47 protein-coding genes and 2 pseudogenes (2 of these 49 cut by a window edge) are annotated in these 57,671 nt (G+C 45.2%); 18 read left to right on the top strand and 31 right to left on the bottom strand.

The window, feature by feature from the left end; all coding sequences use genetic code 11:
* The 4 genes from OCV19_RS03555 to xni form a co-directional block, all read left to right on the top strand.
* Positions 1-520 carry the final stretch of a tetratricopeptide repeat protein gene (locus tag OCV19_RS03555; protein WP_065676691.1) on the top strand. The gene continues 1,739 nt to the left of window position 1, outside the view, so only the last 520 of its 2,259 coding nucleotides appear in the window; its start codon lies off the left edge, out of view; its stop codon occupies positions 518-520.
* A gap of 118 nt (positions 521-638) precedes the next feature.
* The gene (locus OCV19_RS03550) at positions 639-2,204 is read left to right on the top strand and encodes a sensor domain-containing diguanylate cyclase (protein ID WP_065676692.1); all 1,566 of its coding nucleotides are present in this window, start codon (positions 639-641) and stop codon (positions 2,202-2,204) included.
* A gap of 243 nt (positions 2,205-2,447) precedes the next feature.
* Complete coding sequence (gene ppnN / locus OCV19_RS03545) at positions 2,448-3,812, top strand: nucleotide 5'-monophosphate nucleosidase PpnN (RefSeq protein ID WP_065676693.1); 1,365 nt, start codon at positions 2,448-2,450, stop codon at positions 3,810-3,812.
* Positions 3,813-3,972: 160 nt separating this feature from the next.
* Complete coding sequence (gene xni, locus OCV19_RS03540) at positions 3,973-4,746, top strand: flap endonuclease Xni (RefSeq protein ID WP_065676694.1); 774 nt, start codon at positions 3,973-3,975, stop codon at positions 4,744-4,746.
* A gap of 104 nt (positions 4,747-4,850) precedes the next feature.
* Here xni and OCV19_RS03535 read toward each other — a convergent pair whose 3' ends face one another.
* The 9 genes and pseudogenes from OCV19_RS03535 to pomA form a co-directional block, all read right to left on the bottom strand.
* Positions 4,851-6,881, bottom strand: coding sequence for a TonB-dependent receptor plug domain-containing protein (locus tag OCV19_RS03535; protein ID WP_065676695.1), 2,031 nt, complete (start codon positions 6,879-6,881; stop codon positions 4,851-4,853).
* Between the two features lie 421 nt (positions 6,882-7,302).
* Positions 7,303-8,609: pseudogene (locus tag OCV19_RS03530) on the bottom strand (IS4 family transposase).
* Positions 8,610-8,742: 133 nt separating this feature from the next.
* Positions 8,743-9,834, bottom strand: a complete 1,092-nt coding sequence (rlmM, locus tag OCV19_RS03525) for a 23S rRNA (cytidine(2498)-2'-O)-methyltransferase RlmM (protein ID WP_065677584.1) — start codon at positions 9,832-9,834, stop codon at positions 8,743-8,745.
* The gene (locus OCV19_RS03520; protein ID WP_059020016.1) at positions 9,831-10,229 is read right to left on the bottom strand and encodes a DUF423 domain-containing protein; all 399 of its coding nucleotides are present in this window, start codon (positions 10,227-10,229) and stop codon (positions 9,831-9,833) included. Before OCV19_RS03520 ends, rlmM begins: the two co-directional genes overlap by 4 nt.
* Entirely contained in the window at positions 10,219-10,842 is a 624-nt protein-coding gene (locus OCV19_RS03515; protein ID WP_059020018.1) for an alpha/beta fold hydrolase, read from the bottom strand. Before OCV19_RS03515 ends, OCV19_RS03520 begins: the two co-directional genes overlap by 11 nt.
* A complete protein-coding gene (locus OCV19_RS03510) occupies positions 10,835-11,743 on the bottom strand; it encodes a transcriptional regulator GcvA (RefSeq protein ID WP_012604639.1) in 909 nt (302 codons plus the stop codon). The genes OCV19_RS03515 and OCV19_RS03510 overlap by 8 nt, the downstream gene beginning before the upstream one ends.
* Before the next feature lie 671 nt (positions 11,744-12,414).
* A complete protein-coding gene (gene thiI / locus OCV19_RS03505; protein WP_017060776.1) occupies positions 12,415-13,863 on the bottom strand; it encodes a tRNA uracil 4-sulfurtransferase ThiI in 1,449 nt (482 codons plus the stop codon).
* A gap of 318 nt (positions 13,864-14,181) precedes the next feature.
* Entirely contained in the window at positions 14,182-15,129 is a 948-nt protein-coding gene (locus OCV19_RS03500) for a flagellar motor protein MotB (RefSeq protein WP_017060777.1), read from the bottom strand.
* Between the two features lie 12 nt (positions 15,130-15,141).
* Positions 15,142-15,906 (bottom strand): flagellar motor protein PomA, encoded by a 765-nt coding sequence (gene pomA / locus OCV19_RS03495; RefSeq protein WP_017060778.1) that lies wholly within the window; start codon positions 15,904-15,906, stop codon positions 15,142-15,144.
* Positions 15,907-16,205: 299 nt separating this feature from the next.
* Here pomA and xseB point away from each other — a divergent pair, with 299 nt between their 5' ends.
* The 3 genes from xseB to dxs are packed head-to-tail and all read left to right on the top strand — an operon-like array spanning position 16,206 to position 19,258.
* Positions 16,206-16,448, top strand: coding sequence for an exodeoxyribonuclease VII small subunit (xseB, locus tag OCV19_RS03490; RefSeq protein ID WP_004734405.1), 243 nt, complete (start codon positions 16,206-16,208; stop codon positions 16,446-16,448).
* Positions 16,449-16,468: 20 nt separating this feature from the next.
* Entirely contained in the window at positions 16,469-17,353 is an 885-nt protein-coding gene (gene ispA, locus OCV19_RS03485; RefSeq protein WP_065677583.1) for a (2E,6E)-farnesyl diphosphate synthase, read from the top strand.
* A gap of 21 nt (positions 17,354-17,374) precedes the next feature.
* Complete coding sequence (dxs, locus tag OCV19_RS03480) at positions 17,375-19,258, top strand: 1-deoxy-D-xylulose-5-phosphate synthase (RefSeq protein ID WP_065677582.1); 1,884 nt, start codon at positions 17,375-17,377, stop codon at positions 19,256-19,258.
* Positions 19,259-19,348: 90 nt separating this feature from the next.
* Here dxs and pgpA read toward each other — a convergent pair whose 3' ends face one another.
* The 14 genes from pgpA to OCV19_RS03410 all read right to left on the bottom strand — a co-directional run bounded on the left by pgpA (position 19,349) and on the right by OCV19_RS03410 (position 32,125).
* Entirely contained in the window at positions 19,349-19,855 is a 507-nt protein-coding gene (gene pgpA / locus OCV19_RS03475) for a phosphatidylglycerophosphatase A (protein WP_017060782.1), read from the bottom strand.
* Positions 19,855-20,829 carry a thiamine-phosphate kinase gene (gene thiL, locus OCV19_RS03470; protein ID WP_065677581.1) on the bottom strand — a complete coding sequence of 325 codons (975 nt, stop codon included), beginning with the start codon at positions 20,827-20,829 and terminating at the stop codon, positions 19,855-19,857. Before thiL ends, pgpA begins: the two co-directional genes overlap by 1 nt.
* A 114-nt stretch (positions 20,830-20,943) precedes the next feature.
* A complete protein-coding gene (nusB, locus tag OCV19_RS03465; RefSeq protein ID WP_004734399.1) occupies positions 20,944-21,411 on the bottom strand; it encodes a transcription antitermination factor NusB in 468 nt (155 codons plus the stop codon).
* Positions 21,411-21,881, bottom strand: a complete 471-nt coding sequence (ribH, locus tag OCV19_RS03460) for a 6,7-dimethyl-8-ribityllumazine synthase (RefSeq protein WP_004734398.1) — start codon at positions 21,879-21,881, stop codon at positions 21,411-21,413. Before ribH ends, nusB begins: the two co-directional genes overlap by 1 nt.
* A gap of 280 nt (positions 21,882-22,161) precedes the next feature.
* Positions 22,162-23,271: a bifunctional 3,4-dihydroxy-2-butanone-4-phosphate synthase/GTP cyclohydrolase II gene (gene ribBA / locus OCV19_RS03455; RefSeq protein WP_004734397.1), complete on the bottom strand. Its 1,110-nt coding sequence runs from the start codon at positions 23,269-23,271 to the stop codon at positions 22,162-22,164.
* Between the two features lie 108 nt (positions 23,272-23,379).
* Positions 23,380-24,036, bottom strand: a complete 657-nt coding sequence (locus OCV19_RS03450; RefSeq protein ID WP_004734396.1) for a riboflavin synthase — start codon at positions 24,034-24,036, stop codon at positions 23,380-23,382.
* A 72-nt stretch (positions 24,037-24,108) separates the two neighbouring features.
* Positions 24,109-25,185 (bottom strand): bifunctional diaminohydroxyphosphoribosylaminopyrimidine deaminase/5-amino-6-(5-phosphoribosylamino)uracil reductase RibD, encoded by a 1,077-nt coding sequence (gene ribD, locus OCV19_RS03445; RefSeq protein WP_065677580.1) that lies wholly within the window; start codon positions 25,183-25,185, stop codon positions 24,109-24,111.
* A 40-nt stretch (positions 25,186-25,225) separates the two neighbouring features.
* Positions 25,226-25,675 (bottom strand): transcriptional regulator NrdR, encoded by a 450-nt coding sequence (gene nrdR, locus OCV19_RS03440; RefSeq protein WP_004734394.1) that lies wholly within the window; start codon positions 25,673-25,675, stop codon positions 25,226-25,228.
* A gap of 156 nt (positions 25,676-25,831) precedes the next feature.
* Positions 25,832-27,082, bottom strand: a complete 1,251-nt coding sequence (locus tag OCV19_RS03435) for a glutamate-5-semialdehyde dehydrogenase (RefSeq protein ID WP_050644922.1) — start codon at positions 27,080-27,082, stop codon at positions 25,832-25,834.
* 66 nt (positions 27,083-27,148) lie between these two features.
* Positions 27,149-28,333 carry a glutamate 5-kinase gene (gene proB, locus OCV19_RS03430; RefSeq protein WP_170926847.1) on the bottom strand — a complete coding sequence of 395 codons (1,185 nt, stop codon included), beginning with the start codon at positions 28,331-28,333 and terminating at the stop codon, positions 27,149-27,151.
* Between the two features lie 76 nt (positions 28,334-28,409).
* Positions 28,410-28,799: a sigma factor-binding protein Crl gene (gene crl, locus OCV19_RS03425; protein ID WP_065677578.1), complete on the bottom strand. Its 390-nt coding sequence runs from the start codon at positions 28,797-28,799 to the stop codon at positions 28,410-28,412.
* 144 nt (positions 28,800-28,943) lie between these two features.
* The gene (gene frsA, locus OCV19_RS03420) at positions 28,944-30,197 is read right to left on the bottom strand and encodes an esterase FrsA (RefSeq protein WP_048612254.1); all 1,254 of its coding nucleotides are present in this window, start codon (positions 30,195-30,197) and stop codon (positions 28,944-28,946) included.
* 89 nt (positions 30,198-30,286) lie between these two features.
* Entirely contained in the window at positions 30,287-30,751 is a 465-nt protein-coding gene (gene gpt, locus OCV19_RS03415; RefSeq protein WP_009847475.1) for a xanthine phosphoribosyltransferase, read from the bottom strand.
* 84 nt (positions 30,752-30,835) lie between these two features.
* Positions 30,836-32,125 carry an NCS2 family permease gene (locus OCV19_RS03410; protein ID WP_017060789.1) on the bottom strand — a complete coding sequence of 430 codons (1,290 nt, stop codon included), beginning with the start codon at positions 32,123-32,125 and terminating at the stop codon, positions 30,836-30,838.
* A 1,063-nt stretch (positions 32,126-33,188) separates the two neighbouring features.
* Here OCV19_RS03410 and OCV19_RS03405 point away from each other — a divergent pair.
* On the top strand, positions 33,189-34,661 hold the full coding sequence (locus OCV19_RS03405; RefSeq protein WP_065677577.1) for an aminoacyl-histidine dipeptidase: 1,473 nt from the start codon (positions 33,189-33,191) through the stop codon (positions 34,659-34,661).
* A 300-nt stretch (positions 34,662-34,961) separates the two neighbouring features.
* Here the strand turns inward: OCV19_RS03405 and OCV19_RS03400 are convergent, their stop codons facing one another.
* Entirely contained in the window at positions 34,962-35,501 is a 540-nt protein-coding gene (locus OCV19_RS03400) for a DUF3332 domain-containing protein (RefSeq protein ID WP_065677576.1), read from the bottom strand.
* 271 nt (positions 35,502-35,772) lie between these two features.
* Between OCV19_RS03400 and OCV19_RS03395 the strand changes: the two genes are divergently transcribed.
* Positions 35,773-36,819: a succinylglutamate desuccinylase/aspartoacylase family protein gene (locus OCV19_RS03395; RefSeq protein WP_017060792.1), complete on the top strand. Its 1,047-nt coding sequence runs from the start codon at positions 35,773-35,775 to the stop codon at positions 36,817-36,819.
* 202 nt (positions 36,820-37,021) lie between these two features.
* Here the strand turns inward: OCV19_RS03395 and OCV19_RS03390 are convergent, their stop codons facing one another.
* On the bottom strand, positions 37,022-37,339 hold the full coding sequence (locus tag OCV19_RS03390) for a DUF3622 domain-containing protein (RefSeq protein WP_017056240.1): 318 nt from the start codon (positions 37,337-37,339) through the stop codon (positions 37,022-37,024).
* 355 nt (positions 37,340-37,694) lie between these two features.
* On the opposite strand from OCV19_RS03390, the gene OCV19_RS03385 reads away from it, so the two are divergent.
* Positions 37,695-38,702: an adenosine deaminase gene (locus tag OCV19_RS03385; RefSeq protein WP_065677575.1), complete on the top strand. Its 1,008-nt coding sequence runs from the start codon at positions 37,695-37,697 to the stop codon at positions 38,700-38,702.
* 67 nt (positions 38,703-38,769) lie between these two features.
* Here the strand turns inward: OCV19_RS03385 and OCV19_RS03380 are convergent, their stop codons facing one another.
* A complete protein-coding gene (locus tag OCV19_RS03380; RefSeq protein ID WP_065677574.1) occupies positions 38,770-39,954 on the bottom strand; it encodes an NnrS family protein in 1,185 nt (394 codons plus the stop codon).
* Between the two features lie 288 nt (positions 39,955-40,242).
* Here OCV19_RS03380 and OCV19_RS03375 point away from each other — a divergent pair, with 288 nt between their 5' ends.
* Complete coding sequence (locus OCV19_RS03375) at positions 40,243-40,797, top strand: gamma-glutamylcyclotransferase family protein (protein ID WP_065677573.1); 555 nt, start codon at positions 40,243-40,245, stop codon at positions 40,795-40,797.
* Positions 40,798-40,843: 46 nt separating this feature from the next.
* Here the strand turns inward: OCV19_RS03375 and OCV19_RS03370 are convergent, their stop codons facing one another.
* Positions 40,844-41,176 carry a tRNA-binding protein gene (locus OCV19_RS03370; protein WP_017060796.1) on the bottom strand — a complete coding sequence of 111 codons (333 nt, stop codon included), beginning with the start codon at positions 41,174-41,176 and terminating at the stop codon, positions 40,844-40,846.
* A 197-nt stretch (positions 41,177-41,373) separates the two neighbouring features.
* Between OCV19_RS03370 and OCV19_RS03365 the strand changes: the two genes are divergently transcribed.
* Positions 41,374-42,372, top strand: a complete 999-nt coding sequence (locus OCV19_RS03365) for a substrate-binding domain-containing protein (protein WP_065677572.1) — start codon at positions 41,374-41,376, stop codon at positions 42,370-42,372.
* 218 nt (positions 42,373-42,590) lie between these two features.
* On the opposite strand, the gene galM is transcribed toward OCV19_RS03365, so the two are convergent.
* The 4 genes from galM to galE form a co-directional block, all read right to left on the bottom strand.
* Positions 42,591-43,670 (bottom strand): galactose-1-epimerase, encoded by a 1,080-nt coding sequence (gene galM, locus OCV19_RS03360; RefSeq protein WP_065677571.1) that lies wholly within the window; start codon positions 43,668-43,670, stop codon positions 42,591-42,593.
* Positions 43,671-43,782: 112 nt separating this feature from the next.
* Complete coding sequence (gene galK / locus OCV19_RS03355) at positions 43,783-44,943, bottom strand: galactokinase (protein ID WP_065677570.1); 1,161 nt, start codon at positions 44,941-44,943, stop codon at positions 43,783-43,785.
* Between the two features lie 191 nt (positions 44,944-45,134).
* Positions 45,135-46,190 (bottom strand): UDP-glucose--hexose-1-phosphate uridylyltransferase, encoded by a 1,056-nt coding sequence (locus OCV19_RS03350; RefSeq protein ID WP_065677569.1) that lies wholly within the window; start codon positions 46,188-46,190, stop codon positions 45,135-45,137.
* Between the two features lie 331 nt (positions 46,191-46,521).
* The gene (gene galE / locus OCV19_RS03345; RefSeq protein ID WP_065677568.1) at positions 46,522-47,541 is read right to left on the bottom strand and encodes a UDP-glucose 4-epimerase GalE; all 1,020 of its coding nucleotides are present in this window, start codon (positions 47,539-47,541) and stop codon (positions 46,522-46,524) included.
* 393 nt (positions 47,542-47,934) lie between these two features.
* Between galE and ebgR the strand changes: the two genes are divergently transcribed.
* The 6 genes and pseudogenes from ebgR to ygjJ all read left to right on the top strand — a co-directional run.
* Positions 47,935-48,918, top strand: coding sequence for a transcriptional regulator EbgR (gene ebgR / locus OCV19_RS03340; protein ID WP_017069515.1), 984 nt, complete (start codon positions 47,935-47,937; stop codon positions 48,916-48,918).
* 324 nt (positions 48,919-49,242) lie between these two features.
* Positions 49,243-52,359: a beta-galactosidase subunit alpha gene (gene ebgA, locus OCV19_RS03335; protein ID WP_065677567.1), complete on the top strand. Its 3,117-nt coding sequence runs from the start codon at positions 49,243-49,245 to the stop codon at positions 52,357-52,359.
* A gap of 3 nt (positions 52,360-52,362) precedes the next feature.
* Positions 52,363-52,815, top strand: coding sequence for a beta-galactosidase subunit beta (locus tag OCV19_RS03330; RefSeq protein ID WP_065677566.1), 453 nt, complete (start codon positions 52,363-52,365; stop codon positions 52,813-52,815).
* 141 nt (positions 52,816-52,956) lie between these two features.
* Positions 52,957-54,381 (top strand): amino acid permease, encoded by a 1,425-nt coding sequence (locus tag OCV19_RS03325; RefSeq protein WP_065677565.1) that lies wholly within the window; start codon positions 52,957-52,959, stop codon positions 54,379-54,381.
* Between the two features lie 576 nt (positions 54,382-54,957).
* Positions 54,958-56,350: pseudogene (locus tag OCV19_RS03320) on the top strand (amino acid permease).
* A gap of 429 nt (positions 56,351-56,779) precedes the next feature.
* Positions 56,780-57,671: the 5' portion of a protein YgjJ gene (gene ygjJ, locus OCV19_RS03315; RefSeq protein WP_065677564.1), read on the top strand. The gene runs 167 nt beyond the window's last position; 892 of the gene's 1,059 nt are visible here — the first part of the coding sequence; its start codon is at positions 56,780-56,782; its stop codon lies off the right edge, out of view.

Here is a 57,671-nt window from a genome sequence, read left to right as displayed (position 1 = left end):
TATGTATACGCAGAACGGTTACAAAGCGGGTCTAGAGCTCGAAGACGCTTTCGGTGAGTTTCTAAAATCTAAGCTTGAAGGCCCTGCTCGTGTTTACCATTTCTCGGACGCGAACCTGCTTTATATCGAACCTAACTCAGACCGTGATTTGTCGCCGGAAGCCATGTTCAGAAAGATTCAATCTTGGGTGAATGACTTCGAAACAGAGCGAAACATCAACCGAACGGTCCGTATGGGCATCGCTGACTACCCATTCTTGCCACGCGCTTACACTGCAATTAACGATCAAGAGCTGCTCGACGTATTGTTGATGTCGACCAATCTAGCTCGTGAGATCAGTCTCAAAGAACGCAGTAGCCAATGGGTCTATCTAAAAGCTATCGATAATGCACCAGCAGCAAGCCTTGCAACTGGTAACATAAGAGAAGCGTGTAAACATGCGATTAATCAAGGGTTAATAAAAATACAATCCTCGTACCAGAATGAGGACAACATCAAAAAAATGCTAAAAGATGACTGATTTGCGAGCGGTTAAGACTTGCAAGTCGTGACCTTATTTTTAGTTTTGTTATTATCGATGTAACGGAATTTCATCAAAATGATCGAGATCGGTCTACGCGGCGCTAATTAATACATCTATGGGCATTCTTGAAAAAGACATTCAGGCGCAACTCCACCAGCTGAAATCTCAGTTGGAGCAGGTCCGTTTGACGCAAAGAGACACCTCGTTCAAGTTTATTAGAGAACAGAAAGTTCTAAAGCGTATCGTCACGTCTTTAAGTGATGCATGTGTTGGCAGTAACAGCCATTTAGATGAAAACCTCATTGCCCTTAGGGAAGAGCTAGAAAAGCAAAAAGACATTAGCTCGATGATCCCAAAGCTGGCAGTATTAGAAAGGATGCTTAAGCAGAAAACGTTGGCTATGGATAAACAGAACGGATATCTGGACGATAGCATTAAGCACAGTGGGGAAACGCTGCAGCGCATAACTGGCCTTCCAGCACAGCTAAAACGCGACCTACGAAACTTACTTAGCTTCTCCGAATGCAATGGCAGTCAGAAAGTCGACCATGCCATGAAACTTCTAGGTATTTATGAGCGTGCCATAAAGATTATGGCGAATAACTCACGCACCCATTTTGCCGACGCTGCGCACTCTCCAGAACAAGAGCTCCTTTCCGACCTATCAAACGAATTACAACATCTGATCACTGAACTCGACTTCGAGGGTGAATCGGGTGATCTGCTTACCGATATTCGAGCAAAACTGCTGCTTGGTGTTTCTACACAAAATCTACTTGAGCTGACACTTCAGATCCTCAAATTGGTTATTGAAGGCACCAACCTAGAACGTAAAAAATCTGAACAATTCATCGACCAGCTTAATGCTTCTCTAGCGTCCAGCATCAAAACGGCAGACCAAAATGCTGACCAGAGCCAGAGCTACTTTGAGCACCGCCAAGGTCTGAACTCTGAGTTAAATGAACTTGTCACTAGAAGCCAAAGCTCGGTAGATAAAGCGAAGGATATTGATAGTTTAAAGCTGTCGATTAACCCGCTACTCAGTGAAATCGCCTCTCTTTCGGAAAGACTGAACCACGCAGAGCAGAAAGAACAAGCTCTGATAGAGAGAATGAGTTACGGAAAGACTCAGTTAGACTCACTCTATGAAGTGACGCAAGATTACCGTAAGCGCTTGGAAGATCAGGCTCAGCGTATGCTGCTTGATCCTCTAACCAAGGTTTACAATCGCACTGCCTTTACTGATCGCTTAGAGCTTGAGTATCGCCGCTGGATCCGCGCGCAACATTCGCTACGCGTAGTACTGCTCGACATCGACAACTTCAAAGCAATTAACGATAGCTTTGGTTATACCGCGGGCGATAAAGCACTCAAGATCATCGCAAGAACCATCACCAAAGAAGCAGGCACCACCGATACTGTGGCTCGTTTTTCAGGTGAAGAGTTTGTGTTACTGCTGCCAGAGCAAACCGATGAATATTGCCATCAGGTGATTCAAAGCATTCAAACTCAAGTAAGCCGCTTACCCTTTAAGTTCCGTGACCAACAAATCACGATCACTTTATGCGCGGCAAGCACTCAGTTTAAAGAGTCAGATACACCGGAAGAAGTGTTAGAACGACTCAATACAACGCTAAATAAAGCAAAACAACGCGGTAACAACCAACTTGTTTGGCACTAGGCCAGCTCTAGATTTAATTTATTTCATTTTTTCAAATACTTATCACATACCATTTCCTTCAATGTTTGCTAAGCTAATGATTAACATTCGCTTAACAAGCATTCTTGGCAAGCAACGCTGTCGTATCCGTTTCGTCTGGTTAACTCTCTCCTACCTTTAACCAAACACTTTCAACGTTTGCTTCTCACTCTCGAGCCAGAGGGTCACTTCAACGTCCCCTGCTCTTTTCAACAAGGAGGCACTATGATCACTCATATCAGCCCTGCCGGTAGCATGGATTTACTCTCTCAACTTGAGGTTGAGCGTCTTAAGAAAACCGCGTCTAGTGATCTGTACCAACTGTATCGTAACTGTACGTTAGCGGTCCTGAACTCAGGTAGCCACACCGACAACTCCAAAGAGTTGCTCGACAAATATCTGTCGTTCGATGTCGAAGTCGTGCGCCGTGAGCGTGGTATTAAGCTCGAACTAAGCAACCCACCAGAGCATGCCTTTGTTGATGGTGAAATCATCAAGGGTATTCAAGAACACCTATTCTCAGTGTTGCGTGACATTGTTTACGTCAACATGCATTTAGCCGATAACCAAAGGCTCAACCTCACTAATGCCACTCACATTACCAACCTTGTGTTTGGTATCTTGAGAAATGCAGGTGCGCTGACGCCAGGCATCGAGCCTAACCTGATTGTATGTTGGGGTGGTCACTCTATTAATGCCAGCGAGTACCAATACACTCGTGAAGTCGGTAATGAGCTCGGCCTGCGTGAACTGAATATCTGTACCGGTTGTGGACCGGGTGCAATGGAAGGCCCAATGAAAGGGGCTGCCATTGGTCACGCGAAGCAGCGTTACACCGATCATCGTTATCTGGGGCTTACCGAGCCTTCGATCATTGCGGCTGAGCCACCAAACCCAATCGTGAACGAACTGGTGATCATGCCAGATATTGAGAAGCGTCTTGAGGCGTTTGTTCGTATGGCACATGGCATCATCATTTTCCCAGGCGGCCCCGGCACGGCCGAAGAGTTGCTGTACATCTTAGGGATAATGATGCACCCGAATAACGCTGAGCAGCCAATGCCGATTGTGTTAACGGGTTCGAAAGAGAGCGAAGCCTACTTCCGCTCAATCGATAAGTTCATTGGTGAAACTCTAGGTCCTGATGCGCAGAAACATTATGAAATCGTGATTGATGACCCAGCACGCGCTGCGAAAATCATGAAACAAGCGATGCCAGATGTGCGTTCTCACCGTAAAGAAACCGGTGATGCCTACAGCTACAACTGGTCACTGCATATTGAGCCTGAGTTCCAACTGCCATTCGACCCAACACACGAGTCTATGGCGGCGCTTGATCTTCATATGGACCAAAAAACAGAGAGCCTAGCCGCTAATTTACGTAAAGCGTTCTCAGGCATTGTCGCAGGTAACGTCAAAGCCGAAGGTATTCTCGAGATCGAGAAGCACGGCCCATTCCTAATTGATGGCGACAAAGAGCTAATGACCAAGATGGACCAACTGCTGAATGACTTTGTTGAGCAAGATCGAATGAAGCTACCGGGTGGTACGGACTACGTGCCTTGCTATAAAATCGCACCGAGCGAATAGGCACACTCATTAACGAGTAAGTAGATAAGTGATAACCAATTGGTAGACATAAAGTTAATCAGGTTATGACGTTTACGTCGCTAACGTTTCAACTCACTAAGTGATACGTTACTATAAGGGGCTAGCAGCCCCTTTTTTATTGCCTATTTAGTGGAAACTTATGTCTATCCATCTTGTTATTATCGATGCCTTAAACCTCATCCGACGCGTGCACTCTGTTCAGCCGGATCCAACCGATATAGCAAGAACCATTACCACCACAATTCGCACTCTCAATAAGATTCTGAATGAATCAAAGCCCACCCACATCATCGCGGTATTTGATCACCATTTACAAGACCGTGGCTGGCGCGCAGATGTGCTTCCTGCTTATAAGCAGAATCGTAAACCGATGCCAGAACCATTGATGAAAGGCCTTGATGCTATTCAACAAGCTTGGTGGGAGTTAGGCATTGATTCACTGCTGTCTGATGGCGATGAAGCGGATGATCTCGTCGCAACACTGGCAAAGAAAGTGGCTGACCACGGAGAAACCGTCACCATCGTCTCGACGGATAAGGGCTACTGCCAACTGTTGTCACCAACGCTTCAGATCCGAGATTACTTCCAGCACCGCTGGTTAGATAAACCCTTTATCGAAGCTGAGTTTGGCGTTAAACCTGAACAACTGGCGGATTACTGGGGATTAACGGGCGTAAGCTCAAGCCAAGTACCGGGCATCCCAGGTATCGGACCAAAAGCAGCCAAAGAGATATTGACCACTTACCCAGATATCGAAGCGGCCTATCAAGCAGAAGATCTACCGAAAAAATATCGTAAGAAGTTCGACGAACACATCGAATCCGCTCGTGTATGTAAACAAGTATCAGCACTCAAAACAGACATTGATTTAGGGTTCAATCTGCAAGATATTCGCTACGAAGCAAACTCTTAGATCCCTACTCTCTATATACAAAGCTTCTGAAGCAGAAAAGCCTTAGTTCACACTAAGGCTTTTTGTTATATACGGCTGCCGCCTAAGCGGATTCAGTCGGATGATTAGAAGTTATAAGCGATAGACGCTTTGAAGTTACGACCTGCTTCGTAGCTGGTGTACTTATCTGAACCCCAAGAAATACCAAAACCAGTATGCTCTGCGTACTTCTTATCAAGCAGGTTATCGACACCAAGGTTCACTTCTAGATCTTTAGCAAACGTTGGAGTGTAAGCCGCCCAAATGTTATGCGTAGCGAAACCAGCACGTTTAACCTGTTCACCATCTTCGTCCATGTAGTCATTACCCGGTACAAAGCGTGAATCCCAACCAAACACAAACTCGCTGTTTAGGCTGTAGTTAAAGCCCGCTTTGAAGTTGTGAATACCTGTTTTACTCATATGGCTCGTTTTGCCATTCTCTAGGTCTTTCTGGTCACCATCAGAGTATGAGTGGTTAGCGTAAACACTTAACGCATCTAGCTCATAGCTCAATACGGTTTCAACACCCCACACTTCAACATCATATTGGTTTGCTAATGTTGAGTTGTTCTTAGTTGGATGCATCTGATTATCAAGATTGTAGGTGTAAGCCGTAAAACCTAGGATAGCGTAATCAGCAGCAAGCAGACGTGTCAGCTCGTAATCAAAACCCGCTTCGTAGTTGTTACCCGTCATCGCTTTGGTATTAGACTGGTTAACATCAGGTGCAGCTTTCATCGTCAATGCTTCTGGCAATGATGCCCCCTTAAACAGACGACCATAGCCCACACGAAGTTTTAAGTTATCCGTGGTTTGGTATTCACCCTTGAACTTTGGAGACAGCTGATCAAAATCACCATCGTAAACACCACCAAGTTTATGAACATCGTAACGCAAACCGCTCGTTAAGCGGAAATCGCTGAACTCATACATATCTTGCACGTAAAGACCGTAAGCAGTCACAGTGCCGCCATCCATACCGTACTTCTTAGTTTGACCTTGTTGCGAACCACTTTGGTACACACCATCGCCAGCATCAATCCATTGTTCAGCCTTGTAACCATCTAGACCGTAGGTCAATTCATGCTGACCAACCCAAGAGATGTTACGAATATCACCACCGATGGTCGTCACGTTGTATTCACGGTCTGGGATAGCAATCGTGCCATCTTTAATCCAGTTACCGTTCGCGCCTTTATCCCACGCCGTATCAACAAGCGCATCGCGCTCCATGTACTGGCGGTTGTAGTAAACATTGGTTTTCAGATGCACCAAATCACTACCAGCATCGTACTCATGTTGCAAAGTTACTGTATCGCGGTTTAGCGAGTGGTAGTTGTGTTCATCATCAGCATACAGTGCACCCGCCTTCTCACCAGACAGCTGACGCTTACCACCATCGTTGTAACGGTTGAAGGTCAATTTAAATTCGTTGGCATCATTCGGAATGAAAACAACCTTAGCAAAACCAGACTTAAGCTCACCTTGCTTAGACGTTACTGCTTCCTGATCAGGAATATGTAGGTCGCCATCTTCTGAGTAATTTGCAATGCCCATGAACTGCAGCTTGTCGTTCACTTTTGCGTACACAGCAACGTTGGTTGCGAAACGCTCGTAAGCCGTTTGGTAGCTTGTTTTTACTCGAGCACCAACACTTTCACCCGGTTTAAGCAGATCGCTTGGGTCTTTGGTTTCGTAGCTAAATGAGCCGTTGATCGCGCCAGAACCCGAAAGCGCTGAGTTACCACCCAGCTCAATTTCAGCACGCTTTAGCATCGCAGGGTCAATCGCCTGATCGCCCGAGTGGTGGAATAGTTGCCCTTCTTGACGAGCGCCATCAATCGTCACAACGGCAAATTTATCTTCCATACCACGTACATAGACTTTACGAGAGTAACGTGCATTTCCGTCTACCGTCACACTCGGCATAGTGTTCAAAACATCCTTGATGTCTGATGCTTGTTTCTTTTCAAGGGTGTCTGAGTTAATTTCAGTCTGAACAAGTTGATCAAGAGCGGAACCGATAACCACTACGGTTTCTTGTTCGTCGGCAGCAAGCGCCGTAAATGAAGTTAAGGCAACCGTTACGGCTACTGATAGTGCTTTAAGTTTCATATTCTATTTTTATATTTTATAAGTTCGAGTGAGGAGGCGTGAATATTACATAATTTGAATGATAATTCTTATCATTTACATTCTTTGCTTACATTCACTTACTTTTAATAAAATAGAATTTGATTAACATGTTCTGGCTGTAAAACTTACTTTGTTTTGCTGCTGAATTATTGAATAAAGCCTTGTTCGAATCACCCCTGAATTAGGTAGCCGTAAGTCTCGTTCACTTACGGCTTTTTTCATCTCAGATCACGGCTAATGTAGGATATTTGGCGATTTTCATGTCAGTTGTATTGATAATCACAACACCAGCACCTGACTAATGAATGCAACTTCTGGCGACATATAGCCATAGATTCAACCCAGCGTTTGCCAAACTGCAGATACAAAAAATGCTCCTTAAAGGAGTAATGCCGTTCACTTAAGAGTGAACGGCATTTTTGTTCTTAGCATACCGTTGTGGTCTGGGTTTAACTGTTCTAGGGAATGTCCTTTCCCTTCGCCCTTCAAGTATTAAGCTTTCAGCCATGTTGTGGAACCCCTTTAGCTGACGAGGTATTGCGCCTGGTGTTGAGTAAGGTAAGCCTACAAGTAACGCAGATACATGAGCTAATGTGCCGTTAAAACTGAGTTGATAAGGAAGGTAATTTCCCTTTAGATTGAAGCAGAGCTCGACCATCTGGTATCGGATTAAATTGTAAGTAAGCAAGATGCCCCATAACTCCTGCTTTACCAGTTCTGGTAAACGACTTCGCAGCGTGAGACGATTTCCAAGCATGTATTGTTTCTGCTCTCGGTAGCCTAGCTCAATTTCCCAACGATGTTCATAAAGGCCTGCAATATCTTTTGATGGGTAACGCAGGGAGTCCGTCATGGAGGTTAATACTTGGTAGTCTTTTCCTTTAATTTTACGAGTGACAAGTCGAGCGGTTATCGACTTTGGTAAATCAGGCCATAGCTTTCTAGCCCTTGGGTTACTGTGTAATTGAACCAGTTTGTCATTTCGCCCTAAAGATTGAACAATGTCATATTGTGTATTTTTCTTGAGGGGGATAAGCCAATGACGCTCTGAGCCAGAGTCTTGCCATTTATGTAATAAGCCTAAAGAATAGAACCCTTATCGAACATTGTCACGCTATGGTTTGGTGTTGTTTCTATCAGTTTTTCAGCTAATATCATTTCGTTTGTATTGTAATTATCAAAGGCACTGGCCGTAATAATGTGACTGCTTAGTTCCATTTGGCAGACCATTCTCACTTGCGGATATTGCGTCCCTTTTTGTCGAGAAAATGCCTTTTCATTTTGCGGGTTATCGGGCGTTCGCCAAACAACGCCATCGACGCCAAGAAGCGTTAATCCATTCCACTGGGGTAACTTTGCACTTTTTAACCATGACGTAGTCATTCGCTCAAAGACCGCTTTAATTACGTCTTCACCCAACGTCTTTCGACGTTGAGTTAACGCACTTGGTGCGACAAAAGCTTTACCTGTACGGTCGACAATATCAAGTTGGTTCACTAAATCTTTCATGGATTTACTGTTATAGATAGCCATTCCAACAAGCAGCCACACCATGGATTCTAAAGTTAATTTCCTCTTTCTCATCGTGACGGTATCAGTAAGAGAATAAGCTTCGTCGATGAGGTCAATTGGAAGCAAGTCAGACAAAGTTTCAACGTTGCTAGGTTTCCAATCATTAATTATGTTTAGAGCTTGAGAAACATCCATAAAAAAATCCAAGTGCATTAAATACACTTGGATTTTGACAGCTCTGAAGGATCGTTCAACCGATCACTTTGGCTTTAACTGATCGGCATTACCTTAAAGGAGCATTTTTATCACTGACACACTAACGTAAATATTAGTGCGGTGAGATGTTTGAAAGCGCCTGAATATGAACCGTGATCTCTTCGCGATCGTGGTAAAGGTGCTTAGCCTGCATCTTGAACTTCACTTTGTTCTCAATAAGGAACACTTTTAGGTTCTCGATATCTTGCAGTACTTCATCGTAACGGCCTTTCATAGGCAGTTTAAGGTTGAACAGTGCTTCTTTCGCCCAACCTTTGATGATCCACTCACCCATAAGGTGTGCAACACGAGCTGGCTTCTCAACCATGTCACAGATAATCCAAGTTACGTTCTTACGGTCTGGTTCAAACTTAAAGCCATCCACCATGTGGTGCTTAATTTGACCCGTTTCCATTAGGTTGTCTGCCATCATGCCGTTATCAACACAGTGAACGAACATCGAGCGCTTAACCAATTGGTAAGTCCAACCACCTGGACACGCACCTAAATCAACACCCCACATACCTGGAGCCAGACGCTCGTCCCACTCATCACGAGGGATGAATACGTGGAATGCTTCTTCTAGCTTCAATGTAGAACGGCTTGGCGCATCTGATGGGAATTTCAGACGAGGGATACCCATAAAGAACTGTGAGTTGTTCGTTGGGTAAGAGTAACCAACAAAACAGTGCCCTGGAGCGATAAAGCATAAATGAAGCACAGGCTTCTTAGCGTTATCTTTCGCTGTCATCAGGCCTTTACCACGCATAGCTTGACGCATCGGCACAGTAAACTTACGGCAGAACTTCAAAAGCTCTTTTGCTTCGTTAGTGTCTGGCGTTTCAATACGGATATCACCACAACGAGGGAAACCTTCTTTCTCAGAAAGCGCCTCAAGAATTGGAGAAATACGGTCATCGGTTGGCAGGTCTTTAATTTCAACAGCCACTGCTAGCATTTGACGAGCAAAGATCAGTGATTGGAAATCGATCTCTTTGATCAGCTTATCCGCTTCACCTGCTTGGTAACATTCAAACAATACAAAGCCTGTATTGTTCTTTAGGCGAGGAAAACCAAACACTTCCAGTTGTGTTGCCTTGTCTTGAATTTCGCCAGCACATTCTTTTTCAAAACCAGAGCGACAATAAAGTAGTACGTGTTTCACTGAGTTACCTCTTTTATATTCAAAGCAGCGAAGGAGAAGACTCCCCAACCAATGATAAATAGTAGACCACCAAACGGTGTTATAGGGCCAAACCATTTTATTCCTGTCAGTGCCAAGCTATAAAGGCTGCCACTAAAACAAAGGATGCCGATGATAAAGCAAATTGCCGCAATGAAAAAATATTTTTGTGATTTAGCGCCAAGTTTCATCTGAAGCAGAGCACCACACGCCAATATCGCCAGAGTATGGATAAATTGGTACTGAACACCGGTCTCAAACACACCTAACAGATATTCAGGCAAGATAGCTTTCAAACCGTGAGCTGCAAAGGCGCCAAGCATCACAGCAACCGCGCCAGAGATGCCAGCAAACGTGAGTAAATACTTACTTCTCATTGAGCACCTCTTTGATAAACGCTGATAACTTCTCAACGGTTAACGCAATATTCTGCTGTTCGGTGTAACCAGAACTCTTACGAGGTTTAAAGCTGTGGTCGCCATCGGGAATAAATTCAACACGAATAGAATCAGACAGATCAAAATCAGCAAACTCTTCACGCTTACCAAAGGTATCGCGCTCACCTTGTAAAATGAGGCATGGCTTTGCTAACTCAGCCAGATGCTCACCTTTGTATTTCTCGGGTTTACCTGGTGGGTGGAAAGGAAAGCCTAAACACGCCATTGCTGCCACCTTATCAAGTTCAGACAAATGGCTCGCCATACGCCCTCCCATCGACTTACCACCAATCACAAGCTTATCGGCATCAACCTGCTCAATAATCTCTTGATAGGCTTCAAGTAGCTTAGGCGCTCTGTCAGGTGGACGACGCTTACCATCTTCAGCACGTTTAATCATGTAAGGGAAGTTGAAACGAATCACTCTTATCCCTTTAAAGGCTAGCCCTTTGGCTACCGACTGCATGAACTCATGATCCATACCTGCGCCAGCACCATGGGCAAAGATAAAGGTGATCGGATTGTCTTCACCATCAATGATGACGTTATTCATCGAGTAAGTCCTCTTGTTCACTTTGCGCTTTCGCTAGCATCCAGTCGCGGAAGGTAGCAATACGACCCATGTCGGCTTGTTTCTCATGACAAACCACATAGAAGGCGTTCTTACTCACCAACACTTCATCAAAAGGCGCAATCAAACGACCCGCTTCGATTTCAGGCTGCGCCAACACGTTGTTGCCCAGAGCAATGCCCTGGCCGTGAGCAGCTGCCTGCAGCACCATGGTTGAGTGACTGAAGATAGGGCCGTGATTAACGTTTACGCCATCGATGCCATTTTGCTTAGCAAACTGTTTCCAATCCTTTCGAGAGGTATCATGCAATAGCGTATGACATGCTAAATCACTGAGAGATTCTAATGGTTTTACTCCTAGCAGCACGGAAGGTGAGCAAAGAGGGATCAAGTATTCCTGGTAAAGCTTATCGGCTCTAAGCCCCGACCAATTTCCTCGACCATAATAGATAGCGACGTCTACATCATCGGTCAGCGAGCCTTCATCCATATCAACGGCTTTGATCCTTACATCAATATCAGGTTCTTGCTGATTAAAGTCAGCGAGCCTTGGTACCAACCATTGAATAGCAAAACTCGGCGGTAAACTGATGGTCAATGCGCCCTTCTCACTTCGCTCAAGCACTTTATCCGTCGCTTCTGCCAGTGACGTGAAAATATCTTTGATATCTAAGAAGTAGCTTTGGCCTTCTTCAGTCAGCAGCAAAGAACGGTTTCTTCGGCGAAACAGCTTCAAAGACAGGAACTCTTCAAGCGCTTTGATCTGATGGCTGACCGCCGCTTGAGTAACAAACAACTCTTCTGCGGCACGCGTAAAACTCAAGTGTCGAGCTGCTGCTTCAAACACTCTTAGCGAGTTTAATGGGGGTAATCGACGAGACATAGTTACTCTCTAAATAAGCATTAGTTTTTTTTATCTGAAACATTATAATTTGTCCATTGCCTAGCGGCCAGAGAAATTCTATATTTCATCCCGCAGCAGCTAGCCTGAACGGCTTGATTCTCTCTAGAATCAATTGGCTTAGCTCCTGCGATGTTGTGTTTGCAAACTCGTTCTTTTCGAGTTGGGTAGAGTTCTACCAAATGTTTTGTTGCAGTTTATACTGAAACGAGGCATGTACTTCCTGTATTTATTTTGACCTGTCTGTCAAATTTGTTTACACCGCCTTATGGGCGGTGTTTTTTTATGTGCAAAGAAATGTAACAACAAGTTTATCAATAGCTGTACTAATTAATCTTTATTATTTTTCATCGCTAATCACAGAATCAGACACCCACTCAAATAATCAACTGAACACATACAAATAGCACCATTGAGTTGCACTAAAAAGTAACAGAATACTTCAAGATACTCACACTTCTTCGGTACTTATAAGCCCGTTTAGAGCTTACTTTTTCTATCAATCAAAAATTTCAAAGCTGAGCATGACGATAGCACGCCCAAACTCACGCCTCTGTCTGACTACTGTAAATCATTCACAATAGAAAATAAAAAAGCCGCTTACTTTTCAGTAAACGGCTTTGCAAAATGATTAACGCTTGGTCAACACACCACTATGGGCGGTAAACCTTAACGTTATGGAAGCCTTGCTCTTGTAGGTAAAGTGCCTGTAGACGGCTCATTACACCACGGTCACAGTACAGCAAGTACTCTTTCGCTTGGTCTAGGTCGCCAAACTGAGTCGAAAGCTTGAAGAATGGGATGTGTTTAATTTCAACACCCTCGATCTCTAGTGGGCTTTCGTCTTCTTCTTCTGGGCTACGGATATCAAGAACGATAGCGTGCTCAGCAACAGCTTGAACTTGTTCAACTTCAGGCGCTTGCTCTTGGCTCTCTTTCTCGATGTCACGGATATCCATAACACGAGCGTTCTCGATCACTTGATCCAGCACTTCAAAGTTAAACTTAGCTTCTTCTGCTTCCAGTTTACCTTTCTTCGCTTTCACGGTTGGCTTCTTAGAGATAACACCACAGTACTCAGGCATTACCTTAGCGAAGTCTTCAGTACCGATGATACGAGAAAGGTCGATGATGTCTTCTTTGTCCCAGTTGATAAGCGGACGAAGAATCAAAGTGTCTGTCACGTTGTCGATGTGGCGAAGGTTAGTTAGCGTTTGGCTAGAAACCTGGCCAAGTGCTTCACCTGTTACTAGAGCTTCAATACCGAAGCGCTCTGCAACCATACCACCAGCACGCATGAACATACGCTTAAGAACAACGCCCATTTGGCCGTCTTCTACGTTCTCAAGGATTTCAGCAACCACGGGTTCGAAGTCTACAGAAATGAACTTCACCTTTGCAGATGAGCCATATTTATTCCATAGGTAGTGAGCCACTTGCTTAACGCCAATCTCGTGCGCTGGGCCACCAAGGTTGAAGAAACAGTAGTGAACCTTAGAGCCACGTTTGATGTGCAGGTAACTTGAAACACCAGAGTCAAAGCCGCCAGAGATCAAGCTCAGTAGATCTTCTTGAGTACCAAGAGGGAAACCACCTAGGCCTTTGTGACGAGCTAGAACTTGGTTTAGCTTATCGTTAGCCACTTCAACCTTAACGGTTACATCAGGGTTCTTAAGTCGAACTTTCGCTGACTCAACTGCTTGGTTTAGGCCGCCGCCTACGTAGCGTTCTAGTTCAATAGAGGTAAAGTCATGCTTACCACGACGCTTAGCACGAACAGAGAAAGTCTTGCCTTCAATGTCAGCACGGCTGCGTTCTAGTACTTGCTCGTAAATATCGTGCAAATCTTTGAATTCAGACTGTTGAACTTCAAGAGAGTGGTGAATACCTGGAGTATGAGTCAGAGCCTCTAACACTTCTGCGTAGTACTGGTCACTCTCAGACGTCACTTCGATATGATCGCGACGGTTGAATACCGCAACACTTTCACAGCGACGTTGAATAACGTTACGAATGTTGCACTCTAGAATCCTTGTGAAGCGCTTACGCACCGATTCACTTTTTACAAAAATTTCCGGATGGGGCTTAACAATAAATTTCATAGTACTTTCACAACATTAATGTTCAAAATTTTGAAAACGCTCATCGCCAAGTAAATTAGAGAATTTACACAGCACTTGAAGCAAGAATAGATCATATCTAAATCTAAGGGCGCGAATTATACATGAGAAAGTGAAGCAAGGAAAAGAGTGCTTGCTGTAACACCCTCATTATTCCGCTTGTTATTAACAGTAGCAGGTTTCGAAACGACATAAATGCCGCAGAGAGAACCATTGAAGACCAGCAAACAAAAAGCCCAACCTCATTATAAGGTTGGGCTTTCGATGCTATCTGCATGCTACCGTGTGTACACGTATAGGCTATTCATTAATAACAGGCACTTCGTCACTGTAAAGCGGCTCGCCCTGCATGATGCTGATTTCAACGCGGCGGTTGAGGCTACGTTGCCATTCAGTATCGTTCGGCTCGACTGGCTCGGTATCCGCCATGCCGCGTACTCTCAAGCGTTGATGAGAGAAACCACGCACCTTTTCCATCTCTTGAGCAACAGACACTGCTCGCTGTGATGACAAGTCCCAATTAGAGCGATAAAGCTCGGAATCAAGACGTTGGTTATCGGTGTGTCCTGAGATTCGAACGATACCCGGAACATCTTTCACCAACTCAGCAACCTGTCTCACCAAAGGTCGGAACTTAGGCTGTAGGAAAGCAGAACCCGATGGGAATGCACCCTTCTCACGAATTCGAATCACAATCTGCTGGCCAAGATTTTCAACTTCAATCGCGCCTTGGTCTATCTCTCGCTCCAACGCCTTCTTGATGCTTTCCATCAAGGTTTCCATCTCTTGCGATTGAGCTTCAGCTTGTTGTTGCTGTTGGTCTGACTCAGAGTTTTGATTGTCGTGAGTCGAGACTTCTGGCGACTTGCCTCCGGTCATCTTGCCTTGGTCACGCATGGTACCGCCAGCACGCTCAGATTCACCTTCATGAAATTCAAGCGTTTGCTGCGTAATATCAATCGTCTGCTGCATGATCACATCAATCGGTGTCGGCTCTGGGCGACCAGGGCGGAACTCTTGTGCAATGATGCTGGTGCCTTTAGGAATGTCTTTCACTTCCAAGCGGTTTTGTACACCAAACGCGAATTTCATCGAGCCAGCGATCTGTTTGAACTTCAGTACGTCCATCTCAGAGAATGAGAGCAGCAGTACGAAGAAACACATCAGCAGTGACATCAAGTCAGCAAATGTCCCCATCCATTGAGGCAACCCCGGAGGAGGACATTTACATGGATTCTCTTCATCCATCTTCAACTCCTCTTACGCAGGTTCACCATCAATCGTACGCTTACCTTCATTTAGGTAGCTCTTCAGGTAACCATCGATTACTCGTGGGTTCTGACCATCTTGAATCGCGAGTACGCCATCCATAACCAGACGACGGTTAAGTGTTTCTTGGTCACGACGTAGCGCAAGCTTGTCAGCAATTGGGAAGAACACCATGTTCGAAAGAATCGCACCATATAGAGTGGTTAAAAGTGCTACCGCCATCGCAGGGCCGATCGCTTTTGGATCATCCATGTTTGAAAGCATGGCAACCAAACCAACCAAGGTACCAATCATGCCCATCGCAGGGGCAACATCACCGAATGCAGAGAACACTTTCGCCCCCTGTTCGTGACGTTCTGTGGTTAATGCGATGTCTTTTTGCAGTGCAGCGCGTACCACATCACCGTCATGGCCATCTACCAATAGGTCGATGCCCTTTTGCATGAAACTGTTGTTAATTTCCATCTCTTCCAGTGCTAAGAAACCACCTTTACGAGCCGCATCAGCCATCTCTACAACTTTCGCAATAAGATCTTCAGGCTCATCCGCTTTAAACATAAAAGCTTTGCCTGCGATTTTAGTCGCGCCAAAGAACTGTCCCATGGTGAACTTCATTAGAACAACAAAAGTTGAGCCACCAACTACGATCAAAATGGATGTCGTGTCATAGAACATCCCGAGGCTTCCACCTAGGATCATTGCCATAATTACAAAGGCAAATCCACCAATCAAACCTATTAGGGTTGCTAAATCCACTGAGCACTCCTCATGCTTTTTTTGTAGCTCTATGTCGACGATAATCTTTGTATCGGCAAGACTATAAGATCTTTTAGTAAATTCTTGGCCTAAGTATCACACTTTTCGTTTTTGAATCCCAACTATTGGCTTACTTTGCTCTTATACGTAGCGCATAAACTCGATAAAGCTAAGGTTATTCAAGCAAAGTGCGTTCAAGCCCCTTAAAAACGAACTTTCTAGCAAAATTTCTTGGTTACATTTGACCATCTCAGCGGCCTAGGGTAACGTTCGTTCATCTTTCCAAACGCAGATTTATTATGGCTACTAAGAAACCTGAAAATATGAGCTTTGAAGCGGCAATCGAAGAGCTTGATGGCTTGGTTGATCAACTAGAAAATGGTGATCTAGCTTTAGATGATGCGCTGAAAAAGTTCGAACGAGGCATCTCCCTCGCTCGTGCCGGTCAAAGCAAACTAAATGATGCTGAACAGCGTGTTAGCATCCTACTGCAAAATGATGAAAACGCAGAACTTAGTGACTTTAACCCACAACCAGAATAACGAATTGTATGAGATCCCCTATGATCGAGACTTTATTGTCTTATCAAGCACGTAATAACGAGCAACTGAACCTTTGGCTTGATCGCCTGCCACACCAAAATCAGAACCTGATCAACGCGATGCGTTATGGGTTACTTTTAGGCGGTAAACGCGCACGTCCATTTCTTGTCTACATTACAGGGGAAATGCTCGGCTGCACCGCTGAAGAACTCGACACTCCAGCATCTGCAATCGAATGTATTCATGCCTATTCTCTGATTCACGACGACCTTCCAGCAATGGACGACGATGAACTGCGTCGTGGCCATCAGACTTGTCACATCAAATACGATGAAGCAACGGCAATTTTAACTGGCGATGCACTACAAACTCTCGCGTTTACTATACTTGCGGAAGGTACATTAAGTGCTGACGGTGAAAGCAATCGCGTTCGAATGATTCAACGCCTAGCTGAAGCCTCTGGTGCACAAGGTATGTGTATTGGACAGGCACTTGATATTGATGCTGAAAACCGCTCTGTCACGCTAGAAGAATTAGAAGAAGTTCACCGCAATAAAACGGGCGCGCTAATGAAATGTGCGATTCGTTTAGGTGCGCTTGCTGCTGGTGAAAAAGCGTTTGAAGTGATGCCTCAATTAGACAAGTACGCCGATGCCATTGGATTAGCATTCCAGGTTCAAGATGATATTTTAGATATCACTGGCGATACTGAAACTTTGGGTAAACCACAGGGTTCTGACCAAGAATTAAACAAAAGCACCTACCCTTCTTTGTTAGGTTTAGAGGGCGCTCAAGAAAAAGCGCAAACTCTGCTACAGGAAGCGCTTCAAGCTTTGGCTGCAATCCCATACAATACCCAGTCACTCGAAGAGTTCGCCCGATACGTCATCGAGCGCAAGAACTAAGACAATAAGCGCGCATTACCTATGACTCTTGATATATCAAAGTACCCAACTCTTGCTTTGGCTGATAAGCCAGAGGATTTGCGTCTACTTCCAAAAGAGACGCTGACACAGCTTTGTGATGAATTACGTACCTATCTTCTTAACTCAGTGAGCCAGTCAAGCGGTCACTTAGCGTCAGGCTTAGGTACTGTAGAGCTGACAGTTGCTCTGCACTACGTGTACAACACGCCTTTTGACCAGTTGGTTTGGGATGTTGGCCACCAAGCATACCCGCACAAAATTCTTACAGGTCGTCGCGACCGCTTGTCGACTATCCGTCAAAAAGATGGACTGCACCCATTCCCATGGCGTCAAGAGAGCGAATACGACACCCTTTCTGTTGGTCACTCTTCAACGTCGATCAGTGCTGCACTTGGTATGGCTATCAGTGCGAAGAAAGAAGGCAAGAACCGTAAAGTCGTGAGTGTGATTGGTGATGGCGCGATTACTGCGGGTATGGCATTTGAAGCTATGAACCACGCGGGCGATATTCACAATGACATGCTGGTTATCCTGAACGATAACGAGATGTCGATCTCTGAAAACGTCGGTGCGCTCAACAACCACCTAGCTCAAGTTCTTTCTGGCAGTCTTTACACGTCAATTCGTGAGGGCGGCAAGAAAGTGCTATCAGGCGTTCCGCCGATTAAAGAGCTAGTTCGTCGTACAGAAGAACACCTAAAAGGCATGGTTGTCCCTGGCACCATGTTCGAAGAGTTAGGCTTTAACTACATTGGCCCAATTGATGGTCACGATGTCAATGAGCTGATTAAAACGCTTAAGAACATGAGAGACCTAAAAGGCCCTCAGTTCCTGCACATCATGACTAAGAAAGGCAAAGGCTACGAGCCAGCTGAGAAAGATCCAATCGGTTACCACGGCGTACCGAAATTCGATCCAGCACACTCAAGTCTGCCTAAGAGCACCAGCTCTAAACCAACTTTCTCTAAGATTTTTGGCGATTTCCTGTGTGATATGGCCGCGCAAGATCCTAAGCTGATGGCGATCACGCCTGCAATGCGTGAAGGCTCAGGCATGGTACGTTTCTCGAAAGAGTACCCAGAACAATACTTCGACGTAGCGATTGCTGAGCAGCATGCTGTGACGCTAGCAACCGGTATGGCGATTGCAGGTGATAAGCCGATAGTCGCTATCTACTCGACGTTCCTACAACGTGGCTACGATCAACTGATCCACGATGTGGCTATCATGGACTTACCGGTCATGTTCGCTATCGACCGTGCTGGTCTTGTCGGCGCTGATGGTCAAACACACCAAGGTGCATTCGACTTAAGCTTTATGCGTTGCATTCCAAACATGGTGATCATGGCGCCAAGCGACGAAAACGAATGTCGCCAAATGCTTTACACCGGCCACCAGCACACAGGTCCAAGTGCCGTTCGTTATCCTCGCGGTAATGGTATGGGCACTGAGATTCAAAGTGAATTTACTGCGCTTGAGATTGGTAAAGGTCGTATCGTTCGCGAAAGCAAAAAAGCAAAAGATGGCTCGAAAGTCGCGATCCTAAGCTTCGGTACTTTCCTGGAGAGTGCACTTCAAGCCGCTGACGCCATCGATGCGACAGTTGCAGATATGCGCTTTGTAAAACCGCTCGATGAAGATCTGATCAAACAACTTGCAGCTGACCACGATGTACTGGTAACTATCGAAGAGAATGCGATTGCAGGTGGTGCGGGCGCAGGTGTGATTGAGTTCTTGATGCAAGAGAAACAGCTGATGCCAGTATTGAACCTTGGCCTACCAGACAAGTTCATTGCTCAAGGTACGCAAGGCGAACTGCATGAAGAGCTTGGTTTGGACGCGAAAGGCATTGAGAAGTCTATCTCTGACTATCTTGCAAAGTAGCCTTAATACGTAAGCTCCGCAAACAAAAAAAGGTTGGCCCTAGGGTCAACCTTTTTAGTATCTGCTAATTAGTTTGGTCTTTCAGTTAGCTCACACTAACCAACCAGCGAAATGCGCCACGGCATACAACGAAATAGCCGCCATAATACCCGCTACAATATCGTCAATCATGATACCTAAGCCGCCGTGAATTCGTGCATCTAGCCAGCCAATCGGCCAGGGTTTTACCATGTCAAAGAAGCGGAAAAGCACAAAACCAGTCAGCAGCCATTTCCAGTCATCGGCAGGAATATTCAGCATAGGCACTAAACTCATGGTGATCCAAAAACCTGCAAACTCATCCCAAACGATAGAACCGTGATCATGCACACCCATATCATCAGACGTTACTTGGCAGATCTTAATACCAATAATGCAGCTTACCACCACCACGGCAACGTAAGCAGGAAACGGTAACTGAACCAACAATAGGTACAATGGAATTGACGCAAGCGTGCCCATTGTGCCGGGAATAATCGGCGATAAGCCACTGCCAAAACCCGTTGCTAAGAAATGCCAAGGGTTTTTAAGAGAAATAAGAGAAAGTGGGTTTGTCATCAATTAACCTTAAAGTGATCGTAACCAGTTAAGTTCCAGCTTAGTGGTTCACCATTATTGTGTAATTCAAAATATTCTACAGGTCTTATCTGGCCAATGCAGGTGACTTTTGTACCTGTGTGTGACAAAGCACTTTCCAGCGACCCTTTATTCTCTTCTGGTACAGTAAAGCACAGTTCGTACTCTTCACCACTGGTCAGCGCGTACTGCTGAGCTGAAGTGATATCAGGAGCGAACTGACGTAACTCTGGAGAGATAGGCAGCGTGCTTACATCAATACTCGCGCCAACTTGAGAACGCTTAAGGATATGTTTTAAATCAGCAATAACACCATCAGAGATATCAATCGCCGATGAAGCAAGGTTCACTAGAGCCTGACCCGCTAACACTCGAGGAGCGCTCACATAATGTCTCTCTTCAAGCTCAGCAGCATAAGGCTTCGCTCTGTTCTGATCAGGGTTAAGTAACACTTCTAAGCCAGCTTTGCTGTCACCTAGGTTACCTGTTACGTAAATCCAGTCGCCCACTTTCGCGCCATCTCTACGCAGCGCTCGTCCTTCAGGAACAAAGCCCTGTACAGTTAGTGTCAGGCTTAGTGGGCCTTTGGTGGTGTCGCCACCAATTAACTGAATACCAAAGTAGTCTGCGAGTTTAAAAAAGGAGTCACAGAAAGGAGCAAGCCATGCTTCATCCACTTCAGGCATGGTTAAAGCAAAAGACACCCAAGCCGGCGTCGCGCCCATTGCAGCAAGGTCACTGATATTAGAAGCCAACGCCTTGTGTGCCACCCAAGCCGGATTTGCTTCAGCTAAGAAATGGGTACCAGCCACTAAGGTGTCCGTGCTGATCGCTATCTCAACATTACCCGGCGCTTTGACCAAAGCACAATCATCGCCAGCAGCCAGAAGTACGTCTTTACGTTGTGGTTGTCGATTTACAAAATATTTTTCAATCAGGTTAAATTCGCCAGACATCACATGCCCTATCTTTAGTCTCATAAAAATCGCCGTAATCATGGATATTACAGAAATTTAGTTACAAAAAAGGCCAGCATGAAAGCTGACCTTTAGATTCAATATACGAACGTCTTATTTCTTACGAACGTGCGGTGCAGCTTTATCAAGCACACCGTTAACAAACTTATGACTGTCTTCTGCTGCGAATACTTTCGCAAGCTCGATAGCTTCGTTGATAACCACTTTGTATGGTACATCTTCGCGACGAGTCATCTCGTACATAGCTAAACGTAGAAGCGCTAGTTCCATCAAATCCAGATCTTGCATAGGGCGAGATACGAATGGACGAAGCTTGCTATCAAGTTCCATGTGGCTAAGAGCAACACCAGTTAGTAGGTCGCGGAAGTATGCAACGTCTGTTTCTGGCATAGCTAGAGCAGGTTCTGCGGCATGATGCTCTTCTTCATCATACTTACCACCAGATAAGAACTGTTCTTCAACGGTAGCAATATTTTCTTTAGTAATTTGCCAAGAATAAATTGCTTGTAGAGCAAATTGACGTGCGTTACGACGTGCGGCTGGTTTCACACTGGCCCCCATTAGGAATCGATTTCAGAAAGAACGTTGATCATCTCAAGTGCGCTAAGTGCTGCTTCTGCACCCTTATTACCAGCCTTGGTTCCTGCGCGTTCAATAGCTTGATCGATCGTATCAACAGTAAGAACACCAAACGCTACTGGAAGAGAAAATTCCAGAGACACTTGTGCCAAACCTTTATTACATTCACTACAAACATAGTCAAAGTGAGGTGTACCGCCACGGATTACTGTACCAAGAGATACAATCGCATCGAACTTACCCGTTTTTGCAACGCGCTGCGCTACAAGTGGAAGTTCTACTGCACCAGGGCAACGAACAACAGTGATGTTGTCTTCGCTTACTTGTCCATGACGCTTTAAAGTATCGATTGCACCAGAAAGTAAACTTTCGTTAATAAAACTGTTGAAACGAGCAATAACGATAGCAATTTTTGCATTTGGCGCTGGGAAGCCACCCTCGATCACTTTCATAAGCCTTCCTTTAACTATTTTCATCAAGTGAGAATCGCCGGATTCTAGCACAAAACTGTGAGCAATATCTAATGCTAATTTAGAAGAACAGGCACCGGAGATGTAAAGATGATAACGCAGCGCTGCTGCCAACCTTACTGGAGCAGCAAGTAGCCAAGCTTGTGTATTCAACACGTTTTGAATCGGGCTTGGCTACTTTGCTCTTTTATCGAAATTAACCTCTAAAAGAGCTACTGAAATCATCGGTAAATTATGCCGCTATAAACGGACAGACGTCGGCTTACTCGCAAACATATTCAACAACGTTAAGGCCAAAACCACCCAATGCGTGGTAACGCTTAGTGCTTGAAGAAAGCAGACGCATATCGTGAACGCCTAGGTCTTGAAGAATCTGAGAACCCACACCAACACGACGAGAAGTACCTTGTTTCTTAGCCATGGTTGGTTGCTCATTCTTATCTTGAGCTTCGAATGTCTTCACTTTGTGGATCAAAGAATCAGACGACTCCTCGTTACCCAGAATAACCAACACACCGCCTTCGTCGCCAATGCGCTTCATCGCTTTATCTAGCGACCAACTACGCTCGGTACCGCGATCAGAATGAAGCAGATCGGTAAACGTATCATGCAGGTGAACACGCACTAAAGGAGCGCCTACAGACAAGTCGCCCTTTTGCATTGCGTAGTGGATCTGGTTATCGATCGTGTCACGGTAAGTCACAAGCTCGAAATCACCAAACTCTGTTGGAAGATGGCATTGTGCTACACGTTCAATCGTCGTTTCTGTGTTGTTACGGTATTCAATCAAGTCAGCAATGGTGCCTAGTTTGATATCGTGTTTTTCAGCGAAGACTTCAAGATCAGGGCGACGTGCCATGGTGCCGTCGTCATTTAGGATCTCAACGATAACAGATGCTGGCTCACAGCCTGCTAGACGAGCTAAGTCACAACCTGCTTCCGTATGACCAGCACGAGTTAACACGCCACCTTCTTGAGCGGTCAGTGGGAAGATATGACCAGGTTGAACTAAGTCTGCCGCTTTCGCATCTTTTGCCACAGCCGCTTGAACAGTAACGGCGCGGTCTGATGCAGAAATACCCGTTGTTACGCCCTCGGCAGCTTCAATTGAAACCGTAAAGTTCGTCGTGTATTGAGCATTGTTGTCTTGAACCATAGGCGCTAGACCCATACGGTTTGAACGCTCTTTGGTCAACGTTAGACAAATTAAGCCGCGGCCATACATCGCCATGAAGTTAATCGCTTCTGGCGTAACATGTTCTGCTGCCATGATCAGATCGCCTTCATTTTCGCGATCTTCATCATCCATCAGGATAACCATTTTTCCTAGGCGAATGTCTTCAATAATTTCTTGAGGAGTACTAATTGGCATTGTTCTATATCCTTTGAAATGGTTCTGCTTCCTAGAACCGACACTATTTAAACCTGATGATATTGCTCGCTTTCACAAAGTGATGTTTAGTGCACTTTATACCAACGGTTAGGCAAAACCATTCTGTTGTAAGAATTCCATCGTCAGTCGAGATTCAGGCTCAGACTCTTGCTGCTGGCCTTGCAGTAAACGCTCCATATAGCGCGCTAATACATCGACTTCTAGATTCACTTTGCGACCAACATTGAATTGATCGATGGTGGTTTCTGAAGAGGTGTGAGGAACGATCGTCAGCTTAAAAGCATTCTTGCGTAAATCATTCACCGTCAGGCTAATACCATCTACGGTGACTGAACCTTTTTGAGCCACGTACTTTGAGATCTCTGCAGGCATTTCAACCCAGAACTCAATCGCACGACCGACTTGGTTACGCTCAACAATCTCACCCACGCCATCAACGTGACCCGAAACTATATGACCACCGAAACGCGTGGTCGGTAGCATTGCTTTCTCTAGGTTGACCTTATCGCCAGCTTGGTAATCGACAAAACCCGTTTTTTTCAGGGTCTCAAGCGAAAGGTCTGCACTGTAGCTGTGATCGTTATACTCAACAACCGTCAAACAAACACCATTGGTCGCGATACTGTCGCCTAACTTAACGTCAGCCATATCAAGATTACCAACATTAACCGTTACGGTGATGTCTTCTCCGCGAGGAGTGATTGCACTCAATGTACCTACGGCTTCTACAATTCCTGTAAACATTTTAAAACTCTTTTTGTTGTCAACGACACGTATGCAGTTGGAGTAACTATTTCTACTGTGGTTTCGTTACTATCAGTTTCGAAATACGGGTTTCGCAACGATGCGAATATCCACACCAACCTGTCGAACATCTTTAATTTCTAGGTCAATAACGTCAGACATTGAAGTGAACCCTAATGCGCCCATCAAACCTCGTCCGTCACTGCCCATAAGTTTAGGTGCTAAATAGAGGATTAGCTCATCCACCAGCTGTGCTTCAATCAAGCTTTTTGCCAATGTCGCGCCCGCTTCGACCCAAATATGGTCGATATGGTTCGCTGGCAATTGACGCATTAGATCGTGTAAATCGAGCAGACCTGCATCTGTGGTTGCGACTTCAATATCCGCAGACGCTTCGGCTACTCTCAACACGGATGTTGGAGTCTGGAATAACTTGAATTCAGGACGCAGTTGGTTTTGACGATCAAGAATCACGCGAATCGGCTGACGCAGCTCGTCTTCAGCGTAATGATCTTTGATACTGCTTGGCAACTCTGCCCAACGAACATTCAACGACGCGTTGTCTTCAATCACCGTCTGGCTAGTTGACAACACAGCGCCTGATTTTGCTCGGTAGTTCTGAACATCACGACGCGCTTCTGGCGATGTGATCCACTGGCTTTGACCATTTTCCAATGCTGTTTGGCCATCAAGGCTAGCGGCCATCTTTAACTGAACGAATGGCATGCCAGTTTGCATACGCTTGATAAATGCAGGGTTCAAGTCGAGAGCGTCTTGCTCTAGCAAACCGATTTCAACCTCAATACCCGCATCGCGTAACATTTTGATACCACGACCTGCGACTTTTGGGTTTGGGTCCTGCATGGCGCAAATCACTTTTGAAACTTGAGCCTTAATCAAACCTTCTGCACAAGGTGGCGTTCGACCGTAATGAGAACAAGGCTCTAGCGTGACATAAGCCGTCGCACCTTTTGCCTTATCGCCAGCCATTCGCATGGCATATACTTCAGCATGAGGCTCACCGGCTTTGGCATGAAAACCTTCGCCAACGATCTGACCATCAGTTTGTACAATGACACAACCCACATTCGGGTTTGGCGCAGTGGTGTAAATGCCGCGTTTCGCTAATTGAATAGCACGCGACATCATTTGAAAATCTAGGGGAGTAAAGTTTGACATGATTGAGGAGTTAATCCTCTAATTTAGCGATTTCTTCGCCAAACTCTCGGATGTCTTCAAAGCTGCGGTAAACAGAGGCAAAACGAATGTACGCCACTTTATCCAATTCTTTCAATTGGCCCATCACAAGATTACCAATCATCTCGCTTGGTACTTCACGCTCACCAGTTGCACGGAGTTGTGACTTAATCGTACTGATCGCAAGTTCAATCGCATCAGCACTCACTGGGCGTTTTTCTAGAGCGCGCTGTACACCACCCACCATTTTATCTTCATTAAATGGTTCGCGGTTTCCATTCGACTTTATGACCTTAGGCATCACAAGTTCTGCCGATTCGAACGTAGTAAAACGTTCACTACATGCAAGGCATTGACGGCGACGACGAACCTGATGGCCATCGGCTACCAGTCTTGAATCGATTACTTTAGTGTCGTTCTCTGAACAAAAAGGACAATGCATATCACCTCCAAATAATTGAATATCAGTGTAACGGAATTGCCAAACGTTAGGAAAGAAAAAGGGCCAATTAAGGCCCTTTTGTGTGGTGATTCATTGATTATTGCTACTCGATCGCCATTTCAAAAATGAGCTGAGGAGTAAAATTAACGACCAGCGTTAACCGCGGACTAAATAGTTCGCTTTACCTACCCATTTGTAGCTTGTCAGCTCTTCTAAGCCCATTGGGCCGCGAGCATGCAATTTCTGAGTAGAAACGGCGACTTCAGCGCCTAAACCAAACTGTGCGCCATCAGTAAAACGTGTTGATGCATTCACATAAACCGCTGCAGAACCAACAGAGTTAATAAAACGTTCTGAGCTCTCTAGGCTGTTAGTCATGATCGCATCTGAATGACTCGCATTGTGTACACGCATGTGGTCAATCGCTTCTGCCACATCCGCAACGACTTTCACGCCGAGCGTGTAGCTTAGCCATTCAGTGTCAAAGTCGCCTTCAACCGCATCACGTTGGTCTTCGAAACCCGCTAGCAGCGATTTTGCACTGGTATCAGCAACTAAGGTTACCTTGCCGGCTAAACGCTGTTTCAGCTTAGTTAGGAAAGCTTCAGCAACCGCTTCATGCACTAGCAGTGTATCTAACGAGTTACACGCCGATGGACGTTGAACTTTTGAGTTTTCGACCACATCGACAGATTTCTCAAGATCAGCGCTTTCATCAACGAAGATATGGCTGATACCAAAGCCGCCGATGATAACTGGAATGGTGCTGTTCTCTTTACACATCTTGTGCAAGCCAGCGCCGCCACGAGGAATGATCATATCCACGTAGTCATCCAGTTTAAGCAGTTGAGATACGAGTTCACGATCAGGCTTCTCGATGTACTGAACAGAAGCGGCTGGAAGCTCCGCTTTCTCTAATGCAGACTGGATAACTTTAACCAGTTCCATATTCGAGAAAAACGTCTCTTTACCACCACGTAGAATGCTTGCGTTACCTGTCTTCAGACACAGAGCTGCAATATCGATGGTTACGTTTGGACGCGCTTCATAGATAACACCCACCACACCAAGTGGTACGCGACGACGAGACAGCGACATACCGTTTTCCAGTACTTTGCTGTCAATCTCGCTGCCAACTGGGTCATTCAGGCTAATCACGTTACGCACATCGTTAGCGATACCGGTTAAGCGCTCTTCATTAAGAAGTAGACGATCAAGCAGTGCGTCAGTTAAACCCGCTTCGCGACCTAATTCGATATCTTTCGCGTTCGCTTCTAAAATCGTTGCTGCGTTTGCTTCTAGCTCATCAGCGATGATCGCCAATGCTTTATTCTTTTGCGCCGTAGATGCGGTCGCTAGGTGGAAAGCAGCGTCTTTTGCTGCGATACCCATGTTAGTTAAATCCACGTTTAACTCTCCCTAAATTCTGTCTGTCTTTGGATGCAAAAAGGCGATTCGCCTTATCATCACGAGCTACTCTTGAATCACAACTAGGTCGTCACGGTGAATGACTTCTGACCCATAATCGTATCCAAGAATGTCGCCAATATCTTTACTGTGCTTGCCTGCAATTTTTGCTAGGTCTTGGCTTGAATAACTGGCAATACCACGCGCAATTACTTTGCCTTTGCTGTCTGTGACTTGGGTAACTTCACCACGAGAGAATTCGCCTTTAACTCGAACAACCCCTTTCGCCAACAAGCTGCTGCCTTTGGTGTTGACTGCGTTTACTGCGCCGTCGTCAACCATGATGTCACCTGCTGAAGCAGGGCCCGCTAAAATCCAGCGTTTACGGTTTTCAAGCGCTTCCGCTAAAGGCAAGAAACGTGTGCCTTGTGGGTTATCACTCAGTGAATCAAACACCACATTTTCAGCACTGCCCGCAGCAATAATCACTTCGATACCTGCGCGACGAGCAATGTCAGCCGCCTGCAGTTTTGTTGCCATGCCGCCGGTACCTAACGTCGTACCGCTGCCGCCTGCGATCTTACGCAGCGTGTCATCAATGGTTTTCACTTCTTTGATGAGCTCAGCATTTGGGTCTTTACGAGGGTCAGCCGTAAACAGGCCTTTTTGGTCTGTTAGTAGCAAAAGCTTATCAGCACCGCACAAAATACCCACTAAGGCCGACAAGTTATCATTGTCGCCCACTTTGATTTCATTGGTCGCGACTGCGTCGTTTTCATTCACGACAGGAATAATATCGTGTTCAACAAGTGCGTTGATCGTGTCACGAGCATTAAGAAAACGCTCACGGTCATCGAGATCAGCACGAGTCAGTAGCATCTGGCCAATCTTAAGGCCGTAGATAGCGAATAAAGACTCCCAAACTTGAATCAACTGACTTTGCCCAACTGCAGCAAGCAACTGTTTGCTCGCCATTGAGTTGGGAAGTGCGGGGTAACCAAGGTGCTCACGTCCTGCTGCAATTGCGCCAGACGAAACCATAACCACAGAGTGGCCTTGTTTTTTTAATTCAGCACATTGACGAACCAGCTCAACCATATGAGCGCGGTCTAATGCCAATGTTCCACCAGTTAAGACACTGGTACCCAGTTTAACAACGACAGTTTTACGCTGTGTTGTTGTCCCGCTTTGATGATTTGTTGTCATGAAGTCTTTTATGGATAAAACAAATAAGAGGTGATGTTTTAGCAATCAAAAGGGGAATTCACAAGCAGAAAAGGTGCGAAATCGCACCTTTTTGCTTTATATAGAAGAGTAACCTTTAAAATTAGACGAATTCGACAGACTCTTCGTCTAATTGGATGCTGATTTCAAACTTACTTTGAAGTTCATCAACCAGTTTTTTGTGGAAGGCTTCTTGAGTTCGAGAGACCTCAGCGACCGCCTTTTTAGGTAACGGCAAAGAATCCCAGTTACCATCGATGTTGTACTTACCGATATTGTACTTCGCCGAATATCCCTCTTCCGACTTATCCAATTCCAGCCACCAGCCCCAAAACTCGCGTTCTTCTGGTGATTTTTTATCGTTCACACATACAGACAAGCAATCAAAAATGTAATGACCATCTTCTGATTGTGGCTCCCTCAAATAAGGCCCAATAGCCTTTAAAACGTTTAACAAGCGATAATGCGTAGGTTGTTGTGTCACTTCTGACATATTGAATCTCCATTTTCAATGTTAAGAATGACGTTACTCAGACTGTTATACGTAGAAACTACGCATTTGGATTTTATAAATTACCTCTGAGTATCAGGTACTTAGTTTGTACACTTTTCATGCTTAACTAATTTAGGAGAAATGTCATCTAAATAATTCATCCTCAAGCCACTTTATCGCCAATTCGAGGGATTGCTCATAACCTTGTGTAATTGACTTAGCTTTGATTTTCTTCGCTTTTCCGTAATCACTGTAAATAGCAACCAGTTGATTATCCATTGGCGGTGAAACCGGGTCGCCTTCCAGAGCCAATGCCAAGATAGGAACACTGGTTTTACTGTTTGACAGCAAACCTTGTACCTTGAGTGACCACGCCATCAACTGCCCAGAAAGGCTATTGATATCAACTGCCCCTTTACCAAGACGCGAAGCCAACACATCTAGATGCATCTTAGGCATCTGTTTCAGTTTGTCGGCATGAACAAAGATGTCGTGAATTGGCGCGCCTAAAGAGATACACGCTTTAATCTTATGTTGCTCAAGGAAAGATAGTCTCACCATCGCATTGCCACCGAAGCGGAAACCAAACAAGCCGACTTTGTGGTGATCGACCCATGGGATGTTAGGCAATTCATTCAGCACTGCTTGGTGAAGACAAGATGAGTCTTCTGTTAACGGCCAATGTGCACTGTGCCCTATCGATGGCATGTCTACCGTTAGCATGGCAATGTTCTTTGGTGCTAAGTAATCTCTAAACAAGCGCCACATATCGGTTTGCAAGCTATCTAGACCCGCGCTGACAATCACAACCGGTTGTGGTTTATCTGTCTTGGTCAGATGCAAGTTCGCTTTGATCTTCTTGTTTTGGTATGGAATATCAATCTGCTTGACGATCAACTTAGTGTGCTTGATCGCTTCAGAATAGGCTGCGTTGGCCAACACTTGAGCCTGAGCTGCCAAGTTGTCGTTCTTGAGATGTGGGTAACCCGCAATACTGAAGCACAGCGATGCTGAAAACAGCTCTTCAGCCATCTCTTCACCGTTCTTCTCATTAGAACGATTTTGATGCTGCATACCTAGCTTGGTCCATTCGTATGCCCAGTTACCACTTCGGTAACCCATGACCGTATCAAGCCACTCGTCGATTGTACGAGAGTTATCTGATGACGCGATGCGAGCCAATACCGCTTCTTGCTCTATTGGATTAACGCCTTGCCATACCCACTGAAGACGTCTTAGGTTTCGGTACCATGATGAGTTTTGCTGTTCACGCTTCTCATCCAATAACGCTTCAGAGCTTGGCATGTATTGTGTCAACATTGAGGTCTCTTTCGCCTGTTTGTGCTTTACAAACAAAGTTTCCGAAAGGTTCGAGCTCGTTTCTTCTGGTTCAGACATTGGGATACTTAATAAGAAATGGTTGTCACTAATAATATAAAAAAAAATGACCCTATAAAGGGTCATTTCTCAAAAAACTAAGTTTACGCTTATTTTGACTTGCGATTTACTGGCTCAACGTAGCTTAGGCTAGTATCCCAAGGTTGCTCAATCCATGTGTCTTGAGCGATATCAACAATGTACTCGTCTAGCAAATCAGCGCCAGATGGCTTTGCACATACAGCGATCAGTTTCGCTTTAGGGTACATTTCGCGAAGCTTACGTGCAGTGTCACCACTATCAACCAAGTCTTCAACGATTAGGAAGCCTTCGCCATCACCTTCAGGTGCTTTAACTACTGTCATATCACGTTGGTGATCGTGGTCGTAGCTAGAAATACAAATCGTATCTACGTGACGAATACCTAGCTCACGAGCCAAGATTGCACCAGGAACCAAACCACCACGGCTTACAGCCCAGATGCCTTTCCACTGCTCTGCTGGCATTTGCTTTTCAGCAAGTTGACGGCAGTAAGTCTGCATGTTGTCCCAAGTGATAACGAATTTGTTGCTCATAGTATAAAACCTAATAATTTTGTCATGTTATTAGAGGCTATTTCAAACATAGCCTCTTCAGCGATTAAGCAGAAATCTAGACGATTAAGCGAAAATGTATTTAAGAATAAAGATAGCCGACATTACCCACACAGCAGGTGAAACGTCGCGACCTTTACCACTTAGCAGCTTAATTGCAGCGTAAGCGATGAAACCTAGTGAGATACCCTCAGCGATAGAGTACGTCAGCGGCATAAGCAGACATGTTACCACGACTGGTGCTGCTTCCGTAAGATCACGCCAATCAATGCCAACTAAGCCAGACATCATCAGAATTGCTACATAGAAAAGTGCACCTGATGTTGCGTAAGCCGGAATCATACCTGCAAGTGGCGAGAAGAAAAGAGCCAGTAGGAATAAGATACCAACAACAACAGCAGTTAGACCGGTACGACCGCCTTCAGCAACACCCGCAACACTCTCAACATAAGAAGTAGTATTTGATGTACCTAGCAGTGCACCAATAGATGTTGCTGTAGAGTCAGCAAGCAGTGCTTTGTTCAAGCGAGGTAGTTTGCCGTCTTCTTTGATTAGGTTTGCTTTCGTTGCAACACCAACCAGAGTACCCGCTGTATCGAACAAATCGACGAACAAGAATGCGAATACCACTGAAATCATACCGATTTCAAATACAGCAGAGAAATCAAGCTGCATGAATGTAGGAGCAAGGCTTGGTGGTGTAGACATGATGCCGCCGTATTGAACGTCACCAATAACAATGCCAAGAGCTGTGATAGCTAGAATCGCAATCATTACTGCCCCTTTCACGCCACGGTGAACAAGAGCAATCGTTAGGAAGAAACCAAGTGAGCCTAGGATAGGAGCAATCGCGGTAATGTCGCCCAGTGAAACTTTAGTTGCTGGGTTAGAAACAACGATGCCTGCATTGCTAAGCGCAATAAACGCTAGGAAAAGACCGATACCTGCAGAGATACCAACACGCAGAGACATAGGGATCGAGTTGATAATCCATTCACGGATCTTAAAGATGCTTAAGAAGATGAAGATTACGCCTGATACGAAAACCGCTGCCAGAGCAACTTGCCACGTATAACCCATACCCATTACAACAGCGTAGGTAAAGAATGCGTTCAAACCCATGCCTGGAGCTTGAGCAATTGGGTAGTTAGCAACAAAGCCCATGATGAAACAGCCAATAGCAGCCGCTAAACAGGTTGCTACAAATACAGCGCCATGGTCCATACCAGCATCAGCTAGAATCATTGGGTTTACAAAAATGATGTAAGCCATTGTTAGGAAGGTTGTTAGACCTGCGATGATTTCAGTGCGCACATTGGTGCCATTTTCACTGAGTTTGAATAGCTTTTCGAACATTATCGAATCCTATAAGGGTAAAAGTAAACGGTTGCGTAATCGATTGGCTGTGGATTATAAAGTTATCAAATAACAAATTCCAGATAGAATTAAGGCTCTAATCGATATTTATCAGAATGCCGTATGAAACAAAGCGATTAAAAATACAAACATTATCGGCAAATAGTGTTTAAAAACAAATAATTAACAACAATGCATTCAGTGAAATTAGTTGGTTGTTTTTTCTACCATCGGTTATTTTCATTGAGAATCTAGCCAGTAAATTCTGAATTCAAACCCACAATAGTTATGTATTTTTCAACAGGATCAGTAATAAGGCGCAAATTGATATTTCGGCGTTTAAAAAACAACCACGCAGAATAGCAAGGAAAGTGACAAGCGAAAGCGGTTTGGAAAAGTAGCAGGCAAAAAAAACGCCACTCAAAACTGAGTGGCGGTAGAATCTGTCAACCAAAAGGGCTGTAAAAGAATTCCAATATATAGGGGTGAACAAAACTGTTCGAGTTACATGCTTACGGTATTAGTAACCAAAGCTTGTAGGGTATGCAAAGTTGCTAGTGTAAACAGAGCTGTTAATCCAGAACATTGCAGATGGTAAACCTTTCATAACTATCACCTTAATAAATCAATAAAAAACGAATTTGATTTCTCGGTTCCTTGGAGGCGATAAAACGGACTCATCCTTTGAGCATTTACTCTTCATCTCAGAAGTTGGTTATTAATATACCCTAAAGAAAAAAGATTACAAGTATTTTTTGCTATACGTCACACTTTTGGCTATTTATGGTCATTTTGCAAACTTATTTTTGTAATAAAATTACAGAACAGGATTGAACAAACGTTTGCTTGCGCCATTTATAAGCATCAAGGCGCTTAACCATGATCAGATGGACAAGATCGCATTCAAAATTTGAGCTATTTGAGGTTTAGAACCGCTACTCGTCAAAACGCTCAAGTGGTATGCTGTTGCCATCAAAACAGACCCATATTTTAGATTTTTGTTCTAGGTTTTTGCCCATACAAAACCTAAATATATGGTTATTAAATAAAAAAGGAGTCATCCGTGTCTGAATTCCATTCTGAGATCAGTAAATTATCCCCTGCCCCTATCTGGCAGTTCTTCGATAAGATTTGCTCAATCCCACACCCTTCTAAGCATGAAGAAGAGCTTGCTCAATACATTATTGCTTGGGCAACAGAGCAAGGCCTAGATGTACGTCGTGACCCAACGGGTAACGTATTCATCAAAAAGCCAGCAACGGCGGGTATGGAAAACAAAAAAGGTGTAGTGCTACAAGCTCACATCGATATGGTTCCACAAAAGAACGAAGACACAGTTCATGACTTTGCTAAAGATCCAATTCAACCATACATTGATGGAGAGTGGGTTACAGCTAAAGGCACAACGCTTGGCGCTGATAACGGCATGGGCATGGCTTCTTGCCTAGCGGTTCTTGCTTCAAACGAAATCCAGCACGGCCCTATCGAAGTTCTACTAACAGTAGATGAAGAAGCAGGCATGACTGGTGCTTTCGGTCTTGAAGCGGGTTGGTTAGAAGGCGATATCCTTCTTAACACCGATTCAGAGCAAGAAGGCGAAGTGTACATGGGTTGTGCTGGCGGTATCGACGGCGCAATGACATTTGAAATTGCTCGTAACGCGATTCCAGCTGACTTCGTAACACGTAAGCTAACGCTAAAAGGCCTAAAAGGCGGTCACTCTGGTTGTGACATCCACACAGGTCGTGCAAACGCAAACAAACTGCTTGCTCGCTTCCTAGCGGGTCACGCAAAAGAGCTAGACCTTCGCATCGTCGAATTCAAAGGTGGTAGCCTTCGTAACGCGATCCCTCGTGAAGGTTTCGTAACGGTTGCTGTTCCTGCGGCAAACCAAGAAAAACTGGCTTCACTATACAACTACTACACTGAGCTGCTTTCAACAGAGCTAGGTAAAGTAGAAGACAGCATCGTGACTTTCAATGAAGAAGCTTCTGTAGAAATGAGCGCACTTGCGTCAGCAGACCAAGCTCGCTTTATCGCGGCACTTAACGCATGTCCAAACGGCGTGATTCGTATGAGTGACGAGATTGAAGGTGTTGTGGAAACGTCTCTAAACGTAGGTGTTATCACAACAGAAGAGAACTCAATCACAGTGCTTTGCCTGATCCGTTCTCTTATCGATTCAGGTCGCTCACAAGTAGAAAGCATGCTTCACTCTGTTGCTGAACTAGCAGGCGCTAACATCGCGTTCTCTGGTGCTTACCCAGGTTGGAAACCAGACGCAGATTCAGAAATCATGCATATCTTCCGCGACATGTACGAAGGTATCTACGGTCACAAGCCAAACATCATGGTTATCCATGCTGGTCTTGAGTGTGGTCTATTCAAAGAACCTTACCCGAACATGGATATGGTTTCTTTCGGCCCAACCATCAAGTTCCCGCACTCTCCTGATGAGAAAGTGAAGATCGACACCGTTGAGCTATTCTGGAACCAAATGGTTGCATTGCTTGAAGCGATCCCAGAAAAAGCATAATTCGATTAGCGTTAGCGCTTTTCAGTAAATGGTGTTTCAGTAAACACCGTTTATCGACACAAAATAAAACAGGTACTCAATGAGTACCTGTTTTTGTATCTAATCTTTGTAATGACTATTTGTGACTAAAGAAGTAATACCAATCACAGTAAGTAAGTGTTCAGAAATAGCGCAGGAAAAAGGCTTGAGAACAAGGCGTGATTTTCTGATAAGTAGTTATTCTACAATCAAAAATCACAACGCAGTTATCGAGATTTTTAACAAGCTAGGGTGACCAGTTATTTACTACGATTGGTATAACTAAGCGCGTGAAGCCGCGTAGCTTTCTAGCTCATCAATTGAAGTTTGTGCCACAACTTCACCATCGATGAAGTACGTCACCATCTCGCCATCACGAACACCGATTAACGTCGCACGCTCACCAGACTGGTAAGTAATGTCCATTTGGATCGTGTTTTCATCAATCTGCTGCATTTGACCTTTTTCGATCACATCTGCACTCGTGATAGGACCCACTGGCGCTTCCGTTAGAGACGGATCAAGTTGGTGGTTGATGTCTAGGTAAGTATCAGTCTTAGTATCAAAGATGTGCGGAGCACCTGTTAGTGGGTTGCTACCTGTCCAGAACTCTAGTGAGTTGAATACTAAGTAATCGGCAGCAACCGTTAGACCGTATGCAGGTGCAAGTAGCATGTTCAAACCACCACGAGCGTAACGGTTATCAACAGCCTTGATGTTGAACTTCATTAGGTAACCCGTTACTGCGTTGCTACCAACACAACCAGATAAAGCAACAGATACCACCGCTAGTGCTACAATTTTTGAAATTGTTTTTTTCATTTTGATCTCAATATTTAAATTTGGCCGCCAAAAAATGGCGGTGGATAATACCAACGAACTGAATGACAAATATCAGCGCTAAATCAATGTATTGTCAGAAAATTCACAATTTGAAACACCCTTCAATTAGCCAAATAAAAAACTGAAACCAATTCAGAAGTCCCTTCATAAAAAACTTTTGTCGTCACCGTAAAGCGATTGATTCGTACTAAAAATCAACGATTGCTACATTCCGTGTTAACGAATTATCACCATGTTGAGAACAACCTAAATGGCAAGACTAAAACCTAATCAACCATTCGAATTACTTGGTTATACTGTTCAGCCAGGACAGCGAATGGAGATTGAACTGCAAGCGGCTCAGCTTTACACGCATTCTCCACTTTCTATCCCGATTGAAATTATTCACGGTCGCCAAGCAGGCCCAACACTGATGGTAAATGCGGCTATCCACGGCGATGAGCTAAACGGTGTTGAGATTGCACGACAACTGACCAATGCGATTGATCCAAAGAAACTGAAAGGGACATTAATTGTTGTGCCTATCGTTAACGTATTTGGCTTTATCCATAAATCTCGTTACCTACCAGACCGTCGTGACCTAAACCGTTGCTTCCCTGGCAGTGAGAAAGGATCGCTAACATCACGCATCGCTTACACCTTCTTTGAGAACGTGGCAAAGCACTGTGATTACATTCTGGATCTACACACGGGCGCGATTCACCGTACCAATCTGCCACAGATTCGTGCAAACCTATCGAACCCTGAAACACTGCGCATCGCAAAAGCGTTTGCAACACCCGTGATCATTGATTCTCCACTGCGTGACGGTTCACTGCGTAGCGAAGCAGAAAAACTGGGGATTCCTGTATTAACTTACGAAGGTGGTGAAGCGCTGCGTTTTGATCACCTAGCGATTCGTGCGGGTTACCTTGGCGTGCATCAAGTGATGAAAGAAATCGGCATGCTGCGCCCTAACCGTAAGAAGTTACCAGAGCCAGTATTGAGTAAATCCACCAGCTGGATCCGCGCAGAGTCAGACGGTATTTTGCGTAACATGGTAAGACTGGGCGAACAAGTTGAAGCAGGACAAACCCTTGCTTACATCAGCTCTCCATTGGGTCACCAAGAAGGCCAAGTGATCACAACCAAAGGCGGTATCGTGATTGGTCAGCAAACTCTACCTTTGGTCAACGAAGGTGATGCTGTGTTCCACATCGCTTACTTCAAGCAAGACGATGAAGAAGTAGGACAATCAGTAGAAAGCTACATTGAAGAAGTGGCAGAAGATGATTGGCTAACTGCGCTGAATAACTGATCAGACAATGCTTAACAGTTTAAGAGCTCGACGTTAAAAGCGAGAAGCCAAACCGAGCTCTTAAACACAATAAAACAGAACTCCACAAACTAAAAAGCCCCAATACACTTTTAACTAGAAAGAAAAAAGTTGTATCGGGGCTTTTTTTTCACAAATCCTTTATCTTAAAATTAAGGGATCTATAAATTAGTCATGCACTGAATTATTCAGCGTCTTCTTGCTCTTCTGCACGAGCTTTAGCGCGCGCTTCACGTGCTTGCTCAGCTTTAAGCTCTTTAGTGTGACGTAGTTCGTCACGCTCTTTACGCTGCTCTGATTTACGCTCGTTACGTTCAGCTTGGTTAGCGATGAAAGATGCTAGCTCTTTCTCTGCCCACTCTTGTGCTAGAGCTTCAGTTTCGAAACCAGACTCACGCTTAGATACTGTAGTGCTACGAGACGTTACTTGACGAGTAATCTCTGCACACCAACCGTTGCGTTTTTCTGTAAGGCGGATATCAAATTTTTTGTTCTTAGACATGTTCTATTTTTTCCTAAGGGAGATCATTAAGGGATCGGTCAACTTTGATAACTCCATCTAAGTGAGCATCTTTTAACACCATCCCTTGGTAAGCGCGGTATTAGAGCACAAATCAATAAATATTGCTGCAAATATTTGCAGCGGATCACACTCCAATGCTGCAAATCGTTTGCGCCTGATTTCAATAGGTTCATAACTCTCGGTTCACCATCAACCTTCTGTCCTATTTTATCGACAACAATGAAATGAACTATGCTCAAACAGAGATAAATGAAAGAGATACCTGCTTGCTCAGGTTTATAGACTCTACTGTCTCACCTACTCCGCTCATAATTAAAATAGCTAAGGAGTTGCTATGGATAGCTTCATCACAAATTTACCCAAAGTTGAGCTGCACTTACATATAGAAGGCACACTAGAGCCGGAGCTGATGTTCCAACTCGCCAAGCGTAATGACGTTTCGATTCCCTTTGAGACCCCTGACCAAGTTCGAGACGCGTACCAGTTCCACAATCTTCAATCCTTTCTCGATATCTATTATCAAGGTGCTAACGTACTGATTCATGAACAAGATTTCTACGACCTGACGTGGGCTTATCTACTCCAGTGCCAGCAAGATAATGTGGTTCATACTGAGATCTTTTTTGACCCTCAAACTCACACTGAACGCGGCATTGCCTTTGAAGTCATCGTAGGTGGGATTACTCGAGCTTTGAATCAAGCGGAGCAAGAGCTTGGTATCAGCAGCCAACTGATCATGTGTTTTCTGCGTCACCTTGATGAAGACAGCGCTTTTGAAACGCTCAAACAAGCCCTTCCTTATAAAGATAAGATCATTGCCGTTGGGTTAGATTCATCAGAACAGGGCAATCCGCCAGAGAAGTTTAAACATGTATTCCAAGAAGCGATCAACCAAGGCTTCCTGACTGTCGCACACGCCGGAGAAGAAGGCCCAGCACAAAATATTATCGACGCAATGAGCTTGTTAGGCATTACCCGAATTGATCATGGCGTTCGCTGTGTAGAAGATGAAGAGCTGATGGAACAGCTAATAGCAAAACGCACACCTCTAACGGTCTGCCCGCTATCGAACACCAAGCTCAAGGTGTTTGAGACCATGCAAGAACACAACATCGTCGAGTTGCTGAGAAAAGGGCTGTGCGTCACCATCAATTCCGATGATCCGGCTTACTTCGGCGGCTATATGAATGATAACTTCCTCGCGGTCGCCAATGCTCATCCAGTGACGAAAAACGAATTAGCGCAATTCAGTATTAATGCCATCGAAGCCAGTTTCATCTCGCCTCACGCCAAAGAAGATCTCATTACACAGGTACGCCAATACCTTGTTGCAAATACTTAATGAGTTATGAAGATCAAAAAGGGAAGCTCAGAGCTTCCCTTTCAGCATGGGTAGATAACCAATTAGCTTAGCCCGGGTGACCATCCACTCTTGGTGTTAATAGCATCATGCCGAACTTCCAGATAAACAGCCCGAACGCCAGTGTCCACAAACCGGCACTGATGTTGACCATCTCAAATAAATACGCAGGGAAGAATGTCACACCTAAACTACGAACGAGTGCCGCGATAAAAATAGCCGAGAACGCCAAAGCCATGCTTGGCCCTTTGTAGATGGCACGACCGGTATGCCCCATCGTAACGCGCGTAATCATCGCCAGAATTAACCCACTCAGACCGCCAATCGCAAACAAGTGCAGCATATTGTGGCTCGCGAACGGGTTGTCTAGCAAACCGCGTAACAGCAAGCTGAGAGGGATACATAGATAAGCTGCATGCAGCGACCAAACCAAAGGTTCTGATAGCGTTGTCCAAGGTTTCCAGCGGATAAAGCGCACCAACTGAGTCACACCTGCAAATACCATCAACTCATTGCCGACTTGAGCAAAGGTCAGTGGGAAGAAGCTCAATACAAATAAACCAACCAAAGGTAGATTGGCTAGCCATTCCAACCAAACCAATGGCTGCGCTTTTTCAAACTCAAAACGACGCGCCGTAAAGAATGGGATCACTCGCCCACCCATCACTGATAACAGCAAGGTAAACCACCACAACATAGCCTGCCAAACTGCAGACGATGGGAATGGAGGCATCCCCTTAATGGTCGCGTAACTAGCAAAGTTCGCCACGATAGCCAATATAAACAGCGGCACAAAGAATAGATTCTTCCAGCCTTTCGACTTCACGACTCGGAAACCAATTTCGTAGGCAGCGAAGATTAAGAACAGCGCCTCAACCGACGAGATAAGCCATAACGGTGCGGGGGTCCAAAACAGAATACGAGGTGCGATCCATAAACCAACCAAGGCTGCCAATCGATAGTGCTTGGTGCCGTTGACACCCGTCCACGTTTGTACCGCCGTTAACACAAAACCAACCACTATCGCCATTGAGAAACCAAACAGCATTTCATGTACGTGCCACCAAAGCGCCGGTACTTTTAGCATTTCAGGCTGACCGTTTTGGAACATGATGACCCAAGCTACAATCGCGATCACGGCATAGAGACTGCCTAAAAAGAAGAAAGGTCGAAAGCCTAAACGCAGGTAGGCTGGAATCGCGTCTTCTACACTTTTATCTGTGATATTTAACAAACTCGCTCCTAATTCTCAGATAAGCGGCCAAGGTATTACCTAAACCAAATTTTGTGTGCATCAAATCCGATGCAATATGCAGATCACTTTGCATGAAACGCGCCAATTAGATAAAACCAGTAAAAACAGCGACTCACGAGATTCAATAGCCAATAAACAAGTCAAAAAAACACAACCAAAAGAGTCATAAAGACATATAGATGTATAAATAGAAACTTACTGATTTTTGGTATCTCGCCACATATAGTAAGACTAGACTTAAATGGAACAACTCAGACAAGGAATGCGATGTATATTTTTGGTTATGGCAGTTTAATCAACTCATCTTCACGCCAGCTTACCGGTCAGACAGGGCAAGCGATCCCTGCGATTGTTCATGGCTTAATTCGCCATTGGAGCAAGATCGATGACAGCTATGTGTTATCACCTTTGATCGTCAATCTCGGCGAGGGACAAGTGAATGGTGTGTTGCTTGAGGTGGATGATATTGCGCTGGCTGAGTTTGATCGCCGTGAGCGTGGTTATCACCGTATCGAATTAAAGGCCTCTCAGATAGAAAGCCAAGATGAATTCAAACAGGATCAACCGATCTGGGTTTACATCAAAGACGAGATTGAAGCACCTTGCGAAAACAGCCCTATCGTTCAAACCTACGTCGATACGGTATTAGCAGGATGTTTAGAGGTGTCTGAAAGCTTTGCGGCACACTTTGTTAAACACACACAAGGTTGGCATCACCCATTAGAAAATGATCGCCACCAGCCTAAATACGGCAACCTTGCTGGAGTTTCCGATCACCACCACAGTGTGATTGATGGCTTGATACTGCCCGTGCGCAGCTAGTTGATTTAGGTTGGTGAACACATTGACTCACCAACCTAAAGTGAGCTTAAACGACACGAATACCTGCTGGCATCGCACGTTCAGGTGTTAGCAATACACTTTCAGATTCATCTTCCGTTTCTGCACATAGCAACATGCACTCAGAAGTGTGGCCTCTCATCTTCGCCTTCGCTAGATTGCACAAAACAACAACCTGCTTACCCATCAACTCTTCTTCTGTGTAATAAGGGACTAGGCTAGTCACCGTTTGCAGCGTCTTATCACCAACATCCACTTGCACGATGTAGAGCTTGTCGGCGTTTTCATGACGCACAACCTCAATGATCTTACCCACACGCATTTCTAACTTAGCAAAGTCACCATAAGAGACAGTATCCATTTCTCACTTCCTATATTGGTTTATTTTTACTCATTAAATCATTTACTGAAATTAAGTAAAATGTAAATGTTTACACTAGCATTAAGCCTAATAATTACAAGCGGTAAAGATCTCATTACTGGAAGTAAAATGAGAGTTTCGTTGCCTTACTATCATTGTCGGTGTTAAATAGATGCAGCAATGTATAGAGGTTAAAAATGGCAACAATTAAAGATGTAGCAAAGGCAGCTGGTGTTTCTGTTGCAACCGTATCTCGAGTGATCAACAAGTCTCCCAAGGCGAGTGCAAGCTCGGTAGAGTCTGTAACGAAAGCGATGTCTAAACTCGGCTATCGACCGAATGCCAATGCTCGAGCGCTGGTAAGCCAAAGCACGAATACTGTTGGTGTATTGGTCGGTGACATCTCCGATCCCTTTTTTGGCACGCTGGTTAAGGCTGTCGACAATGTCGCTCGTGAGAACGGAAAACATATCCTTGTCGGTAACGGCTCGCACGATCGTGAAGAAGAGAGACAAGCGATTGAGTTGCTGATTAATAGCCGTTGTGACGCCTTGGTGATCCACTCGAAAGGCCTGACAGACGAAGAACTGATCGCCTATGCAAAAGAGGTCAAAGGCTTAGTGCTGATCAACCGTTATATTGCTGAGATTGCCAACCGTTGTATTTTCTTGGACAACAAGAAAGGCGCGTATCTTGCGACGGAATATCTGATCCGTCATAGCCATAAGAACATTGCCTGTATCGCCTCATCGCATAGCATTGAAGATGCCGATGAGCGTATCCAAGGTTACTTAGCGGCACTCTCAGATTACAAAATAGCGCTATCTGACAGCTATATTGAATACTCAGCGCCCACCAGTGACGGTGGCGAATACGCCATGACTAATCTTTTGACTAAGTCACTGCCAATCACTGGTATTGTGGCGTACAACGATTACATGGCAGCTGGTGCTTTGTCTGTCCTTGATGAAAACGGTATTCAAGCGCCAGACAAAATGTCGATCATCGGCTTCGATGATGGCTTGATTGCCCGCTATGTTCATCCAAAGCTCACCACTATTCGCTACCCGATTCAGATGATGGCAGAGAAAGCGACACGACTCGCGTTGCACTTAGCCAAAGGTGAAAACACCTCTACTGAACCAATGATGTTCTCTCCAACTCTGGTACGCCGCAATTCGGTAGAGAAAGTCTAAGTTCTAGTCCACTAACCAAGCAATAAACAAAAAAAGCCCTAACAGAATCGCTTCTGTTAGGGCTTTCCTACCTTACTCGGATACTCAACAATCGCGCTTAATAAACCACACTCTTATTGATCGCTACTTTTGCTCATCCCCCAAGAACAACGCGATAATTCACATCGTCCTATTCACAAGCAAAAGACATTGGCGTAACCGCTTTGAACTAGAGCGTACTAGTTTGAAGAATCCCCCGAAAATTCAAACTGGTAACAGGTACTGTAGTTATATTCTTGTTCAGGCTTGAGAATACAACTGTCCTGCTTCCACTCTGGGTGGTTAGGAGAGTCAGGTAAGAACTGGGTTTCTAGCGCCAAACCAGCGTAGTCTTCATAGCTACCACCACTTCGGTTTGGTGTACCACCAAGCCAGTTTCCGGTGTATAGCTGCATCGCAGGTTTGGTTGAAAATACTTTTAGTGTGACGAGCGCATCTGGTGAGGTTACGGTAGCGGCACATTGAGTGCGCTTGCAGCCGTCAGCCAATAAGAAAGAGTGGTCGTAACCCTTTGCTGCTTTCTGCTGTTCATCCCCCAACAAACGCTCTGAGATCATCATAGGCTGATTGAAGTCGAAGCTGGTCGATTTCACCGATTTAAGGTTGCCTAACGGGATACCTACCGAATTGGTCGGTAAGAATTGATTAGCGTTAATGCTGACAATGTGTGACAAACAATCGTGTCCGGCTTCTGCGCCAAGTAGATTGAAGTACGCGTGATTCGTTAGGTTGACCACGGTTGGCTGATCGGTGGTTGCAGAATAATTAATAGAAACTCGATTGTCTTCGGTGATGTCATAACGCACCGACACATTCAAATTCCCCGGAAATCCTTGGTCGCCATCAGCAGATTCTAAAGTAAACACCACTGACGTTTCGGTTTGCTCTGCAATATTCCAACGACGTTTATCAAATCCGTTCGGACCACCATGTAAGGTGTTGCCCGCTTGGTTGGTTTCCAGCTTGTAGTTCTGACTGTCAATTTTGAAACGACCATTGGCAATGCGGTTAGCATAACGGCCAACGGTTGTGCCCATATAGCTGGCTTGCTTCTCGAAATTATCCATTGAGTTGACACCCAATAGCACTTCTCGTCTGTTTCCTTTTACTGGCAGGATACAGCTCAACCAAGTCGCGCCAATATCCATGAATGTTACTTGCATGCCATGCTTGTTGGACAAGGTAACTAACTGAGCAGGGTGACCATCATAGGCTGCCGTTTGTGTCATGGATTGGTGCAGGTTCTGCGCTTGTGTCATTCTAAATTCCTTCTACTGCCAGTAAAAAGCCTCTACGTTGAGGTAAAGGCTTTAGTATTTGGCCTACCATGATCTTTTTAGTTGGTAAGCTCTACATTAAGTCTCGAAGCCGTTAGATTACTTCAACTAAGCCTGCTCCGTCTTTCGCTTGGCACACATAAATAGATTCTTTTAGACCCGTCGCTGCTTGGTATTTCTGTTCTACCGTTGTTTTAATTTCATCGACTAAAGCAGGCGGAACCAATGCCACGATACAGCCACCAAAACCGCCGCCAGTCATGCGCACGCCACCTTGGTCACCAATCACGTCTTTGACCATATCAACCAGAGTGTCGACTTCTTTGACTGTGATTTCAAAATCGTCTCGCATTGAAGCGTGAGATTCTGCCATCAACTCGCCCATACGCTTCATATCATGAGTACGTAAAGCTTGAGCCGCTTCAACGGTACGGTCATTTTCCGTGATCACGTGACGAGCGCGCTTAGCGACCATTTCATCAAGCTCAGAGGCTTTGGCATTGAACTGTTCAATCGTCACATCTCGCAATGCTGGAACACCAAAGATGCGCGCAGCTTCTTCACACTGTTCACGACGCGTGTTGTATTCACTGTCGACCAAACCACGTTTCTTGTTTGAATTGATAATAACCACAGCCATGTCTTCTGGCATAGAAACCGCTTGAGTTTCTAGGCTACGACAGTCCAACAGCATCGCGTGGTTTGCACGACCTTCAGCAGAAATCATCTGGTCCATGATGCCGCAGTTACAACCCACGAATTCGTTTTCTGCTTGCTGACCATTAAGCGCCACTTCGGCTTGGCTGATCTCTAGGTTGTAAAGCACCTTGAATGTTTGACCAATCACCACTTCCAGTGCCGCAGAAGAACTTAAACCCGCACCTTGAGGCACGTTGCCCGTTACAGAGATGTCTGCACCTGTAAATTCAAAGCCGCGACCTTTTAAGCACTTCACCACACCACGAATGTAGTTCGCCCACATCTTGTCTTGTTGGAATATGATCTCTTGAGTTAGGTCGAACTCATCGACTGCATTATCGTAGTCCACTGATACTACGCGCACGATGTTGTCATCACGCTTAGCCGCTGCGACTACTGTTTGGTAGTTAATGGCACACGGTAGAACAAAACCATCGTTGTAGTCAGTGTGCTCGCCTATCAGGTTTACACGACCTGGCGCTTGGATAATATGAGTCGCTTGGTAACCAAGGACTTGCTCAAAAGATGCTTTCACGTTTTGGATAAGGTCAGACATAAGTAAACTCTCTGGTTAAACTCTTTGTTCAATTGGTTATGGCCCCTTCACGGCACCACTTTAATTCTTTTAGATTCCCTATCTCGTTCGTCTCTCACTGTAGGGAATGACAACATCAGCTTCCCACCTGTCGTCATTCCAGAATCGAGGGACGAGATATCAGGAATCTCACTCGTTATCTACGAAGTAGGCTATTCCTGCTCTTTATAGTGAACGTCACTCAAATCACGAAGGCGCTGCGCTGCTTGTTCTGCGGTTAAATCACGCTGAGATTCAGCCAGCATTTCGTAGCCGACCATGAACTTACGAACCGAAGCACTACGTAACAGTGGCGGGTAGAACAACGCATGCAGTTGCCAGTGATCGATGTCCGTGCCTTCTTCGAAGAACGGCGCATAATGCCAACCCATTGAGTAAGGGAATGAGCATTGGAACAAGTTGTCGTAACGACTAGTCAGCTTCTTAATCGCAAGCGCTAGGTCATCACGTTGTTCATCAGTCAGTTCGCTCATACGGCGAATGTGTGTTTTTGGTAGCAACATGGTTTCAAATGGCCACGCCGCCCAATAAGGCACCACAGCAATCCAATGTTCAGTTTCAACCACAGTACGAGAGCCGTCTTTCATTTCAGCTTCAACGTAATCCACTAAAAGATTCGAACCTTGTTGTTCGAAGTACTCTTTTAACAGTTTCTCTTTGCGTTCAATTTCGTTGGGCAAAAAGCTGTTTGCCCAGATCTGACCGTGTGGGTGTGGCTGAGAACAGCCCATGGTCTCACCTTTGTTTTCAAACGCTTGAACCCATAGGTAGTCTTTACCTAGCTCTTCAATCTGTTCATTCCATGTGTCGATAACACCGCGAATCTTGTTTACTGGTAACTCTGGCAGCGTTTTGCTGTGGTCCGGAGAAAAACAGATCACGCGGCTCAACCCGCGAACACCTTGAGTCTTGAATAGAGGGTTTTCAGACTCTGGAGCGTCAGGCGAATCGGGCATCAAGGCCGCGAAATCATTACTGAATACGTAAGTGCCGTCGTAATCTGGGTTTTCGTCGCCCGAGATACGCGTATTGGTTGGGCACAAGAAACACTCTTTCTCGTACGCAGGAAGCTGCACGGTCGATGGTTTTTCATCTTGGCCACTCCAAGGACGTTTTGCTCGGTGCGGTGAGACTAAGATCCACTGGCCCGTTAATGGGTTATAACGACGATGCGGGTGGTCTACTGGGTTAAATTCAACTTTTGACATGTTTAGATTGCTCTCAAATTTTGTGTCTTGGTCAATTCACCAAGATGAATAATTCTTCTACAAGGAGATTCCCTATCACGCTCGTGCCTCGCTGTAGGGAATGATGTGTAATCTCGTTATGCTATTTGTGCAAAGGCAACCACTTCATAGCCTTATGCTCATCCGTCATTCCAGAATCGAGGTACGAGATATCTGGAATCTCATCTCTTACCTCTGCATTCCCCAAAGAAATTGGAGTTGCAGCTAGGCAGCAAGATTTCCAATATCCATGAGCATAGATCTTCTATGTGATTGGAATTGGTAAGCGCAGCTAACAACGCTGCGGCTTCAATTACGAAGGGGAGTAGCCGTTCGGGTTATTCGACTGCCAATTCCACGTATCCGCTGTCATCTCCATCACGCTACGCGTCGCCTTCCAGCCAAGCTCGCGCTCTGCTTTGTCAGTGCTTGCCCAACACTCGGCAATATCACCTGCGCGGCGTGGGCAAAGTTCATAAGGAACCGGTTTGCCCGATGCTTTTGCGAAGGCTTCAACCATCTCGAGTACACTTGAGCCTTTGCCCGTACCTAGGTTGTAAATGTGTAGGCCCGCTTTCTCGCCAACCACTTTTAGTGCGGCGACATGGCCATCCGCTAAATCCATCACATGAATATAGTCACGAACGCCTGTTCCATCCGGTGTTGGGTAATCGTTTCCAAAAACAGCCAGCTTTTCGCGGCGACCAACAGCAACTTGAGCAATAAATGGCATTAGGTTGTTTGGGATACCTTGTGGGTCTTCACCCATAGTGCCCGATGGATGTGCGCCGACTGGATTGAAGTAACGCAGTAAAGTGACGCTCCAATCGTTCTCCGCGTTGAACAGATCGCTTAAGCACTCTTCCACCATATATTTGCTGCGACCATAAGGGTTAGTTGTCGCGCCAGTTGGTGAAGTTTCAGTAATCGGCACTACTTCCGGGTCGCCGTAAACGGTAGCCGAAGAACTAAATACGATGCTTTTCACGCCCGCTTTTTTCATACTGCGAGCTAACACCAATGAACCATTGACGTTGTTATCGTAGTACTCCAAAGGCTTAGCCACCGACTCCCCTACCGCTTTCAGGCCAGCAAAGTGAATCACGGCTTGGATATCATTTTCTGAAAACACGCCATCTAGAAAAGATTGGTCACGAATGTCGCCAAGATAAAACGTTGGTCGCTTGCCAGTTAACGATTCGATTCGTTCCAACACTAGCTCTTTGCTGTTGCAAAGGTTATCAACAATGATCGGCTCCATACCTGCCTGTATCATTTGAATGCATGTATGACTTCCGATGTAACCCATGCCGCCCGTAACCAGTACTTTCACAATCAACCTCTCTTTGTCGTCATTCGTGGGCTAACTCGAACTGACATTCAGCTCAGTAGCACCGTATGTCAGAAATAGTAGCAGCCATTTTGACTATAATTCTGTGATCAAAACCACGAAGTGTAAACGTTTACACTAACTTTCATCATTGGAACTGATCATGACATAGAGAGAACGTATAGCTGTTAACCTCTAATTAATTGAATTTTAATAAGATAATTATAGATAGTTAGATTTGAGACATCACAGATGAGTTGAGCATTTATTTTACTAAAAGTTAATGCAATGACGTCCAGTTTGATTACAATAGGTCTGTAGAATAAAGAGGTGCATTGCTTTTTTACTAAATACCAATTTCAAAGCAGCGCAATGTTCCAATAACAGGAAGTGAGTATGGCAACGTTAAAAGATATCGCGACTGAAGCGAATGTATCATTGGCTACAGTTTCAAGGGTTCTCAATGAAGATCCAACATTAAGCGTCAAGGAAGAGACCAAAAGGCGTATCTTTGAAATTGCAGAGAAGTTGGAATACAAAACCAGCAGCTCACGAAAAACCGTTAGCAGTAAAAAACAAAACCATCACTTCCTAGCACTGTATAACTACAAGCAAGAAGCGGAAGTTAACGACCCTTACTATCTATCGATTCGCCACGGGATTGAAACCCAATGTGAAAAGATGGAAGTTAAGCTAACCAACTGTTATGAAAGTAAAATACAGATCAATTCAGCACCAATCACAGGTGTTTTGTTGGTGGGTAGAATGACACCAGAGGTTATCGAGCAAGCTAAAAAGCTGAGCGATAATATCTGTTATGTCGATTTTACCGATCACTCAGAACCTTATGACTCTGTCGATATCGACCTGGCTTTGATCAGCAAAGAGATCACCAACTTCTTTATCAACCAAGGCTATGAGCGCATCGGCTTTATTGGTGGCCAAGACGACGTCAATACCCCTGATATTCGTGAAGTCGCTTTTGCTGAATATGGTGGCCTCAAGAACGTTGTCAGTGAGCAAGACATCTACCGTGGTGACTTCTCTAGCTCATCAGGTTACAAGCTTGCAAAACAGATGCTCGCGACGGGCGACTACCCTAAAGCCATGTTTATTGCGTCAGATTCCATCGCAATTGGCGTTTTACGAGCAGTTCATGAGCACGGATTAAACATTCCTGAAGATATTGCGCTGATCAGTGTAAACGACATCCCAACAGCTAAATTTACCTTCCCATCTTTATCAACGGTTCGTATTCACTCTGAATTGATGGGAATTCAAGGCGTTAATCTGCTGATTGAGAAAGTACGCGACGGCCGAACCATCCCATTACGTGTCTATGTACCAAGCAAACTCAAGCTGCGCGATACAACAAAATAATTAAATATATCAAGTAGATAAATAAAGGCTACCTTTGTTGAAGGTGGCCTTTTTTGTGCCCGTCACATACATCAATCTCCACGTATCCCCCTCTTTAACTTGCTGTATAAAACAGCCAATAGCATTCTTTTAAGTGGATCACACAGCACTGTAAAAAGACCATAAAAAACGTGATGAAGTTAAAGTAAAACGTTTTCACCAATTTCATTTAGTAAAACTTTTACTAATAATTACCTCAGTCCAAAAATACTCGTATTCACTACGACCCAATTACGCATAAGAACGTCGGTCAGCAAATTGCATTCAGGCCGAGAGAGAGGCAACGTGAACAACTGGGAAAACTTCCTGAACTTACATGAGAACCGTATGGCACCGCGTGCATACTTCTTCTCGTACGCATCAGAAAAAAATGCAAAAACGTTTCAGCGTGAACTGAGCAGCCACTTCCAACTATTGAGTGGTCAATGGAATTTCAGCTATTTCACCAACCCGCGATTGGTTCCTGAAGAGTTCTATTCTCAGGAAATGAGCAACTGGGGTAACATCACGGTTCCAAACATGTGGCAAATGGAAGGCCACGGCGATCTTCAATACACAGATGAAGGTTTCCCATTCCCAATTGATGTGCCTTTCGTACCATCAGACAACCCAACCGGCGCATACCAACGCTCTTTCTTCCTTGGCGAAAGCTGGGACGAAAAACAAACCATCATCAAATTTGATGGCGTTGAAACTTACTTCGAAGTTTACGTAAACGGCGAATATGTAGGTTTCAGCAAAGGTAGCCGCCTAACCGCTGAGTTCGATATCTCTAGCCAGGTAACAGCAGGCAACAACCTACTTTCTATTCGTGTGATGCAGTGGGCCGATTCAACCTACATTGAAGACCAAGACATGTGGTGGACGGGCGGTATCTTCCGTGACGTTTACCTCGTAGGTAAAGAACAGCTGCACATTCAAGACGTTACCGTTCGCACTGATTTCGACGACGCTTACCAAAGCGCTACCCTGTCGTGCAAAGTGGAACTAGAAAACCTAGCAGCAGCGGCAAACGCAACCCTTGAGTACGCATTGCTTGATGGCAGCCAAGTTATCTCGCAAGGCTCAGTAGATAACCTAACTGTTCCTAACCAACAGACTGGCGGCAATGCCGATACTCAATTCTCTATCGATGTAGTGAACCCTGTTCAATGGAACGCTGAAAACCCATACCTTTACCAACTGCTGCTGACGCTGAAAGACGCTGACGGCAAAGTGTTAGAAGTGATCCCACAACGCGTTGGTTTCCGCGACATTAAAGTTCGCGATGGTCTGTTCTACATCAACAACAAATACGTGATGCTTCACGGCGTGAACCGCCACGACAACGACCACCTAAAAGGTCGTGCTGTTGGGATGGATCGCGTAGAGAAAGACTTAGTGTTGATGAAGCAACACAACATCAACTCAGTACGTACAGCGCACTACCCGAACGACCCACGTTTCTACGAACTGTGTGATATCTACGGTCTGTTCGTGATGGGCGAAACCGATGTTGAAACACACGGTTTTGCTAACGTTGGCGACTTAAGCCGCATCACTAACGATGCAGCATGGGAAGCTGTGTTTGTTGAGCGTATCGAGCGTCATATTCACGCTCAAAAGAACCACCCTTCTATCATCATGTGGTCACTGGGTAACGAGTCTGGTTACGGCTGCAACATCCGTTCTATGTACGATGCAGCAAAAGCAATTGATGACACGCGTTTGGTTCACTACGAAGAAGACCGTGACGCTGAAGTGGTCGACATCATTTCAACCATGTACTCACGCGCTCAATTGATGAATGCCTTCGGTGAATTCCCACACGAAAAGCCACGCATCATCTGTGAATACGCACACGCGATGGGTAACGGCCCGGGCGGTTTAACCGAGTACCAAAACGTGTTCTACAAGCACGATGCGATTCAAGGTCACTATGTTTGGGAATGGTGTGACCACGGCATTCTAGCGCGTGATGAAGCAGGCACAGAGTTCTACAAATACGGCGGTGACTACGGTGACTACCCGAACAACTACAACTTCTGCATGGACGGTTTGATCTACCCGGATCAAACGCCAGGCCCAGGCTTGAAAGAGTACAAGCAAGTGATTGCCCCTGTGAAGCTTCGCGATTTCGATGCACAAACGGGCACCTTCACAGTAGACAACAAGCTTTGGTTCTCAAATATCGATGACTACACCATCACTGCGGAAATCCGCGCTGAGGGTGAAACCATTGCCGTACAACACATCAAGGTTGAAGAACTGGCTGAGAACTCTAGCCGTGAACTAACGCTTAACTTGCCACAGCTTGATGCGCGCGAAGTGTTTGTGAACTTTACGGTTCGTAAGGATTCTCGTACTTCATACAGCGAGGCGAACCACGACATCGCGGTTTATCAGTTCCAAGTGAAAGAGAACACAGCACAACTTGAAGCCTTCACGAACAACAATGCAACTGCACTGAATGTTGAAGAGTCTCGCTTAGCTTACCTAATCAAAGGCCACAACTTTGCTCTGAATTTCTCAAAAGTGAACGGCAAGCTGACGTCCTGGTTAGTCAATGGCGAAGAACTGATTAAGTCGGAGCCTAAACTGAACTTCTTCAAGCCAATGATCGATAACCATAAACAAGAGCACGATGGTTACTGGGAGCCTGCACACTTACAGATCATGCAAGAGCACTTCCGCACGCTAAACGTGGAAGAGAACAACGGCAAGATTGAGATCACCACCACCAGTATCGTTGCTCCACCGGTATTCGATTTCGGCATGCGTTGTGAATATCGCTACCAAATCAGTGCCGAAGGCCAACTGAACGTTGAACTGAGCGGCGAGCGTTACGGTGATTACCCTCACGTGATTCCAGTGATTGGTTTAGATATGGGCATCAACGGCGATTTCGACCAAGTTCAATACTACGGCCGCGGCCCTGAAGAGAACTACCAAGACAGCAAGCAAGCCAACATGATTGATGTGTACCAATCAACCGTGGCTGAAATGTTCGAGAACTACCCGTTCCCACAAAACAACGGCAACCGCCAACACGTTCGTTGGGCTGCGCTTTCAAGCCGTGCTGGCAATGGTATTGCGGTGAAACCACAGCAAGAAATCAACTTCAGCGCATGGTTCTACACCAACCAAAACCTGCATCAAGCACAGCATACGATTGAACTAGAGAAGAGCGGTTACATCACCCTAAATCTAGACCACCAAGTGATGGGCCTAGGTTCAAACTCTTGGGGCAGCGAAGTATTGGATTCTTACCGCGTGTACATGGATGAGTTCCGCTACGGCTTAACTCTGATTCCATTCCAAGCAGGCGATTGCGACGCACAACACCTAATCAATCACAACTTTGGTGATGAGTTCTTCACGGCGAATACGCCAACAACTCAACCACAACAGAACGAGGCATAAGCGATGATCGTTTTAGACAACCTAGAGCAATTTAAAGTCGTTTACCGCGACGGTCGTAAATGGCAACGCTGTGTAGAAGCGATTGAAAACATCGGCAACATCAAAGATGGCGTGATGTATTCGATTGGTGACTCACTGGCTTACATGATTGAAGACGGTGTGGCTCGTAACACAGAAAACTTCACCGGCAACCGTCGTTACTTTGATGTGCACTACTACTTGGAAGGTCGTGAAACGGTTGAGTTTGCTGATAAGTCTCAACTTGAACAGACCCAAGCTTACAGCGATGAAACCGACCGTGAACACCTACTGGGTAACGGTGAAACTCGTGAGTTATCTGAAGGCCAAGTGGCGATCTTTGATAACAGCAAAGCTTACCGCTTCCACGGTGATAACCGAGTTCGCAAGGTGGTGCTGAAAGTGACCATTGAAGACGGTTACTTCCTTAATAAGTAAGCAATAACCCTATTAACTCACAGCGCGTTTGAGCCTTGCCGTTCAAGGCTCAAATAGACTGAACAAAACCTCTGTGCTTCTTCCCTACAAAGAAGCATAGGGAAATAACGACTATAATTATGTGATTCCCTGGAGGACACTATGTCTGAATCTGTACGCGGTAAGTTAGGCAAATTTGCCCTACTCTCCATGACATTTGCAGCGGTATTTAACGTTCGCAACATCGTAAACAACAACATCGAATTGGGATTGAGTTCAGCCCCTATCTTTTTGCTCGCTACCCTTATTTACTTCATTCCATTCGTGTTCATCATTGCTGAATTCGTATCTGCAAATAAAAATTCTGAGTCAGGCATGTACGACTGGCTTAAAAAACCGCTAGGCTCAAAAGCAGCCTACCTAGGTTCGTTCCTATACTGGTTCGTAAACCTTTTCTGGTTTGTATCTCTGCTACCAAACGTAATCGCTTATGCGTCTTACGCGATGTTGGGCTATGAATACGCCTTCTCGCCAGTCGTCACATCGGCTATCTCGATTGCTCTGTTTGCAGCAGCGACACACATCTCAACCAAAGGCGCGAGCTGGCTAGGTAAGATTGCCGAGATCGTGGCCTACGGCGTATTCGCTCTGTTTGCCATCTACGTTATCGGCGCACTAATGGCACTGGGCGGCAACCATGAACCAGTAGAACCAATCACGCTTGAAGCAATGACACCGACCATCAACTGGGCAACGCTAGGTATCATGTGTTGGATCTTCCAAGCAGCCGGTGGTGCTGAAACCGCAGCCGCTTACCTAAACGATGTTAAGGGAGGTCACAAGTCTTTCATCAAGGTTATCATTGGTGCAGGTATCGCAATCGGCGCAATGTACGCAGTTGGCTCTCTTCTAGTAAACGTATTCGTTGCTCGTGATGAACTGACCTACGCTGGCGGCATGGTTGAAATCTTCACAGGTATGGCAAACTACTTCGACATCTCACAATCTCTAACGGGTCGCTTCGTCGGTATTATCCTATTCGTTGCCATGTTCGGTTCGATGATGATGTGGACAGCAGCTCCAGTAAAAATTCACTTCTCTGAAATTCCTAAAGGTGTTTACGGCGAGAAAACAACAGAGCTTAACGAACACGGCGTGCCAGTACGTGCAGCTTGGTGGCAGTTCGCGTTTGTATTCGTGATGCTTGTGGTTAACGGCTTCGGCTCTGAATCAGTACAAGACATGATGAACACAGCAATCAACCTAACCGCTGGTACCGCAATGCTTCCGCCTATCTTCATCATGGTGGCGTACTTTGTATTCCGTTTGAAGCATGACGACACACCACGTGATTTCCGCATGGGTACTCGAGTTCAAGGTATGGCAGTGGTTTCGGTACTGATTGGTATCTTCGTTGTGAGCAGGACAGCATCGGCATTCCCGACAGGTGTTGACCTTGTTCAAGCCTTCTTCATCAACGTCTTCATGACAGCGGTATTCTCTGGTCTTGCTTGGTGGTGGATCTCTCGCTTTGAAAAAAAGCAGGCAGGTAAAGACGCAAAGCTAGAAACAGCTAAGCAATCGTAGCTCTCTGCATTACCCCCCCAACTTTAAAAGCGCCCACCAAGGCGCTTTTTTTTGTTTTAAATCAGACAATTAAACGACAAACCAAAAAATAAAAACGGCGTTCCGTCAAGGTTTCAGTTCACGAAAAACACCAATTAATAGGTAATAAAACTCGAATAAAAACCAAGGTAAAACATTAACTAAATTTATTTACTCAAGGTCACATATTTGATCAATTTCGATTAACTTCCCGCCGCTTAATCTTTAATCTTCTTGCTGAAGAGACAAACTGATTCATATAAAAAAAGCGACAAAAAGCCCCTACAAGCCTTATAAATCGTCGCTCATGAAACCAGCAATCTCTTCAATGAACTTCTTAATCTTTAACTCTTTGTTTTGGTAATAACTTTACTGAAATACCAGAGAGAAAAAGCCCAAAGAAGTCCGATCGTAAATCTATAAAAACAACAATGAGCCAACCCTGATAAAACAAAGCGGGTGTTTGCCAAACCAACATAACAATAAAAGTGCGGCTTAGAGCTTCCCTCTCTAGGACCAAGTTATAACGATCATCAACGTGATTCACCGGAGAACATCATGTCCGAAAATAAACGCAGTACGATAGGCAAATTTGCCCTACTGTCTATGACCTTCGCGGCGGTATACAGCTTCAATAACATCATTAATAACAACATCGAGATCGGCCTTTCCTCGGCTCCGATGTTCTTTCTAGCAACCATCTTTTACTTTGTGCCATTTTGTTTGATCGTTGCAGAGTTTGTGTCACTGAATAAAAACTCTGAAGCGGGCGTTTATTTCGGCTTATACCTACTGGTTTGTTAATCTGTTCTTCTTCACCTCTCTGCTGCCTAGAATCATCGCTTATACGTCGTATGCGTTCTTAGGGTTTGAGTACATATTCACGCCAATCACCACGGCGATCCTCAGTACCATTTTGTTTGCGATTGCTACGCACATTTCAAACAATGGCGCGAAACTACTAGGCCCCATCACCTCACTAACATCGTCGCTTATGTTGTTGCTAACAATGTCTTACATCTTGTTGTCTGGCGGTGCTTTGATCGGTGGTATCGAGCCAGCAGACCCAATCACCATTGAAGCGATGACACCAAGCTTTAACTGGGCATTCCTTGGGGTAATCACTTGGATCTTCATGGCGGCTGGCGGTGCAGAATCGGTAGCGGTTTACGTCAACGACATCAAAGGTGGTCACAAGTCTTTCGTTAAAGTGATCATCATTGCCGGTATCTTCATTGGTGCGCTTTACTCGGTGGGTTCAGTACTAGCAAACGTGTTTGTGTCGCGAGAAGAGCCTAAATTTACTGGCGGCTCAGTGCAGGTATTTGAAGGACTAGCAAGACACTTTGGACTGTCGGAAATCCTGATGAACCGTTTCGTTGGTGTGGTTTCATTCACTGCGATGTTGGGCTCTCTACTTATGTGGACGGCGACACCGGTTAAGATCTTCTTCTCTGAAATCCCTAAAGGCATCTTTGGCGAGAAGACTGTCGCGCTTAACAAACAAGGTGTACCAGAGCGTGCAGCTTGGGTTCAGTTCTTCATCGTGATTCCACTGATGTTCATCCCAACGTTGGCGTCTGACACCGTTCAAGACTTGATGAGCACCATCATCAACATGACCGCAGCAGCTTCTATGCTACCGCCACTGTTCATCATGATTGCTTACCTGCACCTGCGCGTGAAACTGGACCACCTACCACGTGATTTCCGCATGGGTTCTCGTACGGTCGGTATTACAGCAGTATCGATCCTTATCGCTATCTTCACCGTTGGTTTCTTCGCTTCTACATTCCCAACAGGCGCAGACATCATGACCATCATCTTCTACAACGTGGGTGGTATTGTGATCTTCCTTGGCTACGCATGGTGGAAGTACGGTCAATACGAGAAAAGCTTATCTCCAGAAGAGAAAAAACTAGAAGCGAAACCTGAACCAGCGAACGCTTAGTTTTACCCTACACTCTGATTGAAAACTTAAGGCACTCACATTTAAACTTCAGGCACTCGCATTTGGTGAGTGCCTTTTTATTTGTTGGAACACTTCTACTCAACACCTAGATTTCATCAAAGCTATTCAAGAAAGAAGACATTCGATTCAACAATCTAACCGCCTACAAAGTGATTCGCTGACTGAATAGCTACCACCCTAGCCATGCCTCTACACATTCAACTTAAAGTCAAAATAAAAACAAAGTAAATATTTACTAAAAATAGATCACACTTTTAAACTGAATTAATTTTAAACATCAAAATTATCATTAATATCGGTTTTGCGATCGTAAGTAACCTGACCAATACGCCTTGAAGAGCACCCCATATTAGAAGTCAGAACTGCTTACGAACCTTCATTTACAACCCCGACACAGAAGTGATTAAAATGAAAAGTAGTTTTACTAAAACCACTCTTATTACAAGCTGTATCCTTGCTGCTCTAACGGCTAATGCCCACGCTGATGAAACAGCCGCTAACCACAGCGACACTCAGCCCCCTAAAACAGAAACCCTATTTAACTTCTATGGTGAGCTTGGCCTTGGTGGTCACGTTGCACTAGAAGGCGACGACAAAGGCCGTTATGCAGACGGTACTTACATCGAAGCAGGCTTGGCTATCGAGCACGGAAATTGGTTCGGTCTTGCTTACATGGAAGGCTGGACAGTACAAGCTGACGACGAAGGCAATGCTTGGGCAACTGGCCATGGCTGGGGCGGCTTCGAAGGTGGCTTTAACCGCTTTTACGCTGGCTACCGCACCGACGCTAAAACAGAATTTATTGTTGGTCGTATGGACTCTTCATTGGATGACGTTCAATGGTGGGGTGACCCTACCGTCGAGTACGGCTACGCGATCTCAAACACGCGTGACGTGCATGTTGGTGTGAAGATCCAAAACCTAGAAGGCAAGCTACGCTACAGCGTTTCTTTCGCGCCAGAATCTGACTTCTCTGAAGACGATGCACTGATTCACTTCGGTAAATACGACAACTTTGCAGACCAATGGAAAGATAAGAACGCCATGGTCAACGGTTACCTCCAATACGATCTGACCGATGATTTAACCCTAATGGGTGGCGGTGAAGTGCGTAACAACGATGGCGGTGAACTATTGCTATTGGGTGCTGAATACAAAAACTTCGCTACGCGTATTTGGCACGACACCGATAAAGGTAACCAAGAGTCTTTCGGTAGCGAATCAGGCATTCAAACCAGTGCTTGGTACGAAGCGGCTCAGGGCGTTTACCTTTCGGCAGCCTACAACTACGCAAACTTTG

Origin of the sequence: Vibrio celticus, assembly GCF_024347335.1 — a bacterium.
Lineage (GTDB): Bacteria > Pseudomonadota > Gammaproteobacteria > Enterobacterales > Vibrionaceae > Vibrio > Vibrio celticus.
The sequence above is the reverse complement of the archived record's forward strand: the minus strand, read 5'-3'. Positions and strand labels throughout refer to the sequence as shown.

Coding starts and splice junctions, on each gene's coding strand:
- thiI (WP_017060776.1), bottom strand. CDS start 13,863: ATGAAATTTATTGTTAAGCCCCATCCGGAAATTTTTGTAAAAAGTGAA.
- dxs (WP_065677582.1), top strand. CDS start 17,375: ATGACTCTTGATATATCAAAGTACCCAACTCTTGCTTTGGCTGATAAG.
- OCV19_RS03520 (WP_059020016.1), bottom strand. CDS start 10,229: ATGAGAAGTAAGTATTTACTCACGTTTGCTGGCATCTCTGGCGCGGTT.
- galM (WP_065677571.1), bottom strand. CDS start 43,670: ATGACACAAGCGCAGAACCTGCACCAATCCATGACACAAACGGCAGCC.
- OCV19_RS03400 (WP_065677576.1), bottom strand. CDS start 35,501: ATGAAAAAAACAATTTCAAAAATTGTAGCACTAGCGGTGGTATCTGTT.
- ribH (WP_004734398.1), bottom strand. CDS start 21,881: ATGAAAGTGATCGAGGGTGGCTTCCCAGCGCCAAATGCAAAAATTGCT.
- OCV19_RS03325 (WP_065677565.1), top strand. CDS start 52,957: ATGTCTGAATCTGTACGCGGTAAGTTAGGCAAATTTGCCCTACTCTCC.
- thiL (WP_065677581.1), bottom strand. CDS start 20,829: ATGTCTGGCGAATTTAACCTGATTGAAAAATATTTTGTAAATCGACAA.
- OCV19_RS03500 (WP_017060777.1), bottom strand. CDS start 15,129: ATGGATGAAGAGAATCCATGTAAATGTCCTCCTCCGGGGTTGCCTCAA.
- gpt (WP_009847475.1), bottom strand. CDS start 30,751: ATGAGCAACAAATTCGTTATCACTTGGGACAACATGCAGACTTACTGC.
- OCV19_RS03375 (WP_065677573.1), top strand. CDS start 40,243: ATGTATATTTTTGGTTATGGCAGTTTAATCAACTCATCTTCACGCCAG.
- OCV19_RS03350 (WP_065677569.1), bottom strand. CDS start 46,190: ATGTCAAAAGTTGAATTTAACCCAGTAGACCACCCGCATCGTCGTTAT.
- OCV19_RS03370 (WP_017060796.1), bottom strand. CDS start 41,176: ATGGATACTGTCTCTTATGGTGACTTTGCTAAGTTAGAAATGCGTGTG.
- OCV19_RS03510 (WP_012604639.1), bottom strand. CDS start 11,743: ATGTCTCGTCGATTACCCCCATTAAACTCGCTAAGAGTGTTTGAAGCA.
- ispA (WP_065677583.1), top strand. CDS start 16,469: ATGATCGAGACTTTATTGTCTTATCAAGCACGTAATAACGAGCAACTG.
- xseB (WP_004734405.1), top strand. CDS start 16,206: ATGGCTACTAAGAAACCTGAAAATATGAGCTTTGAAGCGGCAATCGAA.
- OCV19_RS03385 (WP_065677575.1), top strand. CDS start 37,695: ATGGATAGCTTCATCACAAATTTACCCAAAGTTGAGCTGCACTTACAT.
- pgpA (WP_017060782.1), bottom strand. CDS start 19,855: ATGACAAACCCACTTTCTCTTATTTCTCTTAAAAACCCTTGGCATTTC.
- nrdR (WP_004734394.1), bottom strand. CDS start 25,675: ATGCATTGTCCTTTTTGTTCAGAGAACGACACTAAAGTAATCGATTCA.
- OCV19_RS03330 (WP_065677566.1), top strand. CDS start 52,363: ATGATCGTTTTAGACAACCTAGAGCAATTTAAAGTCGTTTACCGCGAC.
- crl (WP_065677578.1), bottom strand. CDS start 28,799: ATGTCAGAAGTGACACAACAACCTACGCATTATCGCTTGTTAAACGTT.
- OCV19_RS03515 (WP_059020018.1), bottom strand. CDS start 10,842: ATGAATAACGTCATCATTGATGGTGAAGACAATCCGATCACCTTTATC.
- galK (WP_065677570.1), bottom strand. CDS start 44,943: ATGTCTGACCTTATCCAAAACGTGAAAGCATCTTTTGAGCAAGTCCTT.
- ribBA (WP_004734397.1), bottom strand. CDS start 23,271: ATGCCAATTAGTACTCCTCAAGAAATTATTGAAGACATTCGCCTAGGA.
- ebgR (WP_017069515.1), top strand. CDS start 47,935: ATGGCAACGTTAAAAGATATCGCGACTGAAGCGAATGTATCATTGGCT.
- xni (WP_065676694.1), top strand. CDS start 3,973: ATGTCTATCCATCTTGTTATTATCGATGCCTTAAACCTCATCCGACGC.
- OCV19_RS03450 (WP_004734396.1), bottom strand. CDS start 24,036: ATGTTTACAGGAATTGTAGAAGCCGTAGGTACATTGAGTGCAATCACT.
- frsA (WP_048612254.1), bottom strand. CDS start 30,197: ATGTCTGAACCAGAAGAAACGAGCTCGAACCTTTCGGAAACTTTGTTT.
- ribD (WP_065677580.1), bottom strand. CDS start 25,185: ATGATGTCGCGTGCTATTCAATTAGCGAAACGCGGCATTTACACCACT.
- OCV19_RS03365 (WP_065677572.1), top strand. CDS start 41,374: ATGGCAACAATTAAAGATGTAGCAAAGGCAGCTGGTGTTTCTGTTGCA.
- OCV19_RS03535 (WP_065676695.1), bottom strand. CDS start 6,881: ATGAAACTTAAAGCACTATCAGTAGCCGTAACGGTTGCCTTAACTTCA.
- OCV19_RS03550 (WP_065676692.1), top strand. CDS start 639: ATGGGCATTCTTGAAAAAGACATTCAGGCGCAACTCCACCAGCTGAAA.
- OCV19_RS03390 (WP_017056240.1), bottom strand. CDS start 37,339: ATGTCTAAGAACAAAAAATTTGATATCCGCCTTACAGAAAAACGCAAC.
- OCV19_RS03410 (WP_017060789.1), bottom strand. CDS start 32,125: ATGTTCGAAAAGCTATTCAAACTCAGTGAAAATGGCACCAATGTGCGC.
- OCV19_RS03395 (WP_017060792.1), top strand. CDS start 35,773: ATGGCAAGACTAAAACCTAATCAACCATTCGAATTACTTGGTTATACT.
- ppnN (WP_065676693.1), top strand. CDS start 2,448: ATGATCACTCATATCAGCCCTGCCGGTAGCATGGATTTACTCTCTCAA.
- nusB (WP_004734399.1), bottom strand. CDS start 21,411: ATGGGGGCCAGTGTGAAACCAGCCGCACGTCGTAACGCACGTCAATTT.